This window comes from Micromonospora sp. C31, from assembly GCF_018070575.1.
In the GTDB taxonomy this organism is placed as follows: domain Bacteria; phylum Actinomycetota; class Actinomycetes; order Mycobacteriales; family Micromonosporaceae; genus Micromonospora.
Map to the genome: position 1 here is coordinate 1 of NZ_JAGPXN010000028.1, position 57,671 is coordinate 57,671.

45 protein-coding genes (1 of these 45 running past the window's edge) are annotated in these 57,671 nt (G+C 73.5%); 18 read left to right on the top strand and 27 right to left on the bottom strand.

Going from position 1 to position 57,671, the window contains the following annotated elements; genetic code table 11:
* Nucleotides 1-398: 398 nt before the first annotated feature.
* The 9 genes from KBX06_RS25795 to KBX06_RS25835 form a co-directional block, all read right to left on the bottom strand.
* Nucleotides 399-1,385 carry an NAD-dependent epimerase/dehydratase family protein gene (locus tag KBX06_RS25795; protein ID WP_210839509.1) on the bottom strand — a complete coding sequence of 329 codons (987 nt, stop codon included), beginning with the start codon at nt 1,383-1,385 and terminating at the stop codon, nt 399-401.
* Nucleotides 1,382-2,728 (bottom strand): nucleotide sugar dehydrogenase, encoded by a 1,347-nt coding sequence (locus KBX06_RS25800; protein ID WP_210839510.1) that lies wholly within the window; start codon nt 2,726-2,728, stop codon nt 1,382-1,384. The genes KBX06_RS25795 and KBX06_RS25800 overlap by 4 nt, the downstream gene beginning before the upstream one ends.
* Before the next feature lie 51 nt (nt 2,729-2,779).
* Complete coding sequence (rfbH, locus tag KBX06_RS25805; protein ID WP_210839512.1) at nt 2,780-4,084, bottom strand: lipopolysaccharide biosynthesis protein RfbH; 1,305 nt, start codon at nt 4,082-4,084, stop codon at nt 2,780-2,782.
* A 58-nt stretch (nt 4,085-4,142) separates the two neighbouring features.
* Nucleotides 4,143-5,204, bottom strand: coding sequence for a glucose-1-phosphate thymidylyltransferase (locus KBX06_RS25810; RefSeq protein ID WP_210839514.1), 1,062 nt, complete (start codon nt 5,202-5,204; stop codon nt 4,143-4,145).
* Nucleotides 5,205-5,261: 57 nt separating this feature from the next.
* Nucleotides 5,262-6,416 (bottom strand): DegT/DnrJ/EryC1/StrS aminotransferase family protein, encoded by a 1,155-nt coding sequence (locus KBX06_RS25815; protein WP_210839515.1) that lies wholly within the window; start codon nt 6,414-6,416, stop codon nt 5,262-5,264.
* Between the two features lie 178 nt (nt 6,417-6,594).
* A complete protein-coding gene (locus tag KBX06_RS25820; RefSeq protein ID WP_210839516.1) occupies nt 6,595-7,938 on the bottom strand; it encodes a nucleotide disphospho-sugar-binding domain-containing protein in 1,344 nt (447 codons plus the stop codon).
* 57 nt (nt 7,939-7,995) lie between these two features.
* Entirely contained in the window at nt 7,996-8,796 is an 801-nt protein-coding gene (locus KBX06_RS25825) for an SAM-dependent methyltransferase (RefSeq protein WP_210839517.1), read from the bottom strand.
* Between the two features lie 72 nt (nt 8,797-8,868).
* Nucleotides 8,869-9,354, bottom strand: a complete 486-nt coding sequence (locus KBX06_RS25830; protein WP_210839518.1) for an SgcJ/EcaC family oxidoreductase — start codon at nt 9,352-9,354, stop codon at nt 8,869-8,871.
* Nucleotides 9,355-9,389: 35 nt separating this feature from the next.
* On the bottom strand, nt 9,390-9,857 hold the full coding sequence (locus tag KBX06_RS25835) for an SgcJ/EcaC family oxidoreductase (protein ID WP_210839519.1): 468 nt from the start codon (nt 9,855-9,857) through the stop codon (nt 9,390-9,392).
* 424 nt (nt 9,858-10,281) lie between these two features.
* Here KBX06_RS25835 and KBX06_RS25840 point away from each other — a divergent pair, with 424 nt between their 5' ends.
* The 3 genes from KBX06_RS25840 (at nt 10,282) to KBX06_RS25850 (ending at nt 13,751) form a co-directional block, all read left to right on the top strand.
* Nucleotides 10,282-11,463 carry an acyl-CoA dehydrogenase family protein gene (locus KBX06_RS25840; RefSeq protein WP_307854756.1) on the top strand — a complete coding sequence of 394 codons (1,182 nt, stop codon included), beginning with the start codon at nt 10,282-10,284 and terminating at the stop codon, nt 11,461-11,463.
* A 107-nt stretch (nt 11,464-11,570) separates the two neighbouring features.
* Nucleotides 11,571-13,163, top strand: a complete 1,593-nt coding sequence (locus KBX06_RS25845) for a GMC family oxidoreductase (protein WP_210839520.1) — start codon at nt 11,571-11,573, stop codon at nt 13,161-13,163.
* Between the two features lie 132 nt (nt 13,164-13,295).
* The gene (locus tag KBX06_RS25850; RefSeq protein ID WP_210839521.1) at nt 13,296-13,751 is read left to right on the top strand and encodes an SgcJ/EcaC family oxidoreductase; all 456 of its coding nucleotides are present in this window, start codon (nt 13,296-13,298) and stop codon (nt 13,749-13,751) included.
* 252 nt (nt 13,752-14,003) lie between these two features.
* Here the strand turns inward: KBX06_RS25850 and KBX06_RS25855 are convergent, their stop codons facing one another.
* From KBX06_RS25855 to KBX06_RS25880, 6 genes are all read right to left on the bottom strand, one after another.
* Nucleotides 14,004-14,798, bottom strand: a complete 795-nt coding sequence (locus KBX06_RS25855) for a TIGR03084 family metal-binding protein (protein ID WP_210839523.1) — start codon at nt 14,796-14,798, stop codon at nt 14,004-14,006.
* A 168-nt stretch (nt 14,799-14,966) separates the two neighbouring features.
* Nucleotides 14,967-16,664 carry an MFS transporter gene (locus tag KBX06_RS25860; RefSeq protein WP_210839524.1) on the bottom strand — a complete coding sequence of 566 codons (1,698 nt, stop codon included), beginning with the start codon at nt 16,662-16,664 and terminating at the stop codon, nt 14,967-14,969.
* Nucleotides 16,648-17,742: a carboxymuconolactone decarboxylase family protein gene (locus tag KBX06_RS25865; protein ID WP_210839525.1), complete on the bottom strand. Its 1,095-nt coding sequence runs from the start codon at nt 17,740-17,742 to the stop codon at nt 16,648-16,650. Before KBX06_RS25865 ends, KBX06_RS25860 begins: the two co-directional genes overlap by 17 nt.
* A 99-nt stretch (nt 17,743-17,841) precedes the next feature.
* Entirely contained in the window at nt 17,842-19,476 is a 1,635-nt protein-coding gene (locus KBX06_RS25870) for an FAD-dependent oxidoreductase (protein WP_210839526.1), read from the bottom strand.
* Nucleotides 19,473-20,042 carry a DUF5987 family protein gene (locus tag KBX06_RS25875; protein WP_210839527.1) on the bottom strand — a complete coding sequence of 190 codons (570 nt, stop codon included), beginning with the start codon at nt 20,040-20,042 and terminating at the stop codon, nt 19,473-19,475. The genes KBX06_RS25870 and KBX06_RS25875 overlap by 4 nt, the downstream gene beginning before the upstream one ends.
* 351 nt (nt 20,043-20,393) lie before the next feature.
* A complete protein-coding gene (locus KBX06_RS25880; protein WP_210839528.1) occupies nt 20,394-21,452 on the bottom strand; it encodes an SDR family NAD(P)-dependent oxidoreductase in 1,059 nt (352 codons plus the stop codon).
* Nucleotides 21,453-21,647: 195 nt separating this feature from the next.
* Here KBX06_RS25880 and KBX06_RS25885 point away from each other — a divergent pair, with 195 nt between their 5' ends.
* The 9 genes from KBX06_RS25885 (at nt 21,648) to KBX06_RS25925 (ending at nt 34,623) form a co-directional block, all read left to right on the top strand.
* Nucleotides 21,648-22,721 (top strand): carboxymuconolactone decarboxylase family protein, encoded by a 1,074-nt coding sequence (locus KBX06_RS25885; protein WP_210839530.1) that lies wholly within the window; start codon nt 21,648-21,650, stop codon nt 22,719-22,721.
* Nucleotides 22,722-22,832: 111 nt separating this feature from the next.
* A complete protein-coding gene (locus KBX06_RS25890; protein ID WP_307854757.1) occupies nt 22,833-23,411 on the top strand; it encodes a hypothetical protein in 579 nt (192 codons plus the stop codon).
* Nucleotides 23,411-24,013, top strand: coding sequence for a copper resistance CopC family protein (locus KBX06_RS25895; RefSeq protein ID WP_247686699.1), 603 nt, complete (start codon nt 23,411-23,413; stop codon nt 24,011-24,013). The genes KBX06_RS25890 and KBX06_RS25895 overlap by 1 nt, the downstream gene beginning before the upstream one ends.
* Before the next feature lie 179 nt (nt 24,014-24,192).
* Entirely contained in the window at nt 24,193-25,188 is a 996-nt protein-coding gene (locus tag KBX06_RS25900) for a DUF1702 family protein (RefSeq protein ID WP_210839534.1), read from the top strand.
* A gap of 217 nt (nt 25,189-25,405) precedes the next feature.
* Entirely contained in the window at nt 25,406-26,371 is a 966-nt protein-coding gene (locus KBX06_RS25905) for a DUF1702 family protein (protein WP_210839536.1), read from the top strand.
* Between the two features lie 73 nt (nt 26,372-26,444).
* On the top strand, nt 26,445-32,267 hold the full coding sequence (locus tag KBX06_RS25910; RefSeq protein ID WP_210839538.1) for a type I polyketide synthase: 5,823 nt from the start codon (nt 26,445-26,447) through the stop codon (nt 32,265-32,267).
* Nucleotides 32,268-32,270: 3 nt separating this feature from the next.
* Nucleotides 32,271-32,711, top strand: a complete 441-nt coding sequence (locus KBX06_RS25915) for a thioesterase family protein (protein ID WP_210839540.1) — start codon at nt 32,271-32,273, stop codon at nt 32,709-32,711.
* A gap of 20 nt (nt 32,712-32,731) precedes the next feature.
* Nucleotides 32,732-33,265 (top strand): flavin reductase family protein, encoded by a 534-nt coding sequence (locus tag KBX06_RS25920; RefSeq protein WP_210839542.1) that lies wholly within the window; start codon nt 32,732-32,734, stop codon nt 33,263-33,265.
* Nucleotides 33,262-34,623: a cytochrome P450 gene (locus tag KBX06_RS25925; RefSeq protein ID WP_210839544.1), complete on the top strand. Its 1,362-nt coding sequence runs from the start codon at nt 33,262-33,264 to the stop codon at nt 34,621-34,623. Before KBX06_RS25920 ends, KBX06_RS25925 begins: the two co-directional genes overlap by 4 nt.
* Before the next feature lie 393 nt (nt 34,624-35,016).
* Here the strand turns inward: KBX06_RS25925 and KBX06_RS25930 are convergent, their stop codons facing one another.
* Complete coding sequence (locus KBX06_RS25930) at nt 35,017-35,793, bottom strand: helix-turn-helix domain-containing protein (RefSeq protein ID WP_210839546.1); 777 nt, start codon at nt 35,791-35,793, stop codon at nt 35,017-35,019.
* Between the two features lie 459 nt (nt 35,794-36,252).
* On the opposite strand from KBX06_RS25930, the gene KBX06_RS25935 reads away from it, so the two are divergent.
* The 4 genes from KBX06_RS25935 (at nt 36,253) to KBX06_RS25950 (ending at nt 41,331) form a co-directional block, all read left to right on the top strand.
* Entirely contained in the window at nt 36,253-36,888 is a 636-nt protein-coding gene (locus tag KBX06_RS25935) for a MerR family transcriptional regulator (protein WP_210839548.1), read from the top strand.
* A 454-nt stretch (nt 36,889-37,342) separates the two neighbouring features.
* Nucleotides 37,343-39,250 (top strand): CRTAC1 family protein, encoded by a 1,908-nt coding sequence (locus tag KBX06_RS25940; RefSeq protein ID WP_210839550.1) that lies wholly within the window; start codon nt 37,343-37,345, stop codon nt 39,248-39,250.
* The gene (locus KBX06_RS25945) at nt 39,247-40,302 is read left to right on the top strand and encodes an enediyne biosynthesis protein (RefSeq protein WP_210839551.1); all 1,056 of its coding nucleotides are present in this window, start codon (nt 39,247-39,249) and stop codon (nt 40,300-40,302) included. Before KBX06_RS25940 ends, KBX06_RS25945 begins: the two co-directional genes overlap by 4 nt.
* Nucleotides 40,303-40,395: 93 nt before the next feature.
* Nucleotides 40,396-41,331 carry a hypothetical protein gene (locus tag KBX06_RS25950; RefSeq protein WP_247686701.1) on the top strand — a complete coding sequence of 312 codons (936 nt, stop codon included), beginning with the start codon at nt 40,396-40,398 and terminating at the stop codon, nt 41,329-41,331.
* A gap of 62 nt (nt 41,332-41,393) precedes the next feature.
* Here the strand turns inward: KBX06_RS25950 and KBX06_RS25955 are convergent, their stop codons facing one another.
* The 11 genes from KBX06_RS25955 to KBX06_RS26005 form a co-directional block, all read right to left on the bottom strand.
* A complete protein-coding gene (locus KBX06_RS25955) occupies nt 41,394-42,062 on the bottom strand; it encodes a lysoplasmalogenase (RefSeq protein ID WP_210839553.1) in 669 nt (222 codons plus the stop codon).
* Nucleotides 42,059-42,910, bottom strand: coding sequence for a sterol desaturase family protein (locus KBX06_RS25960; protein WP_210839554.1), 852 nt, complete (start codon nt 42,908-42,910; stop codon nt 42,059-42,061). The genes KBX06_RS25955 and KBX06_RS25960 overlap by 4 nt, the downstream gene beginning before the upstream one ends.
* On the bottom strand, nt 42,907-43,632 hold the full coding sequence (locus KBX06_RS25965; protein WP_210839555.1) for a FadR/GntR family transcriptional regulator: 726 nt from the start codon (nt 43,630-43,632) through the stop codon (nt 42,907-42,909). Before KBX06_RS25965 ends, KBX06_RS25960 begins: the two co-directional genes overlap by 4 nt.
* A 265-nt stretch (nt 43,633-43,897) precedes the next feature.
* Nucleotides 43,898-45,340: a hypothetical protein gene (locus tag KBX06_RS25970; RefSeq protein ID WP_210839556.1), complete on the bottom strand. Its 1,443-nt coding sequence runs from the start codon at nt 45,338-45,340 to the stop codon at nt 43,898-43,900.
* A gap of 170 nt (nt 45,341-45,510) precedes the next feature.
* Nucleotides 45,511-46,890 carry a pectate lyase gene (locus KBX06_RS25975; protein WP_210839557.1) on the bottom strand — a complete coding sequence of 460 codons (1,380 nt, stop codon included), beginning with the start codon at nt 46,888-46,890 and terminating at the stop codon, nt 45,511-45,513.
* Nucleotides 46,891-47,009: 119 nt separating this feature from the next.
* The gene (locus KBX06_RS25980) at nt 47,010-48,395 is read right to left on the bottom strand and encodes a polysaccharide lyase family 1 protein (protein ID WP_210839558.1); all 1,386 of its coding nucleotides are present in this window, start codon (nt 48,393-48,395) and stop codon (nt 47,010-47,012) included.
* A 171-nt stretch (nt 48,396-48,566) separates the two neighbouring features.
* Nucleotides 48,567-49,811: a Gfo/Idh/MocA family oxidoreductase gene (locus tag KBX06_RS25985; protein ID WP_307854759.1), complete on the bottom strand. Its 1,245-nt coding sequence runs from the start codon at nt 49,809-49,811 to the stop codon at nt 48,567-48,569.
* The gene (locus tag KBX06_RS25990) at nt 49,808-51,298 is read right to left on the bottom strand and encodes a mannitol dehydrogenase family protein (protein ID WP_210839559.1); all 1,491 of its coding nucleotides are present in this window, start codon (nt 51,296-51,298) and stop codon (nt 49,808-49,810) included. The genes KBX06_RS25985 and KBX06_RS25990 overlap by 4 nt, the downstream gene beginning before the upstream one ends.
* Entirely contained in the window at nt 51,289-52,593 is a 1,305-nt protein-coding gene (locus KBX06_RS25995) for an enolase C-terminal domain-like protein (RefSeq protein WP_210839560.1), read from the bottom strand. The genes KBX06_RS25990 and KBX06_RS25995 overlap by 10 nt, the downstream gene beginning before the upstream one ends.
* Complete coding sequence (gene uxaC / locus KBX06_RS26000; protein ID WP_210839561.1) at nt 52,590-54,014, bottom strand: glucuronate isomerase; 1,425 nt, start codon at nt 54,012-54,014, stop codon at nt 52,590-52,592. The genes KBX06_RS25995 and uxaC overlap by 4 nt, the downstream gene beginning before the upstream one ends.
* A gap of 30 nt (nt 54,015-54,044) precedes the next feature.
* Entirely contained in the window at nt 54,045-55,373 is a 1,329-nt protein-coding gene (locus KBX06_RS26005; protein WP_210839562.1) for a Gfo/Idh/MocA family protein, read from the bottom strand.
* Between the two features lie 239 nt (nt 55,374-55,612).
* Here KBX06_RS26005 and KBX06_RS26010 point away from each other — a divergent pair, with 239 nt between their 5' ends.
* Together KBX06_RS26010 and KBX06_RS26015 are read left to right on the top strand one after the other, a co-directional pair.
* On the top strand, nt 55,613-56,740 hold the full coding sequence (locus tag KBX06_RS26010; protein WP_210839564.1) for a LacI family DNA-binding transcriptional regulator: 1,128 nt from the start codon (nt 55,613-55,615) through the stop codon (nt 56,738-56,740).
* Nucleotides 56,741-56,759: 19 nt separating this feature from the next.
* Nucleotides 56,760-57,671, top strand: the 5' portion of a protein-coding gene (locus KBX06_RS26015) for an ABC transporter substrate-binding protein (protein WP_210839566.1). Its footprint extends 438 nt past the window's final position; only the first 912 of its 1,350 coding nucleotides appear in the window; its start codon is at nt 56,760-56,762; the stop codon falls past the right edge of the window.

The following is a 57,671-nucleotide window of genomic DNA, read 5'->3' on the forward strand; positions in this document are numbered from 1 at the left end:
GGGGGGGGGGGCGCCCGCCCCCCCCCCCCCCCCACGCCGTTTGGCTGCGCGCCCGGCCCCACCGTCCTGGCTCGCCCCGGCCGCACACCGTTCTGGCTCGCCCCGGCCGCACACCGTTCTGGCTCCACCCCGGCCGCGCCCGCCTTGGCCGTACCACGGGGCGACACCGGAGCCGCTGGCGGTGCCACCGCAGGGTTGCCCGGCGGGCCCGGCATCCCCGTCGGCGGTACTGCCGCAGGTTGCCCGGTGGACGCGGCGTCCCCGGCCGGCGGAGCGGGCGGGTGTCGGCCAGGTCCGGTCAGCCCGTCCGCTTCCGGTGGGCCGGGCGCGGGTGGGCCGGGCGCCCGCACGACGACGCCGCCCGACCTGGTGGGTCGGGCGGCGCCTCGGTGGCGACGTCAGTTCGCGCCGGTGTCGGGCAGGGCCAACCACCAGGGGTTCTCCCGAGCCCAGTGCACCGTCCGCTCCAGGCCGGTACGCAGCGGCACCTCGCACTTCCAACCCAGCAGCGTGCGCGCCTTCGTGGTGTCCGGGATCCGCCGGGCCAGGTCCTCGTAAGCGCTGCCCAGCGCCCGACTGGTGTCCACGTCGGTCACCGCGGCGGTGCCGGTGAGCGTGCCGATCATCTCCGCCACCTCGCCGATGGTGTTCTCCACCATGCTGCCGATGTTGAACGACTCGCCGAGCGCCGCCGGGCTGGTGGCGGCGGCGAGCGTACCGGCGACGGCGTCGTCGACGAAGGTGAAGCAGCGGGTCTGCCGGCCGCGGTCGTAGACGACGACCGGGCGCCCGTTCAGCGCCCGGTGCACCGAGCGGCTGACCAGGTACGCCGGGCGCTGCCGGGGGCCGTAGACGTTGAAGTACCGCACGATGGTGGCCGCCAGCCCGTGCTGCCGGGCGAAGGCGTACGTCAGGTGCTCGGTGAGGGCCTTGCTCGACGAGTACGTCCAGCGGTCGGCGGACGTCGCGCCGAGCACCCGGTCGTCCTCCTCCGCCCACGGCACCGCGGGGTTCTTGCCGAAGACCTCGCTGGTGCTGGCGAGCACGACCCGGGCGCCGGCCCGGCAGGCCAGGTCCAGCACGTTGCGCGTACCGGTGAAGTTGATGTCCACGACGTCCAGCGGGCGGGACAGGTACTGGTCGACGCCCACCACGGCGGCCAGGTGGTAGACGACGTCGACACCGGGCCTGATCGCCTCGGCCAGCCGGCCCGGGTCGCGCACGTCGCCCTCGACCAGCCGGGCGTGCGCCGCGGCCGGCGAGCGCCCCACCGGCGGGGCCGGACCGTCGAAGACGGTGACGTCGTCGCCGCGTTGCAGCAGCCGGTCCACCAGGTGACCACCGATGAAGCCGTGTCCGCCGGTCACCACCACGCGCGCGCTCACCGGCCGATCCCCCGGTAGCGGTAGCCGGCGGCCCGCAGCCCGGCGATCCTGTCCTTCGGGAAGTACGCGCGCCCGTCGAGCACCAGGCAGGGGCGCGACACCGGCAGCGCGGCGTAGTCGATCTCGGCGAACCGCCGGTGGTGGGCCAGCACGGCCAGGCAGTCCGCGCCCCGCACCGCCTCGTCGAGGCTGGCGACCGGCCGCAGGCCGAACAGCTTCTCCGCCTCGTCCGGGTCGACCAGGGGATCGTGCAGGCGGACCTCGCAGCCGGCCTCGCGCAGCGCCGCCACGGCCGGCAGTGTCGGGGTGGCCCGCAGATCGCCGGTGTCGTTCTTGAACGCCAGGCCCAGCACGGTCACCGTCGCCGTCTCCGCCGGTCGGCCGAGCGCGGCCAACTCGTCCACGACCAGGCGTGCCGTGTAGCCCGGCATCCCCGCGTTCACCTGCCGGCCGGCAGGTGCGGTGAGGATCTCCAGGCCCCGCTCCCGCGCCGAGTGCCAGACCATCCACGGGTCCTTGGTCAGGCAGGAGCCGCCCACTCCGACGCTGGGCAGCAGGATGTTGATGTTGCTCTTGCCCTTCGGGATGCTGTTCGCCGCGGCGATGACGTCCAGCACGTCGACGTCGAAGAGCGCGCTGAACTTGGCCAGCTCGTTGGCGAGCGCGATGTTCAGGTCGATCCACCAGTTGTCGGCGAGCTTGACGATCTCCGCCGCCTCCAGCGAGTCCACCGGGATGACGTCCACCCCCAGGGCCCGCTGCCAGAAGTCGCCGGCCGCCCGGGTGCTGTCGGCGTCCAGGCCGCCGGCGACGATGGGGAACGTCCGCAGCTCGCGCAGGGCGGTGCCCTCGGCGAGCCGCTCGGGGGTGAAGGCGATCCCGAAGTCCTGCCCGCCGCGCAGCCCACCGCCCTCCAGCAGCGGCAGGACGAAGTCCCGGGTGGTGCCCGGCGGGACCGTGCTCTTGATCACGATCAGGTGGCCCGGCCGCAGGTGGCGGGCCAACTCGACGCAGGCGCCACGGAGCTGCTCGTCGGCGAGCGAGCCGTCGCGGCGCACCGGCGTGCCGACGGTGACGAGGACGACGTCGGTCTCCGCCAGCGCGGTGTAGTCGGTGGTCACCCGCAGCCGGCCGCCCTCGATGCCGGCGCGGACCAGGTCCGGCAGGCCGGGCTCCTCGAACCGGCAGTGCCCGGCGCGCAGCTCGTCGACCAGGTGCGGGTCGACGTCCACGCCCACCACGTCCAGGCCGCGCTCGGCCAGGACCGCGGCGATGCAGGACCCGACGTAGCCGAGCCCGACGACCGCCACCCGAGGATCTCGTCGGTCGGACAGAACACCCATCTGTGCTCCAATCAGGGAAGCTGCCGGGTCCCAGGACCGGGACCCCGCCGGTCAGCCGTAGGTCTTGACGAACTCGCGGATGGACGAGACGACGTAGTCGATCATCTCGTCGGTGAGCCCGGGGAAGACCCCGACGTGGAAGGTCTGGCTGGTCACGATGTCGCTGTTGGTCAGCTCGCCGACGACCCGGTACTGCTGGTCGGCGTACGCGGGGTGCCGGGTGAGGTTGCCCGCGAACAGCCGCCGCGTGCCGATCTTGCGGTCCTCCAGGAAGCCCACCAGCTCGGGCACGTCGAACGGCGCCCCCGGCTGCACGGTGATCACGAAGCCGTACCAGCTCGGGTCGCTGCGCGGCGTGGCGTGGGGCAGCAGCAGGTGCGGCACCCCGTCCAGGCCCTCGCGCAGGCGCCGCCAGTTGTGCCGCCGGGCGGCGCAGAACTCGTCGACCCGGGCGAGCTGGGCCAGCCCCAGGGCGGCCTGCAGGTCGGTGGTCTTCAGGTTGTATCCGACGTGCGAGTAGATGTACTTGTGGTCGTAGCCCTCGGGCAGGGTGCCCAGCTGGTGCTCGAACCGCTTCATGCAGGTGTTGCTCTTGCCCGGGTCGCACCAGCAGTCCCGGCCCCAGTCGCGCAGCGACTCCACGATCCGGGCCAGGGCCAGGTTGGAGGTGACCACGCAGCCGCCCTCGCCCATCGTCATGTGGTGCGCGGGATAGAAGCTCGCCGAGGCCAGGTCGCCGAAGCTGCCGGTGGGCCTGCCGTCGTAGAAGGAACCGACGGCGTCGCAGTTGTCCTCGATGAGGAACAGGTCGTGCTCCTTGGCGAGCTGCGCCATCTCGGCCACCGCGAACGGATTGCCCACCGCGTGGGCCAGGATGATGGCCCTGGTCTTCGGGCCGATCGCGGCGGCCACCCGCTCGACGGTGGCGTTGTAGGTGCCCAGCTCGATGTCGACGAAGACCGGCACCAGCCCGTTCTGCAGGATCGGGTTGACCGTGGTGGGGAACCCGGCCGCCACCGTGATCACCTCGTCGCCGCGGCGCAGCCGCCGGTCGCCGAGCTGCGCCGAGGTGAGTGCCGAGACGGCCAGCAGGTTGGCGGAGGACCCGGAGTTGCACAGGTGCGCCTTGCGGACCCGCAGCTTGCGGGCGAAGGCCGACTCGAACCGGCGGGCGTTCTGCCCGGACGCGATGCGCAGGTCGAGCGCGGCCTCGACCAGCGCCACCCGCTCCTCGGCGCCCAGCACCGCGCCCGACGGCCAGATCTCGGTCACCCCCGGGACGAACGGCCGCTCCTCCTGGACCTCCTGGTGGTACTTGCGGACGCTCTCCAGCAGCAGCGCCTTGGGGTCGCTCATCCCATCTTCCTCTCGGATCGTGCCCGGCAGCGGGCGTCGGTCGGCGGCCGTACGGGCGTCATGCGGCGAACTCGATGCGGCTGTGGTCGCCGACCACCAGCCGGCTCCCGGCCGCCGGGCCGAGGCTGACCGTGGCGGAGCGGCCGATCACGCAGCCACGCAGGCCACGGACCGCGGTGATCGAGGCGTCCTGGAGCACGATCGAGTCGGCCACCTCGGCGTCGACGAGTCGGCAGCCGCGCCCGATCGCGGTGTGCGGGCCGATCCGGCTCCCCTCGACCACGGCGCCCGCGCCGATGACCACGGGACCCTCGACGCGGCTGGCGACGATCCGGGCGCCCGGCTCGACGACCACGGCGCCGGTCAGCTCGCTGGCCCCGTCGACGCTGCCGGCGACCGCACGCGGCTGACCGTCGAGCAGGTGCCGGTTGCAGGCCAGCAGGTCGGCCACCCGACCGGTGTCGCGCCAGTACCCGTCGTACTCGCTGGCGCGCACCTCGGCGCCGCTGGTGACCAGCCACTGCACCGCGTCGGTGATCTCCAGCTCGCCGCGCGCGCTGGGCGTGATGGCGTCGACGCCGGCGTGGATGGCCGGGGTGAAGAAGTAGACGCCGACCAGGGCGAGGTCCCCGCGCGGCTGCCGGGGCTTCTCCACCAGGCGGCGTACCGTGCCGTCGGGGTCCAGCTCGACGATGCCGAAGGCGCTCGGGTCGTCCACCTTGTGCACGAGCACCTGGGCCGCCGGCCGGTGGCGGCGGAAGTCGTCGGCGTACCGGGCCACGCCGTCGGGCAGCATGACGTCGCCGAGATACATGACGAAGTCGTCGTCGCCGAGGAACGGCCGGGCCAGGCGGACGCAGTCGGCGAGCCCGCGGGGCCGGTCCTGACGCAGGTAGGTCAGCCGGACCCCGAGGCGGGAGCCGTCCCCCAGGGCCTCGCCGATCTGGTCGGCCCAACTGCCCACGATCACGCCGATCTCGGTCACCCCGGCGTCGCGGACGTTCTCCAGCACGTGCTCCAGGACCGGCTTGTTGGCCACCGGCACGAGCTGCTTGGGCATCGAGTGGCTCAGCGGGCGCAGCCGGGTGCCGGCGCCGCCGGAGAGCACGAGGGCCTTCATCGCGTCCTCCCGGCGTCGGTGCCCCGGGACGGGCCGGCCACCGCCCGCGCCGCCCGGTCAGTCACCGGTCCGACCCTGCCGCTGCTCGACGGACTTGCGCAGACCGTCGACGACCGTTCGTACGTCTGCATCGTCCATTCCCTGGTGGAGCGGTAGGAGGAGGGTGGTCCGCGCCGCCTCGTCGGCGCCGGGCAGGTGCCCGCCGGCGCCGTACGCGGGCACCTTGTGCAGCGGCGCGTAGCGGAACGTGGTGTAGATCCCGACGCCGAGCAGGTCGGCGGCCACCTGGTCGCGGATCGCCGGGTCGAGCTGCACCCAGTAGAAGTAGTGCGAGCCGCGCTGCCCGGCGGGCAGCGGTGGGGGGAGCCGCACGCCCTCGACGTCGGCGAGCAGCCGGTCGTACTCCTCGGCGATCTCGCGCCGGCGCGCGACGAACCCGGGCAGGCGACGGAGCTGGACCAGGCCGATCGCCGCGGTGAGGTCGTTGCCGACCACCCGGCGGCCGAACTCCCGCACGTCCAGCTCCCACCAGCGGTGCGGCACCCCCTTGCCGGCGGCGGAGAAGCCGCTGGCGTGCTCCAGGCCGTGGTACGCCAGTCGGTGGGCCCGCCGGGCCAGCTCCGCGTCGCGCACGTGCAGCATGCCGCCGTCGCCGGTGACCAGGATCTTCATCGCGTCGAAGCTCCACATGGCGATGTCACCGAAGCTGCCGCAGGGACGCCCGTCGACGGTCGACGCGACGGCGCACGCCGCGTCCTCCACCAGGGCCACCCCGCGCCGGCGGCACAGCTCGGCGATCTCGGCCACCTCGCCGGGGACGCCGCCGTAGTGCAGCAGGATCACCGCCTTCGTGGTGGCTGTCAGGGCCTGCTCCACGTCGGCGACGGAGGGGTTGAGCGTGCGCGGGTCGACGTCGCAGAAGACCGGTCGGGCACCGACCGAGGCGATGGCGTTGGCCGCTCCGACGAAACTGATCGAGGGCAGCACCACCTCGTCGCCGGGCCCCAGCGCGAGCAGCTCCACGGCGAGGAAGAGCCCGGCGGTGGCCGAGTTGATGAAGATGGTCCGCTCGGGCACCAGCCCGGCGTGCGCCGCGAACTCCTGCTCGAACTCCCTGGTGCGCGGCCCGTGCCCCAGCCAGCTGCTGTCGAAGACGGCGCGCACGGCGTCGAGCTCCTCGGCGCCGAGGGTCGGCTGGAAGACGTTGATCATCGCTTCTCCTGTGGTCGAGGACGCACGTCCACCGACGGCGGCGCGGGGTGACTGCGGGCAGCCGGCAGCCCGGCGGCGCGTGGGCGCCACCCGGGTGGGGCGCGGGCGGGCGGTGCGGGACCGGACGGTGCCGGCGGGCGTACGGTGGGCGCCGCCCGCCGGCGACGACGGCCTGGGGTCAGGCCCGGTACCGTCGGGTGAGCTTCTCCAGCACCGGAACCGTCTCGGTCGGGCTGGGCGTGGCGAGCAGGTCGTCGTGCAGGGAGTCGGCCCCCTGCCGGAACGTCGGCTCGTCCAGCACGCGGACCAGCTGCTTGCGCATCGCGTCGACGGAGAGGTTCTTGATGTCCAGGACCAGCCCCGCGCTCCGCTCGGCGACGCAGCGGGCGGTCACCGACGACTCGATGTGCTTGGTGGCCATCGACCACTCCAGGCCGTCGGCCTCGATGGTGATCATGCCGTTGTCGTCGTCGGAGTCCGTGATCAGCTGCGGCACCCGCAGCGCCACCGCGCTGGCGAAGGTGCCCATGCCGCCGTGGTGCACCATCGCCGAGCAGGACGGCAGCAACTGGGTCAGCGGCAGGTAGTCGACGGCGCGGACGTTCCTCGGCAGGGTGGGCATGCCGGCGAGCTGGTCGGCGTTGAGCGTGGCGACCACCTCGACGTCGAGGTCGGAGACCATCTCCAGCAGGCCGGGCACGTGGTCCCAGCCCCCCTTGAAGTACATCCGCTGGGACAGCCCGAGCGAGAGCGCGACGCGGGGCCGCTCCGGCCGGTGGTGCAGCCACCGGGGCAGCACCGTCTGCCCGGAGTAGGGCACCCAGCGCATCGGCACGGTCCGGACGCTGGTCGGCAGGCGTACGCCCGGGGGAGTGGGGTCGACGGTCCACTGGCCCAGCAGCAGCTCGTCGTCGATCTCCAGCCCGTACCGCTCGGCAGCCGGCCGCATGGTCTCGACCAGCGGGTTCTCCTCGGGGCCGGGGCCCGGTCGGGTGGCCCGCTCGGCGAACCGGTCCATCGTCGAGGCGAAGTAGTCCAGCCCCCAGAGCAGCCGCGCCTGCGCCGCCCCGGCGACGCGCGCCGCGACCGCGCCGGCCGGGAAGCACGGGTCCCAGAGCACCAGGTCGGGCTGCCAGTCGCGGGCGAAGGCGACCAGGTCGTCGAGGACCGGGTGCGGGTCGCGGGCGGTGGAACCCACCGGGTGGAAGTCCCACATGGACGGCAGCATGAACTGGTAGAAGACGTCCCAGACCTCCTTGTCCGCCGGCGTCAGCTCCAGCGCCTCGGTGATCCGGTCGAGCCGCTGCTTGACGCTGCGCGGCTGCGGCCGACCGGGGCCCATCGGCATGATCTCCGGATCGCCGACCGCGACCGGGGTCAGCCCGACCGCCAACGTGCTCTCCGCCAGGACGGGGTGGGACGCGACACGGACCTCGTGGCCGGCGCTCTGCAACGCCCACGCGAGCGGAACCAGCGGGTACAGGTGGGCCGGGTTGGGCCACAGGGCGAACAGGACGCGCATGTCTCTCCTCGGTTGTGCGGGGCCTGGTGGGTGCGGTGCGACGGTCGGCGGAACGGGTCAGAGCTTGCGCGCCACCCCGGCGTACATCCGGTCGGTGGAGGTGGCGTCGGGGTCGTCCTGCCGCCACCGGCCGGTCGGCACGAGCCCCGGCTCGACGAGCTCGAAGCCCTCGAAGAGCTCGCCGATCTGCGCGGCCGTCCGGTAGACCATCGGTGCGGTGGCGTTGCGGTAGCTGTCCTCCATCATCCGGCGCTCCTCGTCCGGCCCGCCCTCCACGCAGAGGTGGGACAGGGCCAGGTACGAGCCGGGCGCCATCCGGTCGCGGAAGGCCCGGATGATGCCCTTCGGGTCCTCGCTGTCGCGGATGAAGTGGAAGACCGCGATGAACAGCACCCCGACGGGCTGGGAGAAGTCGATCAGGGACTTGGTGTCGGGGTGGTCGAGGATCGAGCCGGGGTCGCGCAGGTCGGCGGTGAAGATCCCGGTGTTGGCGCGCTCCTCCTCGGTGAGCAGGCGCTTGCCGTGCTCGGCGACCGCCGGGTCGTTGTCCACGTAGATCACCCGGGGCTGCGCGACGGCTCGCCGCGCCACGTGGTGGGTGTTCTCCTGGCTCGGCAGGCCCGCCCCGACGTCGATGAACTGCCGGATCCCGCAATCCTCGGCGAGGTGCCGCACGGCGCGGCCCAGGAACCGCCGGTTCTCCCACACCACGTCGCGGGTGAGCGTCGGTCCGACCCGCCCGATCACCGCCTCCGCCGCGGCCCGGTCCACCGGGTAGTTGTTCGTGCCGTGGAGGAAGTAGTCGTACATCCGCGCCGGCGACGGCCGCTCCACGGACTGGGCAGGTTCTGTCGACATCGGTCTCTCCTCGTACGTCGCTGGTCGGGGGTGCTGGTGGGGGCCGGCCCCGCCGGGGCCGGCCCCCAGGGGTCAGCCGGTGACGGGGCTGCTCTGGTGCGACAGGAGCAGCGGGCGGCCGTCGTCCTGGCGGACGATGATCCAGGTGGCCCGGATGTGCCGCTCGGGGGCGACCTCGCTCTCGCCGGCGAGGATGATGCCGCCGCCGGTGACCACCATGGCGACGTCCGGGTGGAGGAAGTTCACCGACACGGGGTAGCCCTTGACGTAGGCGCCCTTGTACGGGCCCGCGAACCCCTTGGTCATGAAGGCGCGGATCTGCTCGCGGCTGGTCAGCTGCTCGTCGCCCATGAGCAGGCTGCCGTTCTCCGCGAAGAGGTCGGCGAAGAATTCCGGGTCGTTGGCCTTCCACGCCGCCTGGATCAGCTGCGGTACGGCCAGGACGGCCTTCTCGTCGTCACTGACGAACTCCCGGTAGTAGGAGTGGTCCTCCGCGACGCGGGCGGTCTCGAGGATCTCCGTCGCGTCGCCCCACCGCGACGCTGCCTTGGTGGTCATGGGTGCTCCTTGCGATCGTCGCGGGGAATGGGCGGTCACCAGCGCAGCGTCGCGCCGGCACCGCGCGGGCTGTTCTGGTAGCCGGCGAGCTTCCACTCGCCGTCGCGCTTGACCACGACCCAGGTCGAGCGGACGGCGAGCTCCGGCGCGATCTCGGTCTCGCCGGGGGCGAGGATGCCGCCGTGGGTGCGCAGCAGGGCGACCTCGTCGTTGGCGAACCGCACGTCGACGGGGTTGCCGGTCACGCCGGTGCCCTTGAACGGGCCGGCGTACGCGGCGGCCATGAACGAGTAGATCTCGTCGCGGCCCTTCTTGTAGACGTCGCCCGGGAGGATGAGGATTCCGTCCTCGGTGAAGCTGTCGGCGACGCCGGCGGCGTCGTTGCGGCTCCAGGCGGCGACCAGCCGCAGCGGGACGCTGAGGGCCTCCTTCTCCTTCTCGCTGGTGAAGGGGCCGTAGTAGGCGTCGAGGTCGGGTCGGTTGGCCTGGGTGGTCGTGGTCATGGGGGTGCTCCTTCGTCGGTTCGGGCGGCGGGATGCGCCGACGCCGGGTACCGGTCGTGATCGCTACCCCGAATCGTTGCCGGGGCCCGTCGCCGCCTGCATCTCTCTGATTGCGCTGCCGTGCGGGCCGGGGACGCCGCCGCGCCGCGCGGGGCCGTCGGGGCGGGAACGGGGGCCGGGCGGTGGCGAATCCCGCGACACCGCACTTGCGGAGATGCGTCGGCCACCGGCGGGAGCAGACGATGCCAGGGCCACCCCAGGCGGGGCGCGCCCTGAGCGACCGCGCCGTCCGCCGCCGGTGACGGATGGCCGGACCGGACGCGACCGGGGCGGATGCCCCCGCTGGCCCGGTCCCGTGCCGTGCGCCCGGCGGTCATGCGGCGGTGGTGTAACCGCCGAACCGACGATTTTCGAGGAGGTCAGGGTGGACGTCACCCAGACGGTGCCCGGCACGGAACTGGTGCGTCGCGCGACGGAGCTGGTGCCCCTGTTGCAGAAGCACGCGAGCTGGTCCGAGGAGAACCGCCGCATGCACGACGAGGTGGTCGAGGCGATGGCCGACGCCGGCCTGTTCCGGATGCGGATCCCGAAGCGGTACGGGGGATACGAGTCGGACACCCGGACGCTGACCGACGTGACGGCCCAGCTGGCCCGCGGTGACGGCTCCGTCGCCTGGACCGCCTCGGTGTGGTGCATCCCGGGCTGGATGGTCGGGATGTTCCCCGACGAGGTGCAGGACGAGGTCTTCGGCACGCCCGACGTGCGTGTCTGCGGCACGCTGAGCCCGACGGGCAGCGCCCAGCCCCGGCCGAACGGTGTGCTGCTCAACGGCCAGTGGGGCTTCATCAGCGGTGCGCTGCACAGCCACTGGCAGGAGATCATCGCGATGGGGGCCGCGCCGGACGGCACCCCGATGCCCCTCATGATGCTGGTGCCGATGTCCGACCTGGAGGTCGTCGACGACTGGCACACCTCGGGGATGCGGGGCTCGGGCAGCGTCACCACCGTCGCCCGGGACGTCTTCGTGCCGCAGGAGCGGGTGCTGCCGCTGCCGGCCGTGCTCCAGGGCCAGTACGCCTCGAAGCTCAACGCCGAGTCGCCGATGTACCGGGCGCCCCTGCTCGGCGTCGCCGCCGCGTCCTCGGTCGGCACCGTGATCGGGCTGGCCAGGGCCGCCCGGGAGGCGTTCTTCGAGCGGCTGCCCGGCCGGAAGATCACCTACACCGACTACGCCAGCCAGGCCGAGGCGCCGGTGACCCACCTCCAGGTGGCGGAGGCGACGCTGAAGGCCGACCAGGCCGAGTTCCACGGGTACCGGGTGGCGGACCTGACCGACAGCAAGGGTCGCTCCGGCGAGCCGTGGACGCTCGAGGAGCGGGTCCGCTCCCGCGCCGACGTGGGCGCGGTCTGCCAGCTCGGGCGCGAGGCGGTGGACGTGCTGGCCCTGGCCAGCGGCGGTTCGTCGGTCTACAGCTCGGTGCCGATCCAGCGGATCGCCCGGGACGTGCACACCGTCAACCTGCACGCCCTGATGACCCCGCAGACCAACTTCGAGCTCTACGGCCGGGTGCTCTGCGGCCTGGAGCCGAACAGCTTCTACATCTGACACCGGGCCCGGGTAGCGGCATCCGGCGCCGCCGGGTGCCGCCCCGGAATCCGTACCAGCTGCGCTGATGCCACGCCTGCGGGCGGGCACGCGACGAGGAGGGGTGGATGTACGACTATGTAATCGTCGGGGCGGGATCGGCGGGCTGCGTGCTGGCCGCGCGACTGAGCGAGGATCCCGACGTCCGGGTCTGCCTCGTCGAGGCCGGCCCGGCGGACACGGCCCAGAACGTGCACGTTCCGGTGGCGTTCGGCCAGTTGTTCCGTACCCAGCTCGACTGGGACTACGACACGCACGACGAGCCGCACCTGCACCGTCGCCGCATCTACCTGCCCCGCGGCCGGGTGCTGGGCGGCACCAGCTCGATCAACACCATGATCTACGTCCGGGGCCACCGGTCGGACTTCGACGGCTGGAACCAGCCCGGGTGGGGCTTCGACGAGCTGCTGCCGTACTTCAAGCGGTCGGAGGACAACGAGCGGGGCGAGTCGGCCTACCACGGGACGGGCGGCCCGCTGCGGGTCTCCGACGGCCGGTCGCGCAACCCGATGTCCGCCGCCTTCGTCGCGGCGGCCCAGGAGGCGGGCTTCGGCGCCAACGACGACTTCAACGGCGAGCGGCAGGACGGCTTCGGGCTGTTCCAGCTCACCCAGCGCGACGGCCGGCGGGCCAGCACCGCCACCGCCTTCCTGCACCCCGTGGCCGACCGGCCCAACCTGACCGTCGAGGTGAACCTCCAGGTGCACCGGGTGCTGGTCGAGAACGGCCGGGCGGTGGGCGTGGTGGGCCAGCGGCTCGGTGCGGACGTCGAGATCCGGGCCGAGCGGGAGGTGGTGCTCTCCGGCGGGGCGTACAACTCGCCGCAGCTGCTCATGCTCTCCGGCATCGGGCCGGCGCCGCTGCTCTCCGCGCTCGGTGTGCCGGTCGTGCTGGACCAGCCGCAGGTCGGGCAGAACCTCCAGGACCACGTCCTGGTGCCGTTGATCTACGCCCACTCGCATCCGGTCAGCCTGATCGCCGCCGGCACCCCGGACGACCTCGAGCAGTTCATGTCCGAGGGCCGGGGGCCGATGACCTCCAACGGCCCGGAGGCCGGCGGGTTCGTGCGTACCACGGACGGTCTGGCCGCGCCGGACGTGGAGTTCCTCTCCGCACCGGTGATGTTCGCCGACAACGGCCTGGGCACGCCCACCGACCACGCCCTGTCCTACGGTCCGTCGATGCTGGCGCCGCGCAGCCGGGGCAGCGTGCAGCTCGCTCTGGCCGACCCCACCGCGAAGCCGAAGATCGTGCACAACTACTTCGCCGAGGAGTCCGACCTGGACGACGCGGTGGCCGCGCTGCGCATCGGGCTGGACATCGCCCGACAGCCGGCTCTCGCGCCGTACACGGAGCGGCCGTTCCGGCCGCCTGCGTCGGAGTCCGACGCGGACCTTCGGGACTACGTACGCCGGTACGCCCACTCCATCTACCACCCGGCCGGCACCTGCGCCATGGGCGCCGTGGTCGACGCGGAGCTGCGGGTGCACGGCGTCGACGGGCTGCGGATCGCGGACGCGTCCGTGATGCCCCGACTGGTCAGCGGCAACCCGAACGCCGCAACCATCGCCATCGGCGAGAAGGCCGCAGACCTGATCAAGGGGGTGGCCGCGGCCACCGAGCCGGCGCTGGCCGCCGGTGCGGCGGGTCCGGCGCGGTAGCGCGTCGGGCGCAGCCGTGGCCGGCGCCGCGACCGGCCGTGGTTCGAGGCGGTGACCACCAGCGGTACCCGTGCCGGCGCGACCGGAGCGCCGGCGAGCACCCAGATCCGACACCCGGCAGAGGAGCACACCATGACCAACAAGGCAGCGTCGCTGGTCGAGCAGTCCAAGCAGTGGGCGAAGCACTACGGGCCGTACAGCAACGGGGAGGAGGGTCACGCCTTCACCGCGCCGCTGCGGGTGCGGGCCAACTGGGACGCCAACGACGCCGACGCCATCGCCGAGATGTTCACCGACAACGGCAGCATGCTGATGGGCGACGACCAGCTGACCAGCCGGGACGAGATCCGCGCCTGGCTGACCGACGCGTTCGCCGGCCCGTACAAGGGGGCCCGGATGACCTTCGAGCCCGTCGAGATCAGTATGCTGCACCGGGACTCCGCCATGGTCGTCGCCGAGGGCGGCATCCTGCTGGCCGGCGAGACCGGGGTCGCCGCCGAGCGGAGCAGCCGCATCGTCTTCATCACGGTGCGCGTCGACGACGACTGGCGGGTCCTGTCCTACCAGTCCAGCCCGGTCAAGGGCTGACTCCGGCCCACCCCGTCGCCCCGGGGCCCGGCCGCGTCCCGTCCGCCGCCGGCCCCTGAACCGGCGGTGGCCGTCGTACCCCTCCGGCGTCGCCGTCCCTTCGCCCGCCGCCGGGCCCCCGGCTCGCCCCGGTGCCCGCCGCGGGCGGTGCCGGACGGCGGGGGCCGCGCACACGGAAGCGACCACGGCGCTCGGCCGTGGTCGCTGGGTGGGCCCGTGCGCCCCGGCGGTCCGACCGGGGCGCACGGGACGTCAGGAGGTGGCGAACTGTCCCGGCCGTCGGCCCGGGCCGGCCGGCCCCCGGTACGCCTGGGCGATGTCCAGCCAGTGGTGGGCCTCGGCGCCGATGGCCCGCAGCGACAGGTCGTCGCGGTGCCGACGCCGGGTGACCAGCAGGCAGAAGTCCTCGGCGGTGCCGTCGACGACCTGCTCCGCCTCGGGTGGCCCGAAGTTCCAGACCGCACCGGACGGGGCGGTGATGACGAAGCGGAACGTGCTGGTGGGGACCTCCAGCCCCCGTGCCAGGTAGCCGAAGTCCCAGGTGCGCACCGCGAACTCGACGAGCGGCCGGAGCCGGTCGGTGCGGCGACGGTGTACCCCGAGGGCGTCGGCGATGTCCTGGCCGTGCCCGAACAGCTCCATCATCCCCGCCGCGGCGAGCACCGGCGCCGGGAGCGGCCGGACGAGCCAGGGCACCGGCTGCCCGACCGGGACGGCGGCCAGTGCCTTCTCGGCGGCGGCCCGCTCCTCGCGCCACCGGGCCAGCAGCGCCGCCGGCGCCTCGGCCAGGTACGGGGCCATCGCCGCGTTGACGTTGGCGTCGAAGTCGCCGCTCATGCGCGACATGAGGGCCTGGAAGCCGTCCGGGTCGGCGGCGGCCAGGCCGGCCATCCGGAAGGTGGCGCTCAGGTGGGCGATCTGGTGCGCGACCGTCCAGCCCTCGGCGGGGGTGGGGGTGCGCCACCCGGCGTCGTCCAGCTCGGCGACCATGCGGTCGACGTCGTCACCCTCGGCCTCCAGGGCGGCGAACACGTCCTGTTCTGCCACGCGCTCATCCTCTCGCTGCGGTGTCGCCCCGATCCGGGCGGACGGTGCGGACCCCGGGCGTCGCCGCGGGGGGTGACCGTCGACCGGCGCGGTGGCGCGCGTCGCCGGCGCCGTGCGGCCGGCGGTTGACGGGGGAGCCGGCCGATCGGGTCGGTGCCGGCGTATCAATCATCGACGGCTGGCGTGGCGGGTGTCTTCTCCCACTGTGCGCAGCGACCGGCGACCGTGGCCCGTCCCGTCGTCGGCCGGGCGCCCACGCAGCCGGAGCGCGATCAGGCCGCCGAGCAGCAGGACGCCCACCACCGCCCCGAGCGCCGGCCGGACGGCCGGCAGGAACGCGTCGGCGAACGCCGCCTCCGCCACGTTCCGGTACCTCTCGGCGAGTTCCGGCGGGGTCCCGGCGGGCACGACGAAGCCGCCGGCCTGGCCGGCGCCCAACCTGGCGCCCTCGCCGGCGGCCCCGCCGAAGCCGTGCAGGAAGTCCGCCCGGGCCTCGGGGGGCAGCTGCGCCGCGCCCGCCCGGGCGGCCTCGGGCAACGTGTCGGCCAGCCGGTGTTGCAGGACGGCACCGACGACCGCCGCGCCGAGCGCGCCGCCGAGCTGGCGTGCCGTGTTGAGCACGCCCGCGGCGGCGCCGGCCAACCGGGCGGGCACCTCGCGCATCGCCTCGGTCGTGGTCGGCGCGATGGTCGCGCCCATGCCGATGCCGACGGCGATCAGCGGTACGACGAACGTGCCAGCCGTGGAGTGCGGCGTGACCAGCAGCGCCATGCCCAGCACGCCGAGCGCGTACACGGCGAGCCCGCCGGCGAGCAGACGCCGCCCGCCGAGCCGGTCGGTGAGCCGCCCGGCGACCGGCGCGACGGCGCTGAGCACCACCGTCCAGGGCAGCGCGGCGAGGCCCGACTCCAGCGGGCTCATGCCGAGCAGCGCCTGCGTCTCGATCACGAAGACCAGCAGGAAGCCGTACAGCCCGAAGGAGGCGACGAGCGTGATCACGGTCGCCGGGCCGAAGTTGCCGAGGCGGAACAGCCCGGGCGGGACGAGCGGCTCCCGCTGCCGGCGGTCGCGCAGCGCGAACACCACCGCGCACACCGCCGCGGCGGCCAGGATCGCCGGGATGCCGACGGGCCCGTGCACCGTGCCCCAGTCGTGCCGTTCGCCCTCGATGAGGGCGTACACGAGGCCCACCAGCGCGGCGGTGGCCAGGAGCACGCCGACCACGTCGAGGCGGCGCGGCCGGCTGGTGCGCAGGTCGGGCACGAGCCACCAGGCCAGGGCGACGCCGACCGCGCTGAGCGGCACGTTGAGGTAGAAGATCCACTCCCAGCCGAGCCGGGTGATGACCAGGCCGCCGAGGGTGGGGCCGCTGACGGCGGCCACGCCGGCGACGGCGGTGAAGATCCCGAAGGCGGCGCCCCGCCGCGCGGCCGGGAAGATGCCGGAGATGAGGACCACCGCCTGCGGCAGCAGCGCCGCGGCGCCCACGCCCTGCACCACCCGCGCCGCGATGAGCTGCCCCGGGGACTCGGCGGCCCCGCAGAGCACCGAGGCCACCGCGAACACCACCAAGCCGGCGACGAAGACGGTACGCGGACCGAACAGGTCGCCGAGGCGTCCGGCGAAGATCAGCAGCGACGCCAGCGCCAGCAGGTAGCCGTTCAGCACCCAGAGCATGCTGTCGATGCCGGTGTCCAGGGACCGCATCATGTCCGGCACGGCGGTGTTGACGATGCTCGTGTCGAGCAGGATGAGGAAGTTGCCGAGGCACAGCACCAGCAGGGCCGCCCACGGGTTGGCGGGCTTCGGGCGCGGCGTCGTCGTCGCCGGGTCGACGGTCCGCTCCGGGTCACGCCTCGCCCGCACGGGTGGTCTCCTCCCCGCCGGCGACGTCGGCGCCGGGTACGCCGAGCGGGGGCGGCCCGGCGCCGTCCCCGTACAACTGCGCGCCGATCCGGCGGGCCGCGGCCAGGCTCGCCCAGGCCGTGACCGCTACCAGCGCGGCGTCATCGGCGCCGCCGTCGCGGCAGGCGGCGACGTCGGCGTCGGCGACCCGGTACGGCGCGAGCGCGGTCAGCAGCGCCAGCCGGGCGGCGGGCCGCTCGGCCGGCGACAGTTCGGCGACGGCGGCGTCGAACCACCGCCCGCCGCCCGGCTCCGGGGGCGGCGGGTCGGCCAGGCAGGTCAGGATCCGCCGCCGGACGTGCGCCGGCAGGGCGGCCTCGCCGGCACGGCGGACCGCCTGGTCGGCCCGGGCGAAGGCGGCGGAGACGTGCGGCTGGCCGACGGCCCAGGCCAGGTCGCCCTCCGGCGGCGCGGGCGGCAGCAGCTCCAGGGAGCGGCCGGGCGTGCGCCCGGTGCGGGCCAGCGACCCCATGATGCGGGCGGCCGTCCGGCGGACCCCGGCGCGGATCCCGGCCGGCGCCGGCGGCAGCGGGGAGTCCTGGAGGAAGACGCTCACCATCCGGTTGAGGTAGTGGAAGGTCACCGCCACGCCGATCAGCTCCGGCCCGTGCTCGGCGGGGAAGGGCGGAGGACGGCGGCGCGTCGGGCTGGCGGCCCCGCTGTGCCGGGCCCACTCGGCCAGGGCCCGCAGCCGGGGGTCGCCGATCCCGCCGACCCCGGCCGTCAGCCACCCGCCCGCGTCGCCCAGCAGCCCGGCCGCCGTGGCGCCGTGCACCTCCACGCAGTACGGGCACCGGTTGCTCTCGGAGACGGCGGCGGCGACCACCTCCTTCGCCTCGCGGCGGACCAACCCCTCGGCGAGCAGCGTCTCGCGCAGCATCAGCCAGCACGCGCGCAGCAGGTCGGGGGCCGGGGAGTGCAGCAGCACCGGGGGCGCGAGGACGCCGAAGTCGTCGGCCAGCTGCCGGTAGACCCGCGCGACGGGCCCGGCGGCGGCGTCCGGGGCGACCGGTGTCACGTGCCGGACGTGGGTCAGCATGGTTCGGCTCGTCACCCGAGCCAGTCGCCTGCCCATCGGTTTCCTTCCTGCTCGGGCGGGCCGGGCCGGGGGCGGGCGCGCCCCCGGCCCGTCGTGGTCCTAGCTGGGCACGACCTGGGGCACCGCGGTGACCGTCCCGTCGGGCAGCGCGCCGTGGTAGGTGACGTCTATGCCACGCTCCTGGGCCGCGCGGACGATGCCGGGCACGGCCCGTTCGGCGAGCGCGGCGATGGTGAGGGCCGGGTTGACGGTGAGCGCGCCGGGCACCGCCGAGCCGTCGGTGACGAAGATGCCGGGGTGCTGCCGCAGCTCGTGCCGGTCGTCGAGGGCCGACGTCGCCGGGTCGTCGCCGATCCGGCAGGACGACAGCGGGTGCACCGTGTACGCGCCGACCACGTCGTTGGTCCACGGCATCACCCGGGCCAGCCCGTCGCGCTCCAGGATGTCGCGGGCGTCCGCGTCGGCGGCGGCCCAGCCCCGCAGCGTGTTGGCGGTGGGCCGGTAGCGCAACGGGCCCCGGCCGAGCATCTGCTGGGAGATGCGGTCGGCGTTGCCGGTCGCCGGCGGCGGCCCGAAGACGCCCTCGTTGTCGTCCTCCGACATCGTGAACAGCGTCAGCCACGACTGCCAGCGGCGCAGCATCTCCTTCTTCTCCAGGCCGAACCAGCTCGGGCCCTGCGCGTCGGGCACCTGGGCGAGGATCGTGCCCAGCCCCAGCGGGAAGAAGAGCTGCTCCAGCGAGTACCGCTCGTACTCGGGCAGGTCCGGGTCGAGCCGGTCCCAGGTCGCCACCGTCGGCCCGCGGCCGATCTGGTTGGCGGCGTAGCCCCTGCCGTCGGGGCGGCTGAGGCCGAGCACCTCCCGGACCCGGTCGTCGTCGAAGACGGCCGTGTTGAGCCGCTCGCCGTTGCCGGAGAAGTACCGGCCGACGGCGGGGGGCATCGTGCCCAGGGTGGGCTCCGAGCGTTGCAGGATCACCGGGGTGGCCCCGGCCCCGGCCGCCACGATGACGATCCTGGCGTCGATCGTCCCGCTGTCGTGCAGGATCCGGTAGTCCTCCGCGTCGACGATGCGGTAGTGCACCCGGTACCCGCCGTCGTCGGTGCGGGAGAGGTGCTGCACCTCGTGCAACGGCCGGATCTCGGCGCCGTGCGCCAGGGCCGCCGGCAGGTAGTTGAGCAGCAGGGAGCGCTTCGCGTCGAAGCGGCACCCGGCCATCATCCAGTTGCAGTTGGTGCACTTGTCGACGTCCACGGCCGACGGCACCGGGTTGGCCGTGCGTCCGGCGTGCGCGCAGGCCGCCGCGAACAGGCCGCCGGCGTACGGCACCTTGTCCCAGCTCTGCATCGTCACCGGCAGCGACTCGCAGACCCGGTCGTACCAGGGGTCGAGCGTGGCGCGGGTGATGGCCGCCGGCCACATCCGGCGGCCGATGCTGCCCTGCCGCTCGAAGACGAACCGCGGCGCGCGCGGCATGGTGGCGAAGTAGACGACGCTGCCGCCGCCGACGCAGTTGCCGCCGAGCACGCTCATCCCGTCGCCCACGGTGAAGTCGAAGATCCGGGTGTACGACGAGCCGAGCTTGAAGTCGTGGTCGAACTCCTCGCTGGACAGCCACGGCCCACGCTCCAGGACCACCACGCGTGCCCCACCCGCGGCCAGGTGGTACGCGGGGATGGCCCCGCCGAAGCCGCTGCCGATCACCACGACGTCGGTGCTTGCGCTACTGGTCATGCCGGGCTCCCTGTGGGCGTGGTGTGCGGGTGCAGTCGCGACAGCGGGCGTCCGTACGAGTACTCGGGGAACCGCCACAACCCGTCGTCGTCGGGCTTGGTGATGCCGATCGCCAGCAGCCCCGGATGCCCCGCGGCGAGCGCGTCGACGGTGTTCATGTGGGCGGCGCTGTCGTAGGCCATGTTGCTGAACAGGGCGAGGCCCACCCACATCTCCTTCTCCGGGCTGTCCGGGGCGAGCAGGTGACCCAGCAGCGCGGTGCGGTGGTCGAAGGCGAGCGCGACGAAGGGCGGCACCGCCGGGTCGAGGGTCAGGTCGTTCGCCTCGGCGTACCCGGTCGCGTGCGCGTTGAGGGCCTCACTGAGCGTGCCCAGCATCAGCGCCAACCCGCCGGCCGGGTCCTCCATCAGGGCCAGCGCCCCGGACTCGACGGCCCCGCCGTCGGTCGAGACGCCCGCGATCGCCCGGTCGTCGGCGGACCGCTTCGCGCCGGGGATGATGGTGTCGGCGAACGCCTCCAGCGTCAGCACGCGTGCCTGCTGTTCCTCGGGTGTTTCCGGTTGCACGGCGGCTACCTCCTTCTGGGGCGGGCGCGTCGGTTCCCGGTCCCGCCATGACGTTTTTCGGGCAGCCTTGACCACCGCCCGGTGAGGCGACGGAAGCAAGGAATGAAATGGTGGTCGCGCGGAATGGTTTTCCGTGCGGTGCGGATGGTGCGCGAAGTTCTGCATCATCGTGGCGACCGACGCAGGTGGGACGCATCTTCTGTTTTGCTGAGGCAGTTGCCCAGCCGATTGGCGGAAAATTGCGTACGGGTCGGTCGGGGCGCAATTTCCACGCCTCCGGTCCGGTTCGTCGGACGGCGGCCGGGACCGTCGGCCCGCCCGGTCGGGGCGGGCCGTGCCGCGGCGGGTGGGTCAGGCCGGCCCGGTGGCGGGGCGCGGCGCGGCGGTCGCCGGGAGCGCGGCGTGCCCGGCCTGGCGGCGGCTCAGCCGCCCGGTCCGGTGCAGCCAGCGCACGGTGTCGGCCAGCGTCTCGTCCAGTGACCGGCTCGCCGGCCCGAGCAGCTCCTCGGTGGGCGTGGCGTCCATCGGGCGGGCGGTGGCGCACAGGTAGATGGCGCCGTGCTCGGCGGGCAGGTGCACGGGCGACAGCCGCTGCGCCGCGCTGACCAGGTGGCCCATCGGCAGCAGGGCCCGGGCCGGCAGCCGGAGGGTGGGCAGGGCCCGCCCGGTGACCCGGCGCAGCGCGTCGACGAACTCGCCGGTGGTGACGTACCGCCCGGGGGCAGGGAAGCGGCGGGGGCCGCGCCCCGGTTCGAGCACCGCCACGTGCAGCCGGGCCACGTCCCGTACGTCGCCGACGGGGAAGCCGCCGGTCGGCCACATCGGCATCAACCCGCGCAGCACGTTGCGCACCCGGGTCGTCTGGTCGCCCAGGTGCGGATCGTCGGGCCCGAGCGAGGCCAGCGGGTAGGTGACGACCACCGGCGCCCCGTCGTCCTGGTGCCGGCGCGCGACGTGCTCGGCGGCGGCCTTGCTGCGCAGGTACGCCTCCCGGGGCGCGCCGACCGGCGAGTCGACCGTCAACGGCGACGCGGCCGGCAGCAGCGCGCCGAAGGTGGAGACGTGGACGATCGGGTCGAGGCCCGCCGCCCGCGCCGCCCCGAGCACGACCTCCGTGCCACGGAGGTTGACCGCCCGCATCCGCCCCCGCTCCCGCGAGTCGAAGCTGTACACGCCGGCGGCGTGCAGCGCGGCGGCGCAGCCGTCGGCGGCCCGGGCCACGGCGGCGGCGTCGGTGACATCGCCGGTGACCAGCTCCACACGCCCGGCGTCGGCGCCCAGCGCGGTCAGCACCCGTCGGGCGCGCGCCGGGTCACGCACGAGCATCCGGACGCGGTGGCCGGCGTCGAGGATGGCCGCCGTCGAGTGGGAGCCGATGAATCCGGTGCCACCGGTTACCAGGACCAGCATCGCGACTCCCGCGGGTGGGGGACTGGGTCGTGGCCCATCATTCGCGGGCGCCGTCGACCCCTCCTTCTCCGAGGGTGCTCAACCGGCGTCGATCGCGTTGCCTGCGGCCCCGCTTTCCCAATACTGGCATTGCCGCAGTCGTGGGAGCCGTCGTCGTGACCGCCCGGCGGGGCGGCGCAGAGCAGGAGGCAGATCATGATCGCTAGTCGGGTGGCCTCGTCGGTGGTCCAGCGTCAGGTCAACTACGTCACGCCGGTGCCGCAGGGATCCGCGCGGGGCCTGGTGGAGACCGTCTACGCCCAGGTCGCGCAGGAGATGCAGCTGGTGGTGCCGCCGGCGCAGCTGCACTCCCCGTCGCCGGAGGTGCTGGCCGCGTACTGGATGGTCATGCGGGAGCCGCTGCTGCCGACGGAGAACGTGGACCGGGCGACGAAGGAGGCGGTGGCCGCCGCCGTGTCGGTGGCGAACATCTGCCCGTACTGCGTGGACATGCACAGCGTCGGGCTCTACGAGCTCTCCACGGAGCACGACGCGGAGGCGATCGTGGCCGACCGGCTCACCGACATCGCCGACCGGAACATCCGCGAGGCGGCGGAGTGGGGCCGTACGGCGCACCAGCCGCAGACCTCGCGCCCGGTGCTGCCGTTTCCGGAGCGGGGCCGCGCGGAGCTGGTCGGCGTGGTGGTGGGCTTCCACTACATCGCGCGGGTGGTCAACGTGTTCCTCGCCAACTTCCTGCTCCCCCCGGGGCTGACGCCGCGGGCGCGGCGGCGCCTCAAGCGCGGGATCGGCTGGTTGCTGCAGGGGACGCTGCGCGACGCCCGGGAGCCGGGCCGCTCGGTGGAGCTGCTGCCGCCGGCGCCGCTGCCGGCGGAGGCGGCCTGGGCGGCGGGCAGCCCCCACGTGGCCGGGGCGATGGCCCGCGCCTACGCGGCGTTCGAGGCGGCCGGCGAGCGGGCGGTCCCGCCGGCGGTCCGGGAACTGGTCGCCGAACGCCTCGACGTCTGGCGGGGGGAGGAGACCGGCCTGAGTCGACAGTGGTGCGAGCGGCTGATCGCGCCCCTGCCCGAGGCGGAACGGGCCGCCGGCCGCCTGGCCCTGCTCACCGCGTTCGCCTCCTACCAGGTCGACGAGGAGGTGGTCGCGGAGTTCCGCCGCCACCGGCCGGGCGACGCCGCCCTGGTCGACGCGGTCGCCTGGGCCAGCTTCGCGGCGGCCCGCCGGGTCGGCGCCTGGTACGTCCCCGCCGGTTCCCCCGAGCCGGTCTGACGGGCATCGAGGCGAACTGCGCACCATCGAAGACGCGTCGGCGTGTCCGAGCCGACACGCTGGGTGAGGGCGTGGCGTTCCCGCGCGCCCGGCACCCCTCGAGGAGGCAACGTGACCAGCAACCAGGCGACCCTGCCCGGTCCGTCCGGGCGTTGGGCGGCACTCAACGGCACGCACCATCGGGCCGCCCTGAACGCGTTTCTCGTGATCGTGCTCGCGCACTGGGCCGAGCACCTGGTGCAGGCGTACCAGATCTGGGGCCTGGGCTGGTCGCGGCCGGAGGCGCGCGGCGTGCTCGGCATGCCGTTCCCGTGGCTCGTCAGCTCGGAGTGGCTGCACTACGGCTACGCCATCGTGATGCTCGTCGGGCTGTGGATGCTGCGTCCCGGCTTCGTCGGGCGCAGCCGGAACTGGTGGACCGCCGCCCTGGCGATCCAGTTCTGGCACCACATCGAGCACCTGCTGCTGCTGTTGCAGGCGCAGACCGGCCGGCACCTGTTCGACAGCGCCGTGCCCACCAGCCTGCTCCAGGTCGTGATCCCCCGGGTCGAGCTGCACCTGTTCTACAACACGGTCGTCTTCGTGCCGATGGTGATCGCGATGTACCTGCACCTGCGGCCCTCGGTGGCGGAGGCGGAGCTGATGTCGTGCAGCTGCCGGCAGCCCGAGGCCGCCGCGCAGCCGTCGTGATGACCGTGGACGCCGCCGGGCCGCCCGCGCCGCCCGCGCTGGCCGGGGCCCTGCAGCGGGCGGCCGTCGTCGTGGCGGCCGGGGTCGTGCTGTCGATCCTGGCGCTGCTGGCCTTCGGCAGCCCCGCCGCGAGCCGGAGGCTGATGCTGGACCCGGGCGACGGTTCCGTCGTCGGGGCCACCCCCGCCGAGGTGACGCTCACGCTGGGCGGCGCCGAGTCGGCCGAGGACCTGCACCTGGCCGTCACCGGACCGACCGGGGCGGTCGTCTCGACCGCGAGGCCGGCCGTGCGCGACGGCCGCCTGGTCGTGCCCGTGCGCGACGCCGGGCCGGGCACCTACCGTGTCGCGTACCGCGCCCGGCTGCCCGACGGCCGGCAGATCGCCGGCCTGGCCGGCTTCACCGTGACCGACGGCGTCGTCCCGGCCGGGCCCGTCGCCGCGCCGGTCGGGGACGCGGCCGTGACCGCCGGCCACGACCACGCCCGCATCGACGGCATCAACGGCGTGCTCCTCATCCTGGACCTGGGTCTCGTCGGGGTGGCCCTGCTGCTGATGTTCCTGCGCCCGCAGCGGGGCAGGGGTCCCGTCACCGGCCCGTGATCCCGCTGCGGACGCGGCGGCGTACCGGGCGGGCGTGGCCCTGCCGGGGCCACCCCGGCCACCCGGCTCCGGCGGCGGATGAGCGCACAGCAGAAGAGGCGGCCCCGGCCGGCGTGAGGTGACGATGAACTCACCCGCCGGCCGGGGCCGGCGTCGTCGTACCGACAGGGGGATCTGCCATGCCGACGGTACTGGGCTCCGTACGTCGACTGCTGATGGCGCCGACGCTCGCGGAGGTGACCTTCGCGCGTCGGGGCTTCCCCGGCCCCGCCACGGAGGTCACCCGCCGGCTGGAGGCGGTTCCGCAGTCGGTGGTCTGCGGGTTCGAGTGGGGCGTCGACACCCGCGACCCGTGGGAGCTGGAGCGCCGGCTCGCGCTCGTCGACCGGGAACTGCTCGGCTTCGCCTACGAGGGCGCCACCATGGCCTGCACCATCCTCGACGTGCTGGGGCCCCGGCGCGGCACCCGCACCCGCGACCTGCTGCGGGGCCCCGGCGAGCCCCACCTCTTCCTCGCCTACATCGGCATCGGTTTCGCCATGGCACGCCTGCCGCGACGCTTCTGGCGGCACGTCGTCCCGGACCTCACCGGCAACCCGTACCACCCGACGATGACCTGGCTGGCCGTGGACGGCTACGGCTTCGACCGCGCCTACTTCGACCTCGATCGCTGGGTGACCCGGCAGGAGCGGCTGGCGGCGTACCCGTGGCAGGGCCACGGGGACTACTTCGCGCGGGCCACCGACCAGGGTCTCGGGCGGGCGCTGTGGTTCATCCACGGTGCCCGCACCGCCGACGTGGCCGGGGCCGTCCGGGCCTTCGCCGCCGACCGGCACGGCGACCTGTGGAGCGGGGTGGGGCTCGCCGCCACCTTCGCCGGGGGCGCCGACGCCGAGGCGCTCGTCGCGCTGCGCGCCGACGCCGGTGCGTACGCGCCGGACCTGGCCCAGGGGGCGGTCTTCGCCGCGAAGGCCCGCAGCCACGCGGGGTACGTGCCGGCGCACAGCGAGGCGGCGATGCATGCGCTCGGCGGGCGCTCCGTGGCCGCCGCCGCGGCGCTCGCCGACGACGTGGCGGTCCGGGTGGAGGCCGCCGGGCGGCTGCCCGCATACGAGGTCTGGCGGCGTAACGTCCGCGCACACTTCGCGCCGGCCGGCGTCGGCCACGACCGCTGAGAGCCGTCCGCGCCATCGTCGGGCGGCCCGGCCCCGGCGCTTCGGCGCCCGGTCCCGGGTCGCCGTGCCGCGCGCGGTCGGCGGAAGACGTGAACGTCTTCGAATAGTTGCGACAAATGCGCAAGGTTGAAGAAATCAACTCTTCTCGCTTTTGCCATCATCGAAATGGATGTCCATCCCGGTAAACGGGAACACCGACCCTTTGGGGGAACGTGCGATGCAGAGCCTGCGTGATCTGCGGCGCAGAATGCTGACGCCAGATATCTCCGAGACAAAAATTGACGTGCGCGGATTCCACGTGAAGAACGAGGAATCGAAGGAGCTGCTCGAGACCGTCGGCGCCTCGTTCCTCGCCGGTTACGGGTACGCCGCCGAGGCGCCGACCGCGGCAGCGGCCGAACACCGCCTGGAGACGGTGCCGACGCGTTTTCGTGGCTTCGCGTACGAGGGCGCCGGGATGGGCTTCGCCGTCCGGGACGCGCTGCGGCCGGGCCGCCCCCGGCACGTGGCGGGCCTGCTCGCCGGCCGGGGCGACGCGCACGTCTACATGATCTACGTCGGCGTGGGCTGGGCGATGGCCCGGGTGCCCCGGATGCGCTGGGGTCAGCTGTACGCTCCGGATCCGCTGCTGCGGTGGCTGGTGCTCGACGGCTACGGCTTCCACCAGGCGTACTTCCACACCGACCGGTACGTGTACGGGCAGTACCGCCACCCGCGGTTCCCGTGGCCGGCCGAGGGCCCGAGCGGGTACGCCGACCGGGTCATCGACCAGGGCATCGGCCGGGCCACCTGGTTCGTCGGCGGCACCGACGTGGACCGGGTGACGGAGATCTTCAGCGCGTTCCCCGCGCACCGGCGGGCCGACCTGTACGCCGGGGCCGGCCTCGCCGCCACCTACGCCGGGGGCGCCGACGAGGCGGCCCTGCACCGGTTCCGCGACCGCGCCGGCGACCACCGTGTGGACCTCGCCCAGGGCAGTGCCTTCGCGGCCGGGGCCCGGGTCCGCGCCGGCCTGGTCGTCGGCCACAACGAGGTCGCCACGCAGGTGTTCTGCGGCATGTCCACCGCCGAGGCGTCGAAGGTCACCGACGTGACGCTGCCCCGCGACCGGGACGGCGGCGCCACGCCCGCCTACGAGCGGTGGCGCCAGGCCATCGCCGCGGAGTTCGAGGGGCGGTGCTGACCGTGGCGCCCCACCCATCGGCCGTACCCGCGTCCCGGCGGTCCACCACCGCACGCAACGAAGGAGAGACCTCGTGACCAGGATCGCTGTCGTGGGGATGGCGTGCCGTTACCCGGACGCCACGTCACCCCGTGAGCTGTGGGAGAACGCCCTCGCCGGGCGGCGCGCCTTCCGCCGGCTGCCCGCCGAGCGGATGAGCCTGAACGACTACTGGGATCCCGACCCGGCCACACCCGACCGCTTCTACGCCCGCAACGCCGCGGTCATCGAGGGCTACGAGTTCGACCGGATCGCCTACAAGGTCGCCGGCAGCACCTACCGCTCGACCGACCTGACCCACTGGCTGGCTCTCGACATGGCGGCCATGGCGCTGGCCGACGCCGGCTTCCCGATGGCGGAGGGACTGCCTCGCGAACGGACCGGCGTGGTCGTCGGCAACACGCTGACCGGCGAGTTCTCCCGGGCCAACCAGCTGCGGCTGCGCTGGCCGTACGTGCGCCGCATGGTCGCCGCCGCGCTCAAGGAGCAGGACTGGGACGACGACCAGCTCACCACGTTCCTCGACGACTTCGAGGCGACCTTCAAGGGCCCGTTCCCGGAGGTCGACGAGGACACCCTCGCGGGTGGGCTGTCGAACACCATCGCCGGACGCATCTGCAACCACTTCGACTTCAAGGGCGGCGGCTACACCGTCGACGGCGCCTGCTCCTCGTCCCTGCTCTCCGTCGCCACCGCGTGCAAGGCCCTCTCCGACGGCGAGGTCGACGTGGCGATCGCGGGCGGCGTGGACCTGTCCATCGACCCCTTCGAGATCATCGGCTTCGCCAAGACCGGCGCGCTGGCGCGCGGCGAGATGCGCGTGTACGACCGCGGCTCGAACGGGTTCTGGCCGGGCGAGGGCTGCGGCATGGTGGTCCTGATGCGCGAGGCCGAGGCCCGTGAGGCGGGGCACCGCGTCTACGCCACCGTCGCGGGCTGGGGCATCTCCTCCGACGGCAAGGGCGGCATCACCCGGCCGGAGGTGGCCGGCTACCAGCTCGCCCTGCGCCGGGCGTACGACCGGGCCGGGTTCGGCATCGAGACCGTCGGGCTCTTCGAGGGCCACGGCACCGGTACGGCGGTCGGCGACGCCACCGAGCTCCAGGCGCTCTCGCTGGCCCGGCACACCGCCGACGGGAACTCGCCGCGGGCGGCGATCAGCTCGATCAAGGGCATGATCGGGCACACCAAGGCGGCGGCCGGCGTCGCCGGGCTGATCAAGGCCGCGATGGCGGTCCACCACGAGGTCCTGCCGCCCGCCATCGGCTGCGTCGACCCGCACGAGATCCTCACCGCCGAGCAGTCCGCCCTGCGGGCCCTGCGCAAGGCCGAGGCGTGGCCGCGCGACCTGCCGGTGCGCGCCGGCGTGACGGCGATGGGCTTCGGCGGCATCAACACCCACATCGTGCTGGAGAACGGGCAGCCGCGTCGCTCGTCGCGGCTGGACAGCCGTTTCCGCAACCTCGCCGCCTCGATGCAGGACGCGGAACTCCTCCTCGTCGACGGGGGCAGCCCGCAGGAGCTGCGCGAGCGGTTGCAGCGCCTCGTCGACTTCGTGCCCACGGTGTCGTACGCCCAACTGGGCGACCTCGCCGCCACCCTGCACCGGGAACTGCGCGACCTGCCGTACCGGGCGGGCGTGGTGGTCTCCTCGCCGGAGGACGCCGAGCGGCAGCTACGCCGCGTCTGCGACGCCCTCGACGCCGGCGAGGCGCGCCTGTTCTCCCCCGACGGCCGCTGCTTCCTGGGCCACGTGAGCGGGCCGGGCCGCATCGGCTTCCTCTTCCCCGGGCAGGGCTCCGGCCGGGGCACCTCGGGCGGCGCGCTGCGCCGACGCTTCGCCGACGTGGAGGAGGTCTACCAGCGGGCGGCACTGCCCAACAGCGGCGACATGGTCGCCACGGCGGTGGCGCAGCCGCGGATCGTCACCGGCTCGCTGGCCGGCCTGCGGGCGCTGTCGTTGCTCAACCTCGACGCGACCGTCGCCGTCGGGCACAGCCTCGGCGAGATCGCCGCCCTGCACTGGGCCGGCGTGCTCGACGAGGAGGCCCTGCTCCGCATCGCCGGCGTGCGCGGCCGGACGATGGGGGAGCACAGCGCCTCCGGCACGATGGCCAACATCGGCGCTCCGCCCGAGCGGGTGGCCGGGCTCATCGGGGGCCTGTCCGTGGTGATCGCCGCGTACAACGGGCCGGAGCAGACCGTCATCGCGGGCTCGGAGGCCGCGGTGGAGGACGCCTGTGAGCGGGCCCGCGCCGCCGACCTGCGGACCACCCGGCTCCCGGTGTCCCACGCGTTCCACTCCCCGCTGGTCGAGCCGGCCGCGGACGCCCTCCTCGACGCGTTGGCGGGGGAGCGGTTCGGGCCCGTCACCCGGCGGGTCGTCTCCACGGTCACCGGCGAGCCGCTCGCCCCCGACACCGACGTCGCCGCCCTCCTGCGCCGCCAGATCACCGACCCGGTGCTGTTCAGCCAGGCCGTCGCCCTCGCCGCCAAGGAGGTCGACCTCTTCGTCGAGGTCGGTCCGGGGCAGGTGCTCTCCGGCCTGGCCGCGGCCAGCACCGATCTGCCGGCGGTGGCGCTCAACACCGACGACGAGTCGCTGGCCGGCCTGCTGCGCGTCGCGGCGGCCGCGTACGTCGTCGGCGCCGGCGGCGTGGAGGGCGCCCTCTTCCACGACCGGCTGGTCCGGCCGCTCGAGGTGGGCCAGAACTTCCGCTTCTTCGCCAGCCCCTGCGAGTCCGCCCCGGTGGTGAACCTGCCCAAGGGCACCGGCGTCCGGGCGGCGGGGCCGTCGACGGCGGACGGGCAGCAGCCGGAGCCGGAGCAGCCGGCCGGTGAGTCGAGCCTGCAACTGCTGCGCCGGCTGGCCGCCGAGCGGGCCGAACTTCCCCTGGAGATGGTGCACGACGGCAGCCAACTCCTCGACGACCTGCACCTCAGCTCGATCACCGTCGGTCAGCTGGTCAACCAGGCGGCGCAGCACCTCGGCGTGCCGGCCGCGCAGACCCCGACCAACTTCGCGACGGCCACCGTCGGGCAGCTCGCCGAGGCCCTGGACCAGCTCGCCGGCACCGGTCGGGACGCCGACGCGTCGGGCCCGGCCTTCGTGCACGGCGTCGCCGACTGGTGCCGGGCGTGGTCGGTCGACCTCGACGAGGCGCCGGCACCGGCCGCCGCCGGAGCCGAGCCCGACGGACCCTGGCAGCTGTTCGCCCCGGACGGACATCCGATCGCCGAGCCGCTGCGCGCGGCCCTGCAGACCGCCGGGCTGGGCGCGGGCGTGCTGGTGTGCCTGCCGCAGCGGTGCGCGGAGGCCGACCTGGAACTGGCCCTGCGCGGAGCACAGGCGGCGACCGCCGCCGCCCCCGGCACCCGCTTCGTCCTCGTCCAGCAGGGCCCGGGCGCGGCCGGGCTGGCCAAGACGCTGCGGCTGGAGGCGCCGCACCTGCGGACCACGATCGTGCACACCCCGCCGGTACCGGAGGCCGTGGCCCGGGTGACGGCGGAGGTCGCCGCCACCGACGGGTTCGCCGAGGTCCACCACGACGCGGCCGGACGACGGCGGGTGCCGACCCTGCGCGGGCTGCCGGTGCGGCCGGCCGAGACCCGGCAGCCGCTGGGCGCCGAGGACGTGCTGCTGGTCACCGGCGGCGGCAAGGGCATCACCGCGGAGTGCGCCCTGGCGATGGCCGTGGACAGCGGCGCCGGCCTCGCCGTGCTCGGCCGCTCGGATCCCGCCCGGGACGAGGAGCTGGCCGCGAACCTCAAGCGGATGGCGGACGCCGGCGTGCGGGTGCGCTACGCCCGGGCCGACGTCGCCGATCCGGAGCAGGTACGGCAGGCCGTCGACGGGCTCGTCGCCGAGCTGGGAGCGGTCACGGCGGTGCTGCACGGCGCGGGCCGCAACGAGCCGGCGGCGTTGCCGGGCCTGACGATGGACGCGTTCCGCCGCACCTTCGCGCCGAAGGTCGACGGGCTGCGCGCCGTGCTCGACGCGGTCGACGGCGACCGGCTGCGCCTGCTGGTGACGTTCGGCAGCATCATCGGCCGGGCCGGCCTGCGCGGCGAGGCGCACTACGCGACCGCGAACGACTGGCTGGCCGAGCTGACCGTCGACTTCGGCCGGAGCCACCCGAACTGCCGCAGCCTCTGCCTGGAGTGGTCGGTCTGGTCCGGCGTCGGCATGGGCGAGCGGCTGTCCGTGGTCGAGGCGTTGACCCGCGACGGCATCACGCCGGTGACGCCCGACCAGGGGGTGCAGATGCTCCGGCGCCTGCTCGCCGACCCGCACGCACCGTCGGTGGTGGTCGTCAGCGGGCGTACGGAGGGCATCGACACGGTCCGGACGGACCTTCCGGAGCTGCCGCTGCTGCGCTTCGTGGACCGCCCGCTCGTGCGCTACCACGGCGTCGAGCTGGTGGCCGAGGCCGAGCTCAAGCCGGTCACCGACCTCTACCTGGACCACCACCGGCTCGACGGCAACCTGCTCTTCCCGGCGGTGTTCGGCATGGAGGCGATGGCCCAGGTGGCCGGTGCGGTGACCGGACGGACCGACACGCCGGTGGTGGAGCGCGCCGAGTTCCTGCGGCCCATCGTGGTGCCGCCGGAGGGCAGCACCACCATCCGGATCGCCACCCTCGTCGTCGACGACGACGTCGTGGACGCGGTGATCTACAGCGCCGAGACGGAGTTCAGCGCCGCGCACTTCCGGGCGCGGCTGCACTTCACCGGGGCGCGACCGTCGGCGGGCCCGCCCGAGCAGGTGCCCGCCGGGCTGCCGGCGGTGCCGCTGGAGCCCGCCGCCGACCTGTACGGCGACATCCTGTTCCAGGGTGGACGCTTCCAGCGGCTGCGCCGCTACCACCGCTCGGCCGCCCGGCACGTCGACGCCGACGTCGTCACGGCGCCGCGGACGCGGTGGTTCGCCGACTACCTGCCGGACACCCTGCTCCTGGGCGACCCCGGCGTGCGGGACGCCCTCATGCACGGCAACCAGGTCTGCGTGCCCGACGCGACGCTGCTGCCGGCCGGGATCGAGCGGCTCCACCCGGCGGGGCCCCGGCTGACCGAGGAGGAGGAACTGCGCTACTGCGCCGAGGAGCGCAGCCGCGACGGCGACACCTACGTCTACGACATCGCGCTGCGCGCCGCCGACGGCACGGTCGTGGAGCGGTGGGAGGGCCTGCGCCTGCGGGCGGTGCGCAAGAAGGACGGTCGCGGGCCGTGGGTTGCCCCGCTGCTCGGTTCGTACCTGGAGCGGGCCGTCGGCGACCTGGTCGGCGGCGAGGTGGCCGTCGCGGTGGAGCCGACCCCGGCCGATCGGGGCGGGCGCGGCGAGGCGGCCGGTCAGGGCACGCCGGACGAGACCCGCCGCCGGCGGGCCCGCACCGCCGTGGCCGCCGGCCGGGCCGCCGGCGGGCCGGTCGAGGTGGTGTACCGGCCGGACGGCCGCCCGGAGCTGGCCGACGGCCGGTCGCTCTCCGCCGCGCACGCCGAGGACCTGACGGTGTCTGTGGTGGGGACCGGGCCGCTCGCCTGCGACGTGGAGGCGGTACGCGCCAGGGAGGAGTCGGTCTGGAACGGGCTGCTCGGCGCGCACGTCGACCTCGCCCGGCTCTGTGCCGCCGACGGCGGGGAGTCCCTGGACGCGGCGGCGACGCGGGTGTGGGCGGCGATCGAGTGCCTGCGCAAGGCGGGGCTGTCGCACCGGGCACCGCTGGTCGCGGTGCCCTCGGAGCGGGCCGGCTGGCTGGTCTTCGCCTCCGGCGACCTGCGGATCGCCACGCTCGTCACGACCGTGCGGGACCTGCCCCAGCCGATGGTGTTCGCGATCCTGACGGAAGGACGGGCCTAGGCGATGGACAAGTACTTCGAGTACCTGCACACGGTGGGCTTCGAGGAGACCAACCTCGTCGGCAACGTGTACTACGTCAACTACCTGCGTTGGCAGGGCCGCTGCCGGGAGATGTTCCTGAAGGAACGGGCGCCGGACGTGCTGGCGGACGTACGCGACGACCTGAAGCTGTTCACCCTCCGCGTCGACTGCGAGTTCTTCGCCGAGATCACCGCCTTCGACGAACTGTCCGTCCGGATGCGCCTGGTGGAGCTGGCGCAGACCCAGCTGGAGTTCAGCTTCGACTACGTCAAGCTCGATCGGGACGGCGGCGAGACGCTGGTGGCCCGGGGCCGGCAGCGCATCGCCTGCATGCGCGGCCCGAACACCCGCACCGCGCCGGCGAGGGTGCCGGAGGCGCTGGTGACGGCGCTCGCGCCGTACACCTCGGCGCGGCGCTCCTGACGGCGCGAGGAGGAGACGTCGTGGACGTACAGCGAACACTCACCGTCGGGACGCCCGACGTGACGGCACTACGGCGGGCGTACGGCGCGTTCGCCACCGGCGTCACGGTGGTGACCGTCGGCGGCGCCACCCCGCACGGGATGACCGCCAACTCGTTCACCTCGGTGTCGCTCGACCCGCCGCTGGTGCTGGTGTGCGTCGACCGGAACGCGGTGATGCACGCCTGCCTCTCCGAGACGCGCGAGTTCGCGGTCTCGGTGCTGACCGACGACCAGGAGAAGGTGGCCCGGTACTTCGCCGACGGGCGGCGACCGCTCGGCGGCGAGCAGTTCGACCAGGTGGACTGGCGGCCGGGCACGACGACTGGTGCGCCGCTGATCAGCGGCGCCCTCGCCCACTTCGAGTGTGAGGTGTGGCGCTCCTACGACGGCGGCGACCACACCATCTTCCTCGGTCGGCTGCTCTCCCTGGGACGCCGCGCGGAGGGGGAGGCCCTGCTCTTCCTCTCCGGGCGGTTCCGTCAGGTCGAGCGGGAACGGAGTGAGGCGGCATGACGGCGATCCAGAAGGGGGCCCGGCGCACGCCGCCGGGCCCGCCCCGCCCCGCCGGCCTGCACATGCTGGTCCTGATGGGCCGGGACCGGCTGCGGATGATGACCCTCGCGGCCCAGCGGTACGGTGACGCGGCCCGGCTGCCGGTCGGCCCCAAGCAGCTCTACTTCTTCAACCACCCCGATCACGCCAAGCACGTGCTGTCCGACAACAGCGGGAACTACCAGAAGGGCATCGGCTTGGTGCACGCCCGCCGGGCGCTCGGCGACGGGCTGCTCACCAGCGAGGGTGAGCTGTGGCGCAAGCAGCGCAAGGTGATCCAGCCGGCGTTTCAGAACCGGCGCCTCGCCCAGTACGCGGGGGTGATCGGCGAGGAGGCCGCGCTGCTGGTCGAACGGCTGGTGGCGCGGGCCGACGGCCCTCCGGTCGACGTGCTGGAGGAGATGACCACGCTGACCCTCGGGGTGCTCGGACGGACCCTGCTCGACGCCGAGCTCGGCGGCTTCCACGGTGTCGGTGCGTCGTTCGCCGCCGTGCAGGACCAGGCGATGTTCGAGCTGGAGACGCTGAGCGCGGTGCCGCCGTGGATCCCGCTGCCCCGGCAGCTGCGGTTCCGGCGCGCCCGCCGGCACCTCCAGCAGGTGGTCGACGAACTCGTCGCCGGCCGGGGCCGGGACGTGGACGGGCGCGACGACGTCCTGTCCCGCCTGATCGTCTCGACCCGGCTGGAGAAGGACCCGCGGGTGGCCCGCCAGCGGCTGCGCGACGAGCTGGTCACGCTGCTGCTGGCCGGGCACGAGACGACCGCCAGCACGCTGGGCTGGAGCCTGCACCTGCTCGACCGGCATCCCGAGATCCGGCGACGGGTCCGCGAGGAGGCCGTGACGGTGCTGGGTGACCGGCTGCCGGTGTACGAGGACCTGCACCGGCTGCGCTACACGGCGATGGTGGTGGAGGAGGCCATCCGGCTCTACCCGCCGGTCTGGCTCCTGCCGCGCAAGGCCCAGGAGGCCGACGAGATCGGCGGCTACCACGTGCCGGCGGGGGCCGACATCCTCATCTCCCCGTACACCCTGCACCGGCATCCCCGGTTCTGGGACGAGCCGGAGCGGTTCGACCCCGACCGCTTCGACCCGGCGCGGAGCACGGAGCGACCCCGGTACGCGTACATCCCGTTCGGCGCCGGCCCCCGGTTCTGCGTGGGCAACAACCTGGGGATGATGGAGGCCACCCTCGTCCTGGCCATGCTGCTGCGGGAGGTGCGCCTGGCCGGGGTGCCGGGGCGTCCGGTGGTGCCCGAGCCGATGCTGTCGCTGCGGGTGCGGGGCGGACTGCCGATGACGGTGCACAGGGTCGACTGACTCCCGTACGCACGGTCCCGCGGACGCCACGGCGTCCGCGGGACCGTCGCGGGTGGGCCCCGTCGAGGGCGCCGTGCGGGAGTGACGACGGCGTCCGACACGGGCCGTCCGTCCCCTTTCTACCCCTCTCTCCGGTCCGCCGCCTCCGACGGCGGACGGTCGAGCGCCGACCTCTCCCGTCCCTGCCGGGCGCCGGCCTGTGCCGAGGTGTGGCGGGGAAGGCCGGGGTGGGCGGGCGTGCGGGGCGGGCCGTCGGCGGGCGCGCGGACGCCCCGGCCGCCGACGGCCCGTCACGGGCGTCGGCGGCCGGGGTGTCCCGTGGTCGACCACCGGTGGACGCGGCGGTGCTCCAGCGCCGTCCGAGGGGCACGCGGCGCCCCCGGTCGGGCGTCGTCAGGCCGCGTACGCCTCGTCCCGGTTCTCCAGTTGGGCCTGGCGTTCGCTCGCCGCCTTCCGGCTGTCGAGCAGGGCCAGTAGCACCGGCGGGTCTATCTTGGAGACCTGCTTGAGGTGGGCGTCGGCGGTCAGGGTCTGGCGTCCGCGGACGACCAGGGGTCCCACCGCTGCCACCATCATCGTGTCCTGCTCAAGCCGGAGCACGTCGCCGGAGACCGAGTGGCACAGCAGGTACCAGGTGCCGTCGGGCACGTTCGTGAAGCGATAGACGCCCGGGGACTCCAGGATGGCGCAGCGAACCGGCGGGCCCTCGGGGATGCGGTGCTGGAACAGGCCCATGAAGATGAGCCCGGGTGCCAGCCCGCGGGCGGGAACGGTGACCCGCCCGGCGATGACACCCTGCGTCAGACCCGTGGGGCGCTGGGTGACGATGCGAGGGGTGAAGCCGCCCATCCGCCGGTAGGTCGTGGGTGGCAGGCCGACACTCTTGGTGAACCTGGTGCTGAATGTGCCGACGCTGTTGTAGCCCACCCGGAGGCTGATGTCCGTGACGTTGAGCCTGGTCGTGGTGAGCAGCCGCTTGGCCTCCTGCAGGCGGATCGCGGACAGGAACCGACCTGGCGAGATGCCGGTGACCCGCTGGAAGATCCGCGTGAAGTGGAACTTGCTGAACATGGCTGCGCGGGCCATGTCGTCCACCGTCAACTGCTCCGATAAATTGCTGCGCATCGTGTCGATCGCTCGTTCCACTGCCTGCTCTGCGCTGTCATGCATTTGTCTCCCCCGGATTGCGGACAATCCCAATGAGTGGATGTGGCGAATTAGGCCGAGTCATTCGGGAGCGTCGACCGCCACAATTCCCCGCTAACCGCAGTCGATGCTAGCCGAGCCTGGTCGGCCGGTCAACACGTTCTGCGTTCGGAGAGTAGCGCGGAGTGACGACGGGGGGCTTATCAATTCTTGCCCAGAATTGGCACTTGCCACTGTACGTTCTGGATGAAGATCGCTAGGATTGGTCATCGTATTGTGGAACTCGCCAGTATCCGCGCCTTCGACTATCAATGCTTAGCGTAATTTTTCGGACATCGGTGGCGCGTTCCGTTGCGTGACGGTCAAGCGGGCTGCGCGCCCCCGTCGCCGGCGCGTCGATCCGTCCTGGCCGAGCATCGATCAATGGCTTGCGATCGATCTCTATGGCAAGATTGCCCAAACGTTCGCCAGGGCGGAGGACGCGTGCGTATCTCGGAGCTCAGTCGACAGAGTGGCGTGTCGGTCCCGACGATCAAGTTCTATCTGCGCGAGGGGCTGCTCCCGGCGGGCCTGCCCACCGGTCGCAATCAGGCGGACTACAGCGAGCGGCACCTGCGCCGGATCCGGCTGATCCGGACCCTGAGCGGGATCGCCGGGCTCGACCTCTCCTCGGTCCGGGAGATCCTCGCCGCCATCGACGACGACGAGGTCAGCCTGCGCGACGCGTACCAGGTGCTGGACCGCGCCCTCTATCTCGACGGGTCGGAGGCCCTGGGTCGGGCCGCCGTGGACTGCGCACGGGCCGACGTGGCCCAGCTCGCCGAGTCGCTCGGCTGGTCCCGCGAGGCCAGCGCGTCCGGCGGGGAGGTGCTGGCGCAGGTGCTGGCCGGGCTGCGCAGTCTCGGCTGCGCGGCCGACGCCCCCTTCTTCCTCTCCTACGCCCGCGCCGCCGAGCAGCTCGTCGTCGCGGAACTCGACCTGGTCGCCGGCGACGGCGGCACCGAGAAGGGCCCCGCCATCGTCCGCAGCGTCCTGTTCGGGGTCGCCCTGTCCGCCCTGCGCCGCATGGCGCACGAGCACCACGCCGCGCTGCGGTTCCCGACGAATGCGGTTGAGTGACCGCCCGCGAACGGTGGGGCCGCCGGATCTGACCGGTCGGTAACGTGTGGAACCCCATCCGTCACTGAGCAACCTTTGAGAAGAACTCGGGCCGTGCTCCCGCGACCATAAGTGGGCCGGCGGCGACTTTCGCGGCCGGTTCACCAGGCATCGTGAAGGGACCGCACGTCATGCCTCGATCGACTGAGAATGGGCAGCGCCGGCCACGTACGCCGTAGCGCCCCACGTGGTGGATACCCCGTTCCGACGGCTATGAACTGCTGAAGGTGACAGCGAAAAAATTGTCGCCGGGACAGTTCACTCCATTTCTCAGTCGGCGACACTGCCCGTCGCCAGACCCGGGCCGGACGGCGAAATCAGCCGCTGCACGGCACGGGTGGTGGCCGAATCTGGAGGGGAACCCTTGCCATCCCAACCCGTCGGCGCGATCCGCCGAATCATTCCCGCAGTCTTCGTGTTGGTCCTCGTGGCCGCGTTCTTCGCCGTCGCCCGGCTGCCCAGCGCGTCGGCCGAGGAGCGTCAGACGCTGGCGTCGCGGTTCGGCTTCACCGAGCTGCCGATCGCGCTGCCGCCCGGCCTGCCCGAGCGCACCGTGCGCCCGGTGAATCCGGAGTACGAGCACATCCGGGCCTGGGTGTCCTCTGTCGGCGCCGCCGTGGCGGCGAACGACCTCGACGGCGACCTGATCGCCAACGACCTCTGCCTGGTCGACACCCGCAGTGACAGCGTGATCGTCACGCCGTCGCCCGACGGGCCCGCCCGGTACGCGCCCTTCGTGCTGGACCCCGCGCCGCTGCCCACCCACCAGGCGATGGCGCCGATGGGCTGCGTGCCCGGCGACTTCAACGGCGACGGCCGCACCGACCTGCTCGCCTACTACTGGGGTCGCACGCCGGTGCTGTTCATGCACCGTTCCTCCGCCGCGGGGCCGCTGACCAAGGCGACCTTCCATCCCACCGAGCTGGTCGGCCAGCCGTCCTCCTCCAACGGCGAGTACCAGGGCAAGCTCTGGAACACCAACGCGGTCGCGGTCGCGGACTTCGACGGCGACGGCCGGCCGGACATCGGCATCTTCAACTACTTCCCCGACAGCCAGGTGCTCGACCCGGCCGGCCAGCCGAACGTCGAGATGAACCACTCGCTGTCCCGGGCGCAGAACGCCGGCGGGGCGCACGTGCTGCGCTGGACCGCCGCCACCAGCGGCGACACCCCGACCGCCACGTACGTCGAACAGTCCGCCATCCCGCCGGAGTACGCCACCGGCTGGACCCTCGGCGCCGGCTCCGCCGACATCGACGGCGACCTGCTGCCCGAGCTGTACCTCGCCAACGACTTCGGGCGGGACCGCTTCTTCCACAACGTCTCCCGGCCGGGTGAGATCCGCTTCGCGATGGCCGAGGGCCGCCGCGGTGCGTTGACCCCGAAGTCCATGGTGGTCGGGCACGACTCGTTCAAGGGCATGTCGATCGAGTTCGGCGACCTCGGCGGCACCGGCAGGTTCGACATGTTCGTCAGCAACATCACCACCTCCTGGGGCCTGGAGGAGAGCAACTTCGTCTGGCGCAACAACTCGTCGAGCCTGGCCGACGCCCGCAAGCGGTTGAGCCAGGGCAAGGCCGTCTTCGACAACAAGGCCGCCGAACTCAACATGGCCTGGGTCGGCTGGGGCTGGGACGCCAAGATCGCGGACTTCGACAACAGCGGTGAGATGTCGGTGGTCCAGACCGCCGGGTTCGTCAAGGGCAAGATCAATCGTTGGTCCTGGTTGCAGGAGCTGGCCATGAGCAACGACCTCATGCTCCGCAACCCGGCCATGTGGCCCAAGGCCGAGCCGGGCGACGACATCGCCGGTTCCGAACCGTTCGCGTTCTGGGTCCGGGAGAAGAACGGGCGTTACGCGAACATCAGTGCCGAGCTCGGCATGACCGACGGCACCCCGAGCCGCGGTGTGGCCGTCGCGGACACCAACGGCGACGGGGGCCAGGACTTCGCGGTGGCCCGCCAGTGGGGCGCCCCGTCGTACTACCGCAACGACAAGCCCGGCAGCGGCAACTTCCTGGGCCTGCGCCTGTGCCGGCCCGGCGAGGACGGCCGCGGAACGCCCGCGTACGGCGCCCAGGTCCGGGTGAAGACGGCGGACGGTCGTACCCGCGTCGCCCAGCTCGACGGCGGCAGCGGCCACTCGGGCAAGCGCAGCTTCGACGTCTTCTTCGGTCTCGGCGACGCCGGTGCCAAGCCGGTCTCGGCGGAGATCGCCTGGCGCGACCTCGACGGTGGCGTGCACAAGCAGACCCTCGACCTCGCCGCGGGCTGGCACACGATCATGCTCACGGACAAAGCGCAGGAGATGAACGCCAAATGACCGACGTCCGAGACAGCGCCCGCGCCGACACCGACGTGCGGGGGGTGGGGGGCACCGCGGTCGCCGACGCCCCGGTGAGCCCGGCGCCGACCGTCACCCTCGACCGCAACGCGGCGGTGGCGGACACACCCGGAGCGCCCAAGCGGGTCGACCGGCGTGACCCCCGCTACCTGGCCCTGCGTAACTTCGCCCTCTCCATGAGCGTCTTCAACATCCTCGGGTACACGGTGCTCGGCTTCGAGCAGCCCTGGACCTGGCCGCTGCTCGCCGTGGCGGTCGGCTACGCCACCGAGATCGTGGTCGAGCTGGTCACGGCCCGGGCCAACAAGCGCCCGCCCGCCTTCACCGGAAACGGCGCCTGGGGGATGTACACGTTCCTGCTGCCGGCCCACATCACCGCGCTCGCCGCGAACATGCTGCTCTACGCCAACGACAACTTCTGGCCCATCGCCTTCGCGGTGGTCGTCGCCATCGGCCAGAAGGCGATCTTCCTGGCGCCGATCAAGGGCCGCATGCGGCACTTCATGAACCCGTCCAACTTCGGCATCACGGTGACCCTGGTCGCGTTCTCCTGGGTCAACATCGCCCCGCCGTACCACTTCACCGAGGACGTGCCGGACATGATCCGGATCTTCGTGCCCCTGGTCATCCTGACGGCCGGCACGGTGCTCAACGGGGTGCTCACCAAGAAGATCCCGCTGATCGTGGGCTGGGTGGGCGGCTTCGTGATCCAGGCGCTGGTGCGGCACTTCATCTGGGACGTCGCGCTCTGGGCGGCCCTGCTGCCGATCACCGGTGTGGCGTTCGTGCTGTTCACCAACTACATGATCACGGATCCGGGCACGACCCCCAGCTCGGGGTGGGCCCAGTTCATGTTCGGCGCGAGCGTCGCCGGCGTCTACGGCGTGCTGATCGCCTTCAACGTCGTCTACACGCTCTTCTTCGCCGTGACGATCGTCTGTCTCGCCCGGGGCCTGCTCTGGTGGGGCATCTGGCTGCGTGACCGCTCCCGCCGCGTCAGCACGCCGCAGGCGCGGCCCGCCGTCACCTGACGGCCGTCGGTCCGTCGCCGGCGCGCTCCCGGGTCCGCCGGCGACGGACCTCGTGCGACCCACCACACCAGGAACGGAAGCGAGGCGATGAGCATGCACCCCACCCCCGAGGCCCCACCGCGAGATGCGCCGGTGGCATCCGTACCCGCACCGGCGGCACGCCCCAGACGGACGGCGGTGATCAGTGCGGCGGCGGGCGTGCTGCTCGCCGTGCTCTGGTCGTTCGAGCTGGTGGACTCGGTGATCGGCGACACCGTCGCCGACACCCTGCTGGGCCACGACGCGAAGGGCGTCGCCATCGGCGGTACGGCGGCGGGGCTGCTGTTCGCCTTCGTGTCCGGCTTCGCCGGGACCTTCACCGCCTGCAACATCGCGATGGCGGCCTCGGTCGGCCCGATGACCCAGGCCGGGGCGACCGGCCACCGCTACGGCGTACGGTCGCTGCTGCGCCCGGTCGCCTGGCTGACCGTCGGCATGCTGGCGGTGTCGGCGACCTACGGCGCGGTCGGGGTGCTGCTCGGCGAGCGGCTGCCGCAGCTGTCCACGGACACCGTCGGCGGGATGCCCGTGCGGCTCATCCAGTCGTCGGTGGTCTTCGGCCTGATCGGCCTCGTGCTGACCTACCTGGGACTGGCGGCCCTCGGCCTGTTGCGCGACGTCTTCGCGGCCCGGCCGGTGGCGCGGGTGGTCGTCATGGGCGCCCTGGTCGGGGGCTTCCTGGTCGGCCGGCCGTACCCGCTGTTCAACAAGCTGTTCCACTGGGCGGTCGACACCGGCAACCCGGGGTACGGCGCCCTCGCCTTCGCCCTCCAGTCGCTGGGCAACATCGTCATCGTCGCGGCGCTCTTCGCGGTCCTCATCCTGGTCAGCCGGGGGCGGTTCCTCGGCTGGATGGCGTCGCCGCGCCGTGCCGCGACGGTGACCGGCTCGCTGCTGGTCGCGCTGGGGGTCTTCACCGTCGTGTACTGGGACCTGCGCGTGCCGGCCATCTTCGGCGTCGGCTGGTTCCCGACGATGCCGTACAACTGACGAGGGCGGCAGACGCGGCGACGCCCCCGGTCCAGGCCGGACCGGGGGCGTCGCCGGTTCGGCTAGCGTGCGGTGCCGGGCACCGGTCCCGGGGCGGGCGCGGGACTGTCGCCACCGGCCGTGGGCCGGGTGCTCCCGGCGGTGGCGGCCACCCAACCGGTGGTGATGAGCAGCAGGGCCGCGATGTAGGTGGTCATCACGGCCAGCCCGTGGCCGGGCACCCGGGAGCCGGCGGCGTCCATCCCGATCAGCAGGTCGGAGATCAGGAACAGTCCTCCGCCCAGGGCGACCCGCCGGGAGACGCCGACCGCGGCGGCGGCCATCAGGCAGAGCGCGAGGCTGTAGCCGAGCACCGGCAGCCGCAGCGGGCCGAGGGAGCTCCACAGCACCAGGTTGGCCGCCACCCAGCAGGCGAGATAGCTGGCGACCGCGACGACGGGTGGCCGCCGGTGACGTAGGAAGGCGGTCAGGAATGCCACCTGGGCGCCGAGGAAGCACCCCATGCCGACGAGGAACGCCGTGTCACCGGAGACCAGCAGCGCGATGTCGCCACCGGTCGCGAAGACCAGCCCGACGGCCACGGGGTCGACGCGTCGGCGTACCCGCAGCAGGTGGACCAGCAGCACCGGCGCGAGCAGCGGCTTGGCCAGCCACTGAAGGAGGGTCGAGCCGGTCGCCACGCCGGTCAGCTCGACGGCGGCCACCACGCCGAACGGCCAGAGCCGCCTCATCGGGCGACCGCGGGCTGTGGGTGCGGGGTGGGCTGCCAGCCCGGTCGGCCGAGCACGTAGCCGAGGCGGTGCCGCCAGGACGAGGCGGCCCGGGCGTCGGCCCAGATCGCCCGGTACTCGTGGGTGGCCACCCGCAGCGGGTTGTAGGTGCCGATGTTCTTGGTCAGGCCGTACCGGACGGTGGCCCGCTCGGGCTCGAAGGTGCCGAACAACCGGTCCCAGACGATCAGGATGCCGCCGTAGTTGCGGTCGAGGTACTCGGCGTTGGCACCGTGGTGGACCCGGTGGTGCGACGGCGTGTTGAAGATCCACTCGATGGGGCGGGGCAGCAGGTTGATCCGCTCGGTGTGCAGGAAGAACTGGTACAGCAGGCTGATCGACTGCTGGAGGAAGATCATCCACGGGGGGATGCCGAGCAGTGCCAGACCCAGCCAGAACGGCACGGACGTCATCGGGGTCCAGCTCTGCCGCAGGGCCGTGGAGAGGTTGAAGAAGACGCTGGAGTGGTGCACCACGTGCCCGGCCCAGAGCAGCCGCACCTCGTGGTGGGACCGGTGGAACCAGTAGTAGGCGAGGTCGTCGGCGAAGAAGAGCAGCACCCACGTCCAGATGCTGGTGGGGGAGAGCTGGATCGGCGTGACGGTGTACGCGGCGGCGTAGAGGCCGATCGTCGCCAGCTTCCACGGCACGCCGACGACCTGGCTGCCGGCGCCCATGGTCAGGCTGGTGGCGGTGTCACGCAGCTCGTACCCGCGTTCGTCGTCGTCGGGGACGAACCGGTAGGACAGCGCCTCGACGACGATGAGGAGCAGGAACGCCGGTACGGCGTAGAGCACGGCGGGGATCATGCCCGGGCTTCCCTTCTCGGTGGTGCGACGGGGGTGGTGAGGGGGGCGGTGAGCAGGGCCCGTGCCTCGCGGGCGGCGTCGGCGGCCCGGCCGGTGACGACGGCGTCGGCGAGCCGGCGGTGGCCCGCGACGTCGAGCAGTTCCGCGGCGCGCCGCTCCGGTGGCACCTCGCCGACGGCGAGCGCACCGGCCACCAGGCTGTTGAAGGCCAGCAGGTAGGCGGTGTTGCCGGAGCCGGCGACGACGTGCCGCCAGAGCACGATGGTGGCCTCGCCCATCCCGGCCAGGTCGGGCGCCAGGTCCGCGTAGTCCTCGACGGCCCGCAGGATCGCGGCCCGGACCGCCGGGTCGCCGCGCTCGGCGCAGAGTCGGGCCGCGTCGACGCCGATGCAGGCCCGCATCTCCAGCATGTCGCGGACCAGGGTGTCCACCGGCAGGGTGTCGTGGAAGCGGGTGAGGGACAGGGCGAGGTCGAGCCCGGCGTGCACCCGCCAGTCCAGCACCCGCGTGGCACCGCCCTGGCTGACCCGCACCAGGCCGAGCTGCTGCAACCGGCGCAGGGCCTCCCGCACGGCGTGCCGGTTGACCCCGAAGGTTCCGGCCAGCTCACGCTCGCCGGGGAGCGCCTCGTCGGGGCGGTAGACGCCGCTGACGATGGCGTCACGGATCTGGCCGAAGACATGGTCGGAGACCGAGGAGCGGGGGACGGGAGCGAACGCCATGCCGAGGAGTGTGGGCCAGCGCACATCAACCCGTCAACTGGTTGGACCACTTCGCGGGAGCTGCACGGCCGGGCGGCGACCACCGGGGAGCAGGCCGCCTGGGCGTTGGCGCGTTCCGCCAGCCGGTGGCGGACCCGGGGCGCACGGCGCGGATGTGGACGCGCGTGGTGGGGCTCAGCGGCGCGTACGAGATGCGCCCCCTGACCGGCGCGGGCCGTGCCGGCCGTCGCCCGCCCGGTGCGGGGACGGCCGGCCGGCGGCCGGGTCAGCCGGCGGTCACCACCTGGTTCGCCGGCTGCGGTGCCGGCGCCCCGGCCGGGGTCCGCTCGCCGTCGCCCGGTGCGCTGGCCGGCGCGTCGTCGGTTCCGGCCGGCGTCACGGCGTCGGCGGCGTGCTGCACCGCCGGCGGCGCCGGGCGGTCCAGCCTCGGCCGGGCCGCGACCTGCGGATACTCGGCGGTCTCGCCGCCGCCAGTGGCAGCGGCCATGACCGCTGCCGCGGCCAGGTCGGCCACCCGCTTCGCCTCCCGCTTGACCCGGGCGCGCACCTCCTTGGCGTGCTGCTCGGCGGAGTCCGCGGCCCGGCGTGCCTCGTCGAGGCGGCGCAGCTCGTCGGCCAGCTCCTGCCGGGTCTCGTCGAGGCGCTGCCGCACCTCGGCGAACTCGTGCTCGATGCTCGCGCTCTCCTGTCGAGCCTGGGCCAACTGCTGCTGCGCGGTGTCCAGTTCGGACTGCATCCGGGCAAGCGCCTCCCGCCGGTCCCGGATGCCCTGCTGCGTCGCGGCGAGCTGCTGCTGGTGGGTCGCGGCCTGCTCGTCCACGTGCTGGCGCACCTTGGCCGCGTACTGCTGGGCCTCCGCGATCAGCGTCGCGATCTCCTGCTCGGCCGCCGTACGCTGGGCGCCGAGCTCCCGCTCGGCGGACGCGAGCTGCTCGGCGATCTCCTGCTCGGCGGCGGCCCGCCGCTCGTTGATCTCCCGCTCCACGCCGGCCTGCCACTGGCCCAGCTCCTGCTGGGTCTTCGCCCGCGCGGCCTGCACCTCCTGCTGGATCTGGGTGCGGGCCGAGGCGAGGAACGCCTCGGCCTCGGCACGGGCCTGCTCGATCTGCTGGGCGCTCTGCTCGTCGATCCGCTTCGCCTCCTGCAACGCGTGGTCGTGGGCCGCCTCGCCGGCCGCCCGCAGCCGCTCCGCCGCCTCCCGGATCCTGGTGAGTTCAGCCTGGGCGTTGGCGCGGCGCTCCTCGTGTTCCCGGTCGTGCTCGTCACGCCGCGCGGCCGCCTCGTCCGTCAGCTCCCGCAGCGTCGTCGCGGCCTGCTCGCGGGCCTCGGTCAGCACCCGCTCCGCCTCGGCCTCCAGCTCGGCGGCCCGCTGTCCGGCGGCGTCGGTGATGGCCCCGGCCTGCTTCTCGGCCAGGACCAGGATCTGGTCGACCATCGGGCCGAGGTCGCGGAACGACGCCCGGTCCGGCGGGGCCGGCCGGTCCCGCAGCTCGGTCGCCTCCGCGCGCAGCCGGTGCACCTCGACGGTCAACTCGCGCAGCTGGGTCGAGGCGCGGTCCCGCTCGGCGGTCAGCGCCGACCGTTCGCCGTCGGCCTGTTCGACGTAGCGGTCCACCTGTCGCTTGTCGTAGCCGCGCAGTGCGAGGTCGAAGCTCGGCCGCGAGGCCGCGTCCTCGCGTGCCGTGAACGGGTCGTCGCCGTGGGACATGCATCCTCCTCCGTACGATCGCGAGCGCCGCGCCCGCGGGAGTCCGCGCCACGGGCCGTGCCGTGGCGCCACGCTACCGTCGCGACTGGACGGGCGCGAAGAGGGTGACCCCACGCGACGGCCCCGCGGGAGGCAGATGGTCCGCGGGGCCGCCGTCACTCTGGTACGGGTCAGCGCCAGGTGATGTCCGACGCCGAGTAGAGGCAGTTGGTGCCGTCAGCGCCCTGCCCGATCTCCGTCGGCTCGCTGCCCTTCGGCACGCCCTTGTACTTGACGCAGATCCGGGTCTCGCGATCCGGGTCGTCGAGGACGGTGATCCGGCTGAACCGGGCGGTGTCACCCCAGTTCGTGTTGATGCCGGCCAGCGCGTCCGTCGAGGTGGCGGTGACGTTGTCCATCACCACGTGTCGCTGGTACGACGTGGAGCAGTTGCCGCAGGCCCGGTAGAGCTTGCCCGCGTTCTCCACCCGGAAGTTGCGGATGTGCAGGGTGCCCCCGCCGTTGTGCTGGAACACCTTGTCGCTGGCGGAACGCGCCCCGCCGCCGTCCACCGTGTACGTGCTCCCGCCCCGGAAGGTCGCGGCGTCCTCGCCGACGTCCTCCCACCAGACGTTGACCAGCGTGCAGTTGCCCTCGCAGTGCACGCCGTCCCCGGCCGGGGCGCCGATGATCACGTTGCGCAGGGTGGCCCCCGGGGCGAGGACGAACATCGGGTCCTGGCTCTCGCCCTGCCCGCCGTCGCCGATGCCGTAGTACCGCTTGAGCCCGCCGTCGAGGCTCACCGGAACGTCGATGGTGTCGTCGACCTTGACGTTGGCCGTGGGCGTGGGCCAGCTCGGCGGCGGCGTGGTGGGCGGCGGAGTGGTGGGTGGTGGCGTGGTCGGCGGTGCGGTGGTCGGCGGCGGCGTCGTCGGGGTCGACCCGCCGGAGGTGTCGACCGCCACATCGTCGAAGCTGCCGCTGGCGTACGAGGTGACGAGCCCGATCCGGCCGGCGCTGGCCAGGCCGCTGGTGCCGGACCCGACCTGCGTGCCGTTGACGAAGCCCCGGACGGTGCTGCCGGCGGTCTCGATGCGCAGCGTGTACCAGCTGCCGGCCGTGGCCCCGACCGACGCCGAGCCGAGCGGGGTGATCTGGCTGCCGTTGACCGCCTGCAACTCGGCCCGGCCGCTGCCGAGCAGGGCCAGCCGGTACATCTTCGTGCTGCTGGCCGAGCGGGCGGCCAGGCCGACCAGGGCGCTCGACGAGCCGAACGACAGCGGCTTGACCCGCGCCTGGACCTGGTAGTCGGTCCAGCTCGTCTGGCCGGCGAACTGCCGGGCCAGCTCGCTGCCCGCGTTGGACTGCCGGAACACGCCGGTGCCGTCGGTGGCCGCCGACCAGGTGCCGCCGGACTTCGACCAGCCGCCGGCGTCGCCGTCGTTGAAGTTGTCCGAGAAGACGGTGGCGGCGGAGGCCGACGAGCCCATGCTGGCGGCCAGCACGGCGGCGGTCGCCCCTGCGGTGAAGGCCGCGGCCATGGTCCGTCGGTGGGTGCGTCTCAGGTGCATGATCTCTCTCCTTCGAGCGGTGGTGTGGTGGCCCCCGGGAGCGGTCAGTGCGCTTCGATGCGCAGGTCTGGTGCGGCGGGGGTCCGGCCGCCGCGCGGGACGACGCGGCGGCCGGTGTCCTACAGGGGCAGCCGGTCCGCGCCGGCCAGCGCCCCCACGACCGCCGGCACCGCGGGCGCCGGCAGCACGGGGCCGCGTCGCAGGGTCGGCGTCCAGCCGGCGTCGGGGGCCAGGTCCGGCTCGTGCGCCGCGTTGTACGCGCCCACCAGGTCGACCGGGCGGGCCCGGTCCCCGGCGGCGCGGACCCAGTTGCCCCTGGTGGTGACGGCGGTGCCGCCCCAGTCGTAGAGCAGGTCGTCGACGGCGACGTCGGCTCCGAGGTTGAAGAAGTTGTGCTCGGCGACCACCGCGGACTGCACCCCGACGCCGATCGCGTACTCGAATCCGTCGCCGGCCAGCCGGTAGTGGTTGTTCCACACGTCGACCTGGCCGAACCGCACCCGGGGCAGCCGCTGGAGCACCCCGTCGAAGAGGTTGTGGTGCAGGCTCACCTTCAGCCGCCCGACGTCCGGGCCGACGGTGTTGGACGAGCCGATGAGCATGACCTTGTCCCGCCCGACGAACCGGTTGTACGAGACGGTCACCAGGCTCGCGGTGTGCGTGACGTCGAGTGACCCGTCGTGCACCTGGTACGGCCGGCCGAGGTGCACCGGCTGGCTGCTGTCGGGGTTGTCGCCGTCGGTGAAGGTGTTGTGGTCGATCCAGACGTGCTCGCTGCGGCGCACCGAGATCTGGTCGTACTGGGAGTTCCAGTTGCCGGCGGCGCCGTCGGTGGGGGACCAGGCGGGGAAGCAGTCCCGGGCGTCGTCGAAGGTCAGGTTCCGCACGATCGTGTTGTGCGCGCCGTCGAGCATCAGCGTCAGACCGGTCAGCCGGGCGCCGCGCAGGCCGACGATGGTGGTGTTCGGGCCGACGTTGATCTGGGTCTGTCGGGTCTGGTTGGTCACCGAGCGCACCCGTGCCGCCTCCAGCGGTCCGCTCGGCGCCAGCCGCCCCCAGACCGCCGGGTCGTACGCCGCGAGGTACGCCGGCAGCGAGTACTCCGGATCGGCGAGATCCGAGCAGTCGAGCACGGTGCCGTCGGGCCCCTCGAAGCCGTCGACGACGCCCCGGACGTAGATGATCTTCGGGGTGGCGTTGCCCCGGTTGGTGGCGTTGTCCCCGCCGAGGGCCGCGACCAGCTCGGCCCGGTTGGCGACCACGTGCACCTGCTCCGGTGTCGCCGCCGCGCCGCCGGTGGTGCCGGTCCCCTCGGCCGCCCAGCCGTCCCCGGCCGGTAGCGGCTGCCGACCCAGCAGCCGGGCGGCCCAGGAGAGCCCGCCGTCGGTCGTGCCGTCCGCGGTGGCGGCGGTACCGCCGTCAGGCGCCGGTGTCGCCGCCGCGCTCCCGGACGTCGCCGCGAGCGTGACGGCGATCATCGTCGCGCCCACTGTCTGCTTCCACATCTGTCGGCCCACCTGTTCGTCGCCTGTTCGATATGGGGCAACGGTAGGTTTCACGATTTATGCGAGTCAATGACCAGCGTGTGCAGAAGTGTTGCAATTGATGCGATCGGCCGGTATCGTCCCGACCGCCCTCGGTCGGGATGACGGCGCAATGTCCGCTATGGACTCGCGTCAGGCGGGCGGTTCAGTTGCAGTGCGTTGCGGTCCCTCCTGCCCGGTCAGGTCCGTACGGTGCGGCGCCACCGCCCACGGCACCGCCAACTCCGACAACAGCGCCCCGTCGTCGGCCGCCCGGCGCAGCAGCCGGTTGATCCCGCGCACGGTCAGCACCCGCTGCGGGCCGTCACCCGCGGCGGTGACCAGGTCGCCGCCCAGCGGGGTCGGTTCCGGTGCGGTGGTGACCGCCTCCAGCACCGCGGTGAACGGGGCGGTCCGCGCCAGCGGCGCGATCAACGGCACCGCCGGGTCGACGCGGTGGTCGAGGAGGTTCTCCAGCAGCCCGCGCCGGCCCGGCACCTCGCGCGGGCCGGCGTCGCCGGGCAGCAGCAGCCGGTCGGTCGGGTACTCCAGCACGGCCCGGCCGCCGGTGCCGGTCACGACCACCTCGCCGGCGACGAAGTCCTCGCCGGCCAGGGTCACCGCCGCGACGATCGGCGGCCCCGAGCGGGACGACACCCGCAGGGTCGCCGTGTCGTCCACCTCGATCGGCCGGACCCGGTAGCGCTCCACCTCGATCCGCGTCGGCTCCACCGGCCCGCCTCCGGCTGCCTCGGCCACCGCGAGACACTGCATGACCGCGTGCGCCAACGGGTTGGCCAGGGCGCCGTCCAGCACCGGCCGGCCGTGCAGCGTCCGCCGCCCGGCCCACGGCGCCCGCGCGTAGTAGGCGTCGGGGCGCTGCCACGCCGCCACCGTCGCGATGCCGGTGACGGTGCCCAGCCGCCCGGCCCGGACCGCGTCGACCAGCTCCGTCAGCGCCGCCGAGCCGAGCGCCTGGAAGCCCACCTGGCACGCCCGGCCCGTCGCGGCGAGGGCGGCGGCCAACTCCCGGTGTTCGGCGGTGCAGAGCACCGGAGGCTTTTCCAGCAGCAGGTCGGCGCCCGCGGCGAGCACGTCCAGGGCGATCGGCAGGTGGGTGTGCGGCGGGGTGCAGACCACCACCACGTCCGGCCGGGCCGTGCGCAGCATCTTCCGGTGGTCGGTGTGGACCGCCGTGCCGTCCGGCACCGGCGCCGCCGGGTCGGCCTCGATCGGGCGTACGTCGACCAGGGCGACCAGCCGCAGCCGCCCGGCGGCGTGCAGCGGCGCGACGACCCGCCGGTGCCAGCGCCCGTGCCCGTTGGCCCCGACGACGGCGACCCGGGGCACCGCGCCGGGCGGGGGCGACCCGGCCCGTCCCGGCGCGGCGGCCGTCACCGGGCACCCGCCAGCGTCGCGGCCACCCCGTGCCGCTCCAGGGCGGCCAGCCAGCCGGTCACCTCGGCGCGCACGTCGTCGTCCTCGGCGATCTCGGTGGGGAAGACCTGGCGCAGCGCGAACACCGCGTCGACCGCCCCCGCCGGGGTCCCGGGGCCGGCGGCGAGCGCCGCGCGGATCTCGTCGGCGAGCGGATCGGCCAGCGGCAGGAGGCTGCCGTCGTCGGCGTGGCCCTGGGCGAAGCGCAGCCAGGCGGCCACCACCAGCGTGGCCCAGTGCGCCGGCCGCCCGGCGGCCCGCAGGTCGGCGATGGTGTGCAGGACCCGCTGCGGCAGCTTCTGCGAGCCGTCCATCGCCACCTGGAGGGTGCGGTGGCGGATCGCCGGGTTGGCGAACCGCGTCAGCACCTCCTCCCCGTACGCGACGACCGAGACTCCCTCGGGCGGGTCGAAGCTCGCCGCCACGTCCTCGGCGACCAGGTGCCGCAGCACCGTCGTCAGGTGCGGCAGGGCCAGTGCGTCGGCGATGGTCTCCCGCCCCGCCAGCGCCCCCAGGTAGGCGGCGGCCGAGTGCACGCCGTTGAGGGCGCGCAGCTTCAGCCGCTCCCAGGGCCCCGCGTCCGCGGTGAGCACCGCACCGGCCCGCTCCCAGGCCGGCCGGCCGCCCGGGAAGTCGTCCTCGATGACCCACTGCCGGTACGGCTCGGCCACCACCGCCGCCAGGTCGGTCACCCCCAGCGCCCGCTCGGCGTCGGCGAGGGTCTGCGCCGTGCTGGCCGGCACGATCCGGTCGACCATCGTGCCGGGGAAGCTGACGCACTCGCGTACCCGGTCGGCCAGCGGCTCCGGCACCCCCGCGTACGCCATCGACTGCTCGACCAGGCCGCGCAGCCGGCGGCCGTTCGCGGGCAGGTTGTCGCAGCTGACCAGGGCCAGCGGCGGGCCCTGCGCGGCGGCCCGGGCCAGCAGCCCGCGCAGCAGCAGGCCCGGTACGGTGACCGGCGCCCGGTCGGTGCGCAGGTCGGCGGCGACCTCCGGGTCCGGGCGCAGCCGTCCGGTGACCGGGTCGAGCTGGTACGCCTTCTCCGTCACGGTGAGGGTGACCACCCGGATCGCCGGATCGGCCAGCAGCGCCACCACGGCGGCCGGGTCGCCGGCGGCGTGCCGCGTGCCCGCCAGCGCGCCGACCACCCGGGTGTGGCAACCCTCGCCGCTGCTGGTGGTGACGCTGAACAGGTTGTCCTGCGCGGCCAGTGTCGTCACCACGTCGGGGTTGCGCGGCGCCACGCCGACGATGCCCCAGTCGCCCCCGGCCCGCGCCATCGCCTCCTCGGTGTAGACGGCCTGGTGGGCGCGGTGGAACGCGCCCAACCCGAGGTGCACGATCCCCGCCGGCACGCTGCCCGGGCGCAGCAGCGGGCGGCTGTCGGTCGGCAGCCGGCGCAGCGTGCCGAGGCCGAGCCGGGCGGCGCCGACGGTCACCGCCACACCGGTCCGTCCGGGAAGCGGAACTCGGCGATCGACTCCGGCTTCATCGTGGAGCTGTAGCCGGGCGCCTCCGGCAGCAGGTAGCGCCCCTCGCGGGTGCGTACCGGGTCGACGAAGTGCTCGTGCAGGTGGTCGACGTACTCCACCATCCGGCCGTCGAGGCTGGTGCCGACCCGCAGGTAGTCGAAGACCGCCAGGTGCTGGACGTACTCGCACAGGCCCACACCGCCGGCGTGCGGGCAGATCGGCACCCCGAACTTCGCCGCCATCAGGATCTCGGCGAGGACCTCGTTGACGCCGCCGACCCGGCAGGCGTCGATCTGCATCACACCGATCGCCTCGGCCTGCAACAGCTGCTTGAAGATGACCCGGTTGGCGGCCACCTCCCCGGTGGCGACCCGGCACCGGCCGCCGGTCAGCCCGGTCACCGCCCGCGCGATCCGGGCGTGCCCGAGGATGTCGTCGGCGTGCGTCGGCTCCTCGATCCAGTACGGGTCGACCTCCGCCAGCGCGGTCATGTTGGTGATCGCCTCGTCGACGTCCCAGACCTGGTTGGCGTCCATCATCAGCAGCGCGTCCGGCCCGATCTCCGCCCGGATGATCCGCGCCCGTCGCAGGTCGTCCGCCGGCGGACCGCCGACCTTCATCTTCATCGCCCGCCAACCCTCGGCGTACGCCTGCCGGGTCAGCGCCCGGACCTTGTCGTCGGGGTAGCCCAGCCACCCCACCGAGGTGGTGTACGACGGGAAGCCGTCGCGCTCCAGCCCGGCGCGGCGCTCGTCCAGCCCGATGAGCCCCTTGTCGAGGATGGCCGCCGCCTCGCCCGGGGTGAGGGCGTCGGTGATGTGGTGGAAGTCGATGCTGGCCACCAGCTCCTCGGTGGGCAGCTCGGCGAGCAGTTGCCACATCGGCTTGCCGGCCAGCTTGGCCCGCAGGTCCCAGACCGCGTTGACCAGTGCGCCGGTGGCCATGTGGATGACCCCCTTCTCGGGGCCCAGCCAGCGCAGCTGCACGTCGGCGCTGAGCGAGCGCCAGAACGCCACCGGGTCGGCGAAGATCTCCGCCACGGTGCGGCCGGTCACGTGGTGGGCGAGGGCCTCGATCGCCGCGCAGGTCAGCTCGTTGCCGCGACCGTTGGTGAACGTGAACCCGGCCCCGGTGACGCCGGCATCGGTGCGCAGCTCGACGTAGCTGGCCGAGTAGTCGCCCCGGTTGATCGCGTCCGATCCGTCGCCGGCGGCGGCGGTCGGGAACCGCACGTCGTGCACGTCGACGGCGGTGACGGTGACAGTCACAGGAGGTTCTCTCCGATCTTGAAGACCTTCTTCGGCAGCCGGTACGCCAGGTCGACGATGGTCTCGGCGGCCTCGTCCTCGCCGAGGCGGTGCTCGGTGACCAGCCGCGCCAGGTAGGCGGCGTCGACCCGGCGGGCCACGTCGTGGCGCACCGGGATGGAGCAGAACGCGCGGGTGTCGTCGACGAACCCGGCGGTGTTGTAGAAGCCCGCGGACTCGGTCACCGACTCGCGGAAGCGGCGCAGCACCTCCGGCGAGTCCAGGAACCACCACGGCGCACCGAGGTACAGCGCCGCGTAGCCGCCCGCCAGCGGCGCGAGTTCCCGGCTGAACGTGTACTCGTCGAGGGTGTAGAGGACCACCCGCAGCCGCGGGTCGTTGCCGTACGCGTCCAGCAGCGGGGTCAGCGCGTGCAGGTATTCGGTGGCCTGCGGCAGGTCGCCGCCGACGTCGCGGCCGTGCCGCGCGTACAGCCAGCGGTTGTGGTTGCGCACCGAGCCGGGGTGCAGCTGCATGACGAGGCCGTCGTCCAGCGACATCCGGGCGAACTCCAGCAGCATGTGCGCCCGGAACGTCTCCGCGTCGGCCGCGTCGGCGACCCCGCGCAGGCCCTTGTCGTAGAGGCGCGCGGCCTCGTCCGTGCCCAGCGCCAGGGTGCGCGCGGTGGGGTGGCCGTGGTCGGTGCAGGTGGCGCCGGCGGCGATGAAGGCGGCCCGTCGCTGGCGCAGCGCCGCCAGGTAGCCGGCGTACGTGCCGGTGTCCTCGCCGGTGATCCCGCCGAGCCGCGCGACGTTGCCGGCCCAGCCGTCGAACTCCATGTCGACCACGTTGTCCGGGCGGAACGTGGTGATCACCCGGCCGCCCGGCCCGCCCCAGCCGTCGGCGGCGAGCTTGGCGTGCTGCCCGAGGTCGTCCAGGGGCGACTCGGTGGTGGCGAGCACCTCGATGCCGAAGCGCTCGAACAGCGCCCGGGGCCGGAACTCCGGCTCGGCGAGGCGGGCCGTGAGCTCGTCGTAGACGGCGTCGGCGGTGGCGGGGGAGAGCGCGGTGCGCACCCCGAACACGTCGGTGAAGGCCTGTTCCAGCCAGAGCCGGGAGGGGGTGCCCCGGAACAGGTGCCAGTGCGCGGCGAAGCGTCGCCAGATGGTGCGCCCGTCGGATTCCGTGGGACTGCCGTCGACGGTGGGCACGCCCAGCTCCGCCGGGGGGACGCCCTGGCTGAGCAGCATCCGGGTGAGGTAGTGGTCGGGCACGATGAGCAGCCGCGCCGGGTCGGGGAACGGGCGGTCCTCGGCCAGGATCGCCGGGTCGACGTGCCCGTGCGGGGAGATGATCGGCTGGGGCGCGGCCAGCGCGTACAGCCGGCGGGCCACCGCGCGCTGCGCGGGGTCGGCGGGGAAGAGCAGGTCGGTCGTGGGCACGGCTGGGGCTCCTCGGAAGGTGTACGCGGCTCAGGGGAGGTCGAGCAGGTCGGCGACCCGGACCGGGGCGCCGGTGGTGAAGGACCGGTTCGCGGCCAGCCCGGTGAGCAGGGCGAGGGCGCCGTCGCGGGCGGTGGCCGCCCGCCCCATCGGGTCCGCCTCGCCGCCGATCAGCACCCGCGCCATCCGGGCGTCGGCGCCACCGTGCCCGGAGCGGGTGTGTCCCGACACGGGTACGACCTGCGGCGGCGCCCAGAACGGCCGCAGGGTCAGCGTCGCGCAGCCGGCCTCGGCGGCGGCCTCGTCGCCGTGCAGCGCCGCGCCCTTGAGTGCCCCGGCGGACGCGGGGCTGACGTGGTCGCTCTCCACGACCTCCAGCTCGAGGCGGCCCCGGCTGCCGTTGACCATCACCCGGTAGCCCTCGTAGGGGGCGTACGCGGTGAGGTGGTAGGTCATCGTCGCGCCGGTCGAGTAGCGCGCCAGCACCGCCATGTCGTCCTCGATGTCCACGCCGGGGGCGAAGACGTTGCGGTCGCGTTGGTAGCCGTCCTCGGCCTCGGCGTCGAGGTAGAGCTCGCGCAGCTTCGGGTGCGCGTCGAGGCGCAGCGCGAACGGGTCGTCGGCGGCGGCGGGGGAGCCGTGCGCCCGGTCGTAGTCGCGGGCGTAGCCGTGCCGACGGCCGGCCTCGCCGTAGAAGAACAGCCGGCCGGTGGCGTACACCTCGACGGGGGTGGCGTCGAGCCACCAGTTGACCAGGTCGAAGTGGTGCCCGGCCTTGTGCACCATCAGCCCGCCGGAGTGCGCCTTGTCGCGGTGCCAGCGGCGGAAGTAGTCGGCGCCGTGCCGCACGTCGAGCAGCCACTCGAAGTGCACCGAGCCCACCTCGCCGACGGCGCCGTCGGCGAGCAGTTCGCGCAGCCTCTCGTGCAGCGGGTTGTAGCGGTAGTTGAACGCCACCCGCACCTGCCGGCCGGTGTCGGCGACCGCGTCGAGGATCCGCCGGCAGCCGGCGGCGTCGACGGTCATCGGCTTCTCGGTGATGACGTCGCAGCCGGCCCGCAGCGCCGTGTCGACGTGCGCGGCGTGGGTGTCGTCCACGCTCGTCACCACCAGCACGTCGACGCGCTCCCTGCCGAGCATGGCGGCCAGGTCGTCGGCCCGGTACGTCGGCACCGGCGGGTGCCCCAGCTCGCCGAGCCACCGGTTGTGGGCGTCCATGCGGGACTGGTTGACGTCGGCGAACGCGACGAGTTCGGCGGTGTCGGCGTGGTCGCGTACCAGCGCCCGGACGAACATCTCGGCGCGTGACCCGGTGCCCACGAGGGCGTGGCGGACCCGCTGACCGGTGCTGGACGACATGGCGACCGCCTCCCGTGGTGCTGCAAAGGTTTGCAGCGAAATAACCACGAGCCGCGTGGCGACGTCAACGATCGATGCCAAACCGGCGGCATAGATCCGATTTGATAGTGATTTGGGCGCATGGTGGGAGCGTGGCCGAAACGGATCTGTAACCATCGACCGTTGACACCGGCGCAACCGTTTGCATTAATTGTCGGCACCTGACGTGACCCCAGCCACACTGGACGAAGGGCCCCGCCGTGCCAGCCACCATCCGAGACGTCGCCCGGGCCTCCGGCGTGCACATCTCCACGGTCTCCCGCACGTTCTCGGCCCCGCACCTGGTCAACCCCGAGACCCGCAGCCGCGTGCTGGCCTGCGCCGAGGAACTCGGCTACCGGCCCAACCGCGCCGCCCGCGCCCTGATCACCGGCCGTACACACAACATCGGGCTGATCATCGCGGACATCGCCAACCCGTTCTTCCCGCCGCTGATCAAGGCGGCGGAGAGCCAGGCCCGCCAACGCGACTACCACGTCTTCGTGGCCGACACCAACGAGGACCCGATCGCCGAGGAGGAGCTGGTGCACGCCCTCGCCAAGCAGGTGGACGGGGTGCTGCTGTGCAGCCCGCGGATGAGCAACAGCATGATCGAACAGCTCAGCCGCGAGGTGCCGCTGGTGGTCATCAACCGGCAGGTCGCCGGCCTGCCGTGCGTCACCATGGACGTCGGGCAGGGCGCCCGCTCGGCCGTCGAGCACCTGCTCGGCCTCGGCCACCGGCGCATCGCGTTGCTCAGCGGACCGCGCGGCTCGTGGACCAGCCGGGAGATCCGCCGGGCGGCCGGCGTCGCGGCGCGGGCCGGCGGCGCCGAGTTCACCGTGCTCGGGCCCAACCAGCCCACCGAGACCGGCGGCGTGGCCCTCGCCGAGCAGGTCCGCCGCAGCGAGGCCACGGCGGTGCTCGCCTACAACGACCTGATGGCGATCGGCCTGATCGAAGGCCTCGACGCCCTCGGGTTGCGCGTCCCGCAGGACGTGAGCGTCGTCGGCATCGACGACATCGCCCTCAGCCGGCTCACCCGGCCCAAGTTGACGACGGTGGCCACGCCCAACGCGGCCGCCGGTCGGACGGCCGTCGACATGCTCCTGCAACACGACACCGTCGCCGCCCGTGGCTCACGCGGCGGTCGGGGTGTCACGAGCGACGACCGTCGTACCACCGCACAGGTAATGCTCCAGACCGAACTGGTCATCCGCGACTCGACCGCCGCCGCGCCGGCGGACGGTCGGCACCGCCCCGACGCCGAGTTGGTCGTCCCGGGCCCGCATCGCCTTGCGGGCCCGGGTCACCCGACCGCGGCCACCGGTGGCGTCGTCGCCTCCTAACGCCAAGGAGTGAGCGCACATGCACCCCGCCACGCCCCCCACCACTGGCACGCAGGCCGTGCCCGTTCACCGTACCCCCGTCCGCCGACGGCGGCTGATCCGCGGCCTGCTCGCCGCGGTCGTCGCCCTGCCCCTGGTCCTCGGTGCCGCCGGCTGCGGCGACGACGAGCAGGCCAGCACCGATCCGAACGCCCCGGTCAAGCTCTCGATCTTCTGGTGGGGCGGTGAGGCCCGGGCGAAGCTGACCGAGGAGGCCCTCGCCCTCTACACGAAGAAGCACCCGAACGTCACCTTCGAGAAGACCTGGCAGGCCAACCAGGGCTACTTCGACAAGCTGGCCACCCTCACCGCCGGCGGCAACCCGCCGGACATCTTCCAGATCGACGACAACTACCTGGCCGAGTACGCGGCCCGCAGCACCACCCTCGACCTGACGTCGTACAAGGACGACGGTGACCTCGACGTGTCGAAGTTCCCCGAGAGCCTCTGGCAGTACGGCGTCGTCGACGGCAAGCTCGCCGGCGTCGCCGCGGGGGAGAACACCCAGGGCCTGGTCTACAACAAGACGCTGCTGACGAAGAACGGGCTGCCGGAGCCGACCACCGGGATGACCTGGGAGGAGCACATCGCCTGGGCCGAGCAGGTCGCGAAGAGGACCAAGGTGCCCGGTACCCAGGACCCGAGCGCCGACTACAAGGCGTTCTGGGTGTGGCTGCGCCAGCAGGGCAAGGACCTCTACAAGGGCAAGGAACTCGGCTTCACCGCCGAGGACGTGACCAGGTGGTTCGACCTGTGGAAGGGCGCCCGGGACCGGGGCGCCACCCCGACCCCCGACGTCATCCACGAGGGCAACGCCACCGACATCACCAAGCAGCTCGTGGTCACCGGCAAGGCGGGCACCAGCTGGGTCTGGGTCAACCAGATGCCGGAG

Bases quoted from the DNA above. Each gene is read 5' to 3' on its own strand.
- KBX06_RS25945 (WP_210839551.1), top strand. From the start codon at position 39,247: ATGACCGACGTCCGAGACAGCGCCCGCGCCGACACCGACGTGCGGGGG.
- KBX06_RS25810 (WP_210839514.1), bottom strand. From the start codon at position 5,204: ATGAAGGCCCTCGTGCTCTCCGGCGGCGCCGGCACCCGGCTGCGCCCG.
- KBX06_RS25965 (WP_210839555.1), bottom strand. From the start codon at position 43,632: ATGGCGTTCGCTCCCGTCCCCCGCTCCTCGGTCTCCGACCATGTCTTC.
- KBX06_RS25850 (WP_210839521.1), top strand. From the start codon at position 13,296: ATGACCAACAAGGCAGCGTCGCTGGTCGAGCAGTCCAAGCAGTGGGCG.
- KBX06_RS25845 (WP_210839520.1), top strand. From the start codon at position 11,571: ATGTACGACTATGTAATCGTCGGGGCGGGATCGGCGGGCTGCGTGCTG.
- KBX06_RS25895 (WP_247686699.1), top strand. From the start codon at position 23,411: ATGACCGTGGACGCCGCCGGGCCGCCCGCGCCGCCCGCGCTGGCCGGG.
- KBX06_RS25820 (WP_210839516.1), bottom strand. From the start codon at position 7,938: ATGCGCGTCCTGTTCGCCCTGTGGCCCAACCCGGCCCACCTGTACCCG.
- KBX06_RS25930 (WP_210839546.1), bottom strand. From the start codon at position 35,793: ATGCATGACAGCGCAGAGCAGGCAGTGGAACGAGCGATCGACACGATG.
- KBX06_RS25885 (WP_210839530.1), top strand. From the start codon at position 21,648: ATGATCGCTAGTCGGGTGGCCTCGTCGGTGGTCCAGCGTCAGGTCAAC.
- KBX06_RS25825 (WP_210839517.1), bottom strand. From the start codon at position 8,796: ATGTCGACAGAACCTGCCCAGTCCGTGGAGCGGCCGTCGCCGGCGCGG.
- KBX06_RS25905 (WP_210839536.1), top strand. From the start codon at position 25,406: ATGCAGAGCCTGCGTGATCTGCGGCGCAGAATGCTGACGCCAGATATC.
- KBX06_RS25835 (WP_210839519.1), bottom strand. From the start codon at position 9,857: ATGACCACGACCACCCAGGCCAACCGACCCGACCTCGACGCCTACTAC.
- KBX06_RS25800 (WP_210839510.1), bottom strand. From the start codon at position 2,728: ATGGGTGTTCTGTCCGACCGACGAGATCCTCGGGTGGCGGTCGTCGGG.
- KBX06_RS26005 (WP_210839562.1), bottom strand. From the start codon at position 55,373: ATGTCGTCCAGCACCGGTCAGCGGGTCCGCCACGCCCTCGTGGGCACC.
- rfbH (WP_210839512.1), bottom strand. From the start codon at position 4,084: ATGAGCGACCCCAAGGCGCTGCTGCTGGAGAGCGTCCGCAAGTACCAC.
- KBX06_RS25815 (WP_210839515.1), bottom strand. From the start codon at position 6,416: ATGATCAACGTCTTCCAGCCGACCCTCGGCGCCGAGGAGCTCGACGCC.
- KBX06_RS25880 (WP_210839528.1), bottom strand. From the start codon at position 21,452: ATGCTGGTCCTGGTAACCGGTGGCACCGGATTCATCGGCTCCCACTCG.
- KBX06_RS25830 (WP_210839518.1), bottom strand. From the start codon at position 9,354: ATGACCACCAAGGCAGCGTCGCGGTGGGGCGACGCGACGGAGATCCTC.
- KBX06_RS25900 (WP_210839534.1), top strand. From the start codon at position 24,193: ATGCCGACGGTACTGGGCTCCGTACGTCGACTGCTGATGGCGCCGACG.
- KBX06_RS25975 (WP_210839557.1), bottom strand. From the start codon at position 46,890: ATGCACCTGAGACGCACCCACCGACGGACCATGGCCGCGGCCTTCACC.
- KBX06_RS25865 (WP_210839525.1), bottom strand. From the start codon at position 17,742: ATGCTGACCCACGTCCGGCACGTGACACCGGTCGCCCCGGACGCCGCC.
- KBX06_RS25950 (WP_247686701.1), top strand. From the start codon at position 40,396: ATGCACCCCACCCCCGAGGCCCCACCGCGAGATGCGCCGGTGGCATCC.
- KBX06_RS25970 (WP_210839556.1), bottom strand. From the start codon at position 45,340: ATGTCCCACGGCGACGACCCGTTCACGGCACGCGAGGACGCGGCCTCG.
- KBX06_RS25925 (WP_210839544.1), top strand. From the start codon at position 33,262: ATGACGGCGATCCAGAAGGGGGCCCGGCGCACGCCGCCGGGCCCGCCC.
- KBX06_RS25960 (WP_210839554.1), bottom strand. From the start codon at position 42,910: ATGATCCCCGCCGTGCTCTACGCCGTACCGGCGTTCCTGCTCCTCATC.
- KBX06_RS25955 (WP_210839553.1), bottom strand. From the start codon at position 42,062: ATGAGGCGGCTCTGGCCGTTCGGCGTGGTGGCCGCCGTCGAGCTGACC.
- KBX06_RS25915 (WP_210839540.1), top strand. From the start codon at position 32,271: ATGGACAAGTACTTCGAGTACCTGCACACGGTGGGCTTCGAGGAGACC.
- KBX06_RS25980 (WP_210839558.1), bottom strand. From the start codon at position 48,395: ATGTGGAAGCAGACAGTGGGCGCGACGATGATCGCCGTCACGCTCGCG.
- KBX06_RS25870 (WP_210839526.1), bottom strand. From the start codon at position 19,476: ATGACCAGTAGCGCAAGCACCGACGTCGTGGTGATCGGCAGCGGCTTC.